Raw genomic sequence first — 54851 nt, forward strand, 5'->3', positions numbered from 1 at the left:
GGGTCTGGCGCGGCGGCCGCCGCGGCCGCGGCCGGATCCCGAGGTTGCGCGCGTCGGCGCGGCCGCGGTGCGGGCCGTGCTTGCCAACCTGCACCCGCTGACCGAGGAAACGTACGTCCACAGTGGACGTTAATGTGAAAGGAAAACTGTTGTGACCCAGTTGCTAGGCACCATCCCCTACACCCACTGGGCCTACTTCACTGACGAGGCGGCCGCGAAGGCGTGCGGTGCTGAACTGAGCGAGCGGTTCGATTGCCTGATCGACGTCGAGTTGGGTGAGCGCGTTGACGACAAGCCGTATCTGTTGCTCGCCGCGCGACCGGTGGGCATCGGCGAGTTGCCCGAGCGTCACGACGAAGTCCAGATCGTCGTACAGAAGCACGGCGGATCCTACGACTTCGGCGAGTCTGGCTGGCTCCCCGCCGGCTGGAGGCAAGCGTGACTCTGCCCGACGAAATGCCCGCGGGCCTGGCCACTCCCGACGAGATCACCGCGTGGGTGAATAACGACTTGTACAGGGCAAATCTGGCCTGGTGGGCCGAGATGGCTCGGCTTCCGGCCGCCCGCCGGCAGGTGGTGTTCGCCGCGCTGTCCGCGGTGCTGCTGTGGCCGATGCCGGACACGCCACCGGCCGAAGTGCTGGCCAACGTCGGCCGGGCCGGCCTGCCGGTCGCCGACGCGCTGATGCGGGAGGAAGCGCGGCCGCCGCATATGCGCCGGCCCGAGCTGATCGCCCAGCTGCGCACCCTGGCCACCGGCAACCCGAACGCCACCGCCATCAACCCGCCGACCGGGCACGCCTTCGGCGGACCGCTTTTCGGTGGCCGCTGATGACCTGGCCGCGCTTCGGCAAACACCGAACCCTGTCCGATCTGGACGCCAACGCGCCCGCACCACCGCGCATGGTGCCCGGCGCCGCCGTGACCCGTACCCAGCCCTACCCGAAGGAGAAACCGATGACGGCACCGACCAGGCCCCCGCGGCCGACGCACATTCCCGCCGACGTGCTCGCCGAGACCGCCCGTGCCATGGGCATGTCCCAGGCCGAGATCATCGACGTGACCGACACCGATGAAGGCCGGATCGTCACCACACACGACGGATCCAAGACGATCATCGTTCCGGCCGACCGGCCCGACGCGCTCGGCCAGACCGGCGTCCTCGCCTACAACCCACCGCCGAGCATCAAGACACCGCGCTACGTCGCGCACGGCGCCCCGGCCGACCCGGCGACGAGTGAGCCGTGGACGGTCGCGGACCTCGACCTGGCGGCCAGCAAGATTCAGCACATACCGGCGCCGGAAGGCTTGCTTGGCGGTCCGACGCGCATGGGGTGGGTGGGTGCGGATCCGATCCGGGCCCGCGCGGTCTGGCTGTTCGCGGCCGAGCACTCCGGAGTCACACCCACGGTCGCGGCCCACCAGTTCGCCGAGGCCGGCGCGTGCCGTCGGGTGATCCTCGCCAGTGGGTGGCTCTCCGAGCGTGAGGCGGCCGCGTTGTGACCGATCCACACCAGGAGATGCCGCGGGCCGTGCTCGCCGCTGTGGAGGCCGCTCAGGCCGCGCTGACGGCCATCGACACCGCTCTGGCGACTGGGCAGCGGCTCGGTGTGGCCACGTTCGGTTTCGCGGAACTGATGGCGTGCCGGCACCCGTTGGCGACGCTCACCCACGAACACGGCCGCGCGGTGTCGCTGTCCCGCAATGAGATCGCAGCCGAAGGAGGCAAACCGTGAGCGCTCCCGTTCTCACTTACGAGGACATGAAGATCATTTTCGAGTGTGCCGCCATGCCCGACAAGAACGCCGCGTTGGACCGCCTCACCGAGGCCTTCCAGCCCCGCGGAATGCTGACGCTGAAAGCGGCTGCCGAGGCCGCCGAGAAGCTCAGGGAGTACGACCAGCCGGTCGACCTCGGCAACGGCGAATTCGCGATGCGCACCCGCGACGCCTTCGGCGCCCCGGCGCCGGACGACCGGGCCGTGCGGGTTGTCGAGTGAGCACACGGACCGCAGCCGGCTGGCCGACCCTGCTCGACCGGGTCGACTGGCCGGCCCTGTACTCGGCGCTCAAAGAGCGGACCGACTGCGCAATGCGGGCCAAGCTCGAGCCCTACACGACGCACGGCCGCTTCGCGATGCTGATCCTGGATTGGTACTGGGGGGATCTCGCTGGGCTGCTGGTTGCTCACCAGGCGGGCGAAATGGCACTTCAGTTCGTGGGATCCGAACGGGTCGCGAAGTGGCTCCAGGCGACCGCTCACGTCTCGCTCGGCATGCTCCAGGTCTTGGCCTCGCTCGGCACGCCGGCGATGTACCAGCCACCGGCCACACCACCGGAGAACACACCATGCGGGCTGTACGTAGATCCCGCGCTGGCCGGCCTGCCACTGCTCGACCTGGCGCGCGAGCTGGCCGAGCACCTCGGAGGCCGCCGGCATGTCCTCGCGGTCGACCTGCCACCCGGTACGGCCGGCCGACACCTGCCGCGGCTGCTGATCGAGATCGACCGTCACCAGGCCGGCGACCGGCTGACCGAGGTCTGGCTACACGAACTCAGCCACGCCCTGGACTTTCTTCCCGACGAACGAACACCGGAGCAGGCCGAGGACTACGCCGAGGAACTCGCCGGCCTGCTCGCCGAGCACCAGCCCGCCAGCCTCGACGCGGCGGCCGCGCTCTGCCTGCGAGCACACGAAACCGTCACCGCCCGCACCCGCGACCGGGTAGCCAGTCCCGACCTGCCAGCACCCGGCAAGGCCTCCATCAACGCCTTCCTCGCCCTGCCACTGGAGTGAACCAAACAACCACAATGGACAGCGTCTGACCTGCGCTCATTCGGAAAAAAGTCCATTTGAGCGCAGGCGGTCGACTCCGCGCCCACCTGACCCTCCCTCCCCCCGAAGGCCAAATGTGAACCGGCGCCGAAAACGGCGCGGTTCCGCACTCGTGTGACGACGTCACGCGCGTCACACCCGCCGATTAGGCCTCTGACCAGAGCGAATGCGCTCCAGAGTGATCCGAAGCTGTGACGTTACGGTGACGCGCACCGGCCGTCACACCCCCGGCACCAGCATCACCCACCAGGCACGCGGTACAGGGCATCCCGCCGACGCGGTCGAGGAATTCAAGGTCACCAGACCAGAATTCGGCGCCGCACCGCGCGGTCAGCGTCGTCGGATACCGGTCCGGCACCGGGAACAGATGCGCCACCCGGCGCGTCTCGCTGACCGTTCCCGGCCACGGCCGGCCGATCAGCAACGGAACCTCAGCCGGGCGCGGCTTCTCCGGACCCAGTATCGCGCGCGGCCGCTCCACCGGCAGCTCCCTCACGACACCGCCCCCGGATAGCTGTCGCGGACCCGCCCGACCAACGAGTACGGCCGCCTCCTGTCGTGGTCGTACTTCTCGCTCATCAGCTGCCGGATCACCGCGGTGATCTCGGCTGGCGCGCCGGACGCGTCCGGCAACAGCACGATGGATCCGTCGTCGATCCGCACGAAGAGACCGCGCTCGCCATCAAAGCGGCCGATGCTCAACCGCACGTCGCGGCCATCGAGGGCGAACAGATCGAACGCGCGGGCGGTGCCGGTCACGATCACGGCGACCACCGCCGCCGGCGTGTCGAGACCCGGCAACAGCACCTCACGGTCACCGGAACCGTCACAGATCTCCAGGGAGATCACATCAGCGCCGAACTGCGTGCGGATCTTCCCGATCCTCAACCGGGCGTCTCGCCCATCGATAGTGACGCCGTCGACGAGGCACACGCTGGTCTTCCCGCCAAGGCTCAGAACATCGGCTTGTGCCCAATCCATGCCGAACAGGCTTTATGCCGCCCGGGCGGACGAGGGGTATAGCAGCCCCCATGCCTTGGGGGGTACGGATCGTACCTGTCTACGCGGTCAATCCGAGCTGGTCAGCCAGAGCGCGAGCGTCATCCCGTACCGTCGTGCCGCCATGCTCGGCCAGCTCCGGCACGACTCCGCGCGTGAACAGGTTGAACCGCGCGGTGTCCGGCGCGGTCAGCTCCGCGCGCTTGAGCAGATGCACAGTGGCGAGGTCCTGCCGGTCGGCATGGTAGGCGCGGGCGACCTCGATCGTGTGAAAGGAGCGACGCGTGGCCGAGCCGATGCTGTCCACGTCCACCCGATCGGCGTGACGCATCGCCTCACCAGGTCGCGCGAGGTCAAGCAGCATGGTGATCGCATAGGCGTCGACCATGCCCCGGCCGAACAGCAACCACGGGTGCGTGTAGCTACCAGGGAGCGCCTTGACGGCCCGGTCAGCGGTATCCCAGTAATGCCAGGCGTCGCCATCGTGCCCGAGCTTGGCGTGCGAGAGCGCCACCGCGAGGTGCAGCAGCCCATACAGCGCGCGGTCCTCGTCGCTGCGCTCGGGGTCGAGCAGCGCAGCAGCATCGTTGGCCAACTCCATTCGCGCGTCGTGCTGTTGCCCGGCGTCGCGGTACACGTGGTTGACGTACCAGGCCGCGGCGGCAATCGCATATGGGTCGTCGGCGTCCTGCGCGGCGATCATGGCTCGATCACCAGTCAGCGTGATCAGCTCCGGTGTCGGCTGCCAGGACAGGTACAGCTGGGCGAGGTGGTAGGTCTGGGCTTGCAAGGTCAGGGCAAGGCTATGGTCGGCGCCTTCGGTCCAGCGGGTGACAATGCGTGCGTCACGCAGCAGCGTGGGAAGCAAAGCAGCGATGGCGGTGCGGTGATGCCGGGCGCCGTGCCACAGTTCCCATGTCTGCCGTACCCGGACTTGTAGATCACCCAGATCCGCTGGACCGATCTGCGACGGCATCGGGTAGGAGACCACCGCGTTCGCTACTTCGGACAGCTGTTCGTGTGTCGTGCGTCCGAACGTCGAGGTCTTCAATCGCTCATCGCCGGTCAGTTCGGCTAGGTCATGCACGCTGAGCACCTCGGCCAACCGGAGCACGGTCGGCAGTCGTGGCGGCAGGTTACGGCCCGTCTCGATCGCTTTGACCCACTCGGCTGACTTGCCCATGAGGCTGCCAAGCACTGGCCGGCTCATCCCGGCACGCGTGCGGGCGCGCTTGAGTCGTTCGCCGAAAGGCATATCCTCGGTCATTTGGACCACCTCATTCGCGGAGTAGTCCTCCCCGCAGAGGCCCCCGGCCCGTCGACCGGGGGCAGTACCTCCGCGAAGAGGGATACAACCAGCGTAAGGCCTAGACCGCGGTGAGCCTGCCTGGATCGACGGTTTCCGGCTCGATGCGCTCGGCCTGGCGGACGTGGCGGAGCAACTGGCGGGCCTGGCTCTCGGGGATGCCGAGTTCCCGCGCGATCCTGCCGCGACCGATCTTGACGCCCTCGGCCGCGCCCGCGGCGAGCAGCGCGGCCGCGCGCGCTGCCAGGTCGCCCGGCTCGCCCTGGTCACCGTCCGGCTCGGCCTGGCGGTGGTCTGGCGTTGCCTGGCGGGGCAGTGCCAGGGCGGCCAGGTGCGCGACCGCGCCGAGCACGGCCGGCGGTACAGCGGCGACCGCGATCACGGCCCAGACGGGCGGCACTATGCCGAACGCGGCTATCACGTGGTCGGCCGCGTTGCCGGTGATGGACAGCGCCAGCGTGCCCAGGGACAGCGCGCGGGCCGTGCTCCTGGCCCTCGTCGGCGAGTCCGGCGCCAGCCATACCCAGGTGGCTGTCACCGCGGCCGCGTCGACCGCGATCGGCACCAACCACGCCAGCTGTACCGGCGTGCCGCACACGACGGCCAGGGACCGCAGGGACGCGAACGACAGCACCGCGGCCGCCAGCGCCACCACGGCGAGCCCTGCCAGGGATACGTACCGGTTCACTGGCACACCCCGCAGTACCAGCCGGCCGATACCGCGGACGCGTTGAGCACCGCGAGGGCCGTGAAGCACGCCCACGAGATCACGCACGCGTACCGCCACCGCATCCACGCCGGCCGCGGGCTCCGCTGAGGCCGATGACGGTCACCCGAAAGGTCGCCAAGCTCGCGGTTCACAGCGACACCACCTGCTCGCCGTCGAGCACCCGCTGAAGCTCCGCGACCGGCACGGCGCCGCGTCCTGAGTGGTAACCGATCAGATAGGTGAGCCGCCCCTGCAAGTCGTTCAACCTGTCCTGGACCTGCCGACGTTCCTCCATCAGGTCGAAGAAGCCAGGGCTGACGTGCGGGTACTGCTGGCGTAGCCGGTTGATGTGCTCGCTCTCCCGAGGGGGGATGGCGGCAGTAGGGTCGCTCATGGGTCGGAACTCGCTTTCCGATCAAGGCCCCCGGCACGTGTTAGCGGCACCGCCGGGGGCCGTCCTATGTGGATGGTGATCAAGCCCTGTGGGGCCGTACTGGGGCCGTGTGAGGCCGTAAGCGGGTGAAATTCGATGTAAGCCGTTGAAACGGCTTATTGCCTGGTCACGCGGGATGTTGATCTATTCGCGCAGGTCGCCGTTTCGCGTGTATCAGAACAGCGTCTACTGATAGTCGGCGCTGCTCGCTGGGGGTGCCACTCCCGGACCCCGTCTGGGGGCTTGCCCCCAGACGCCCGTGCGGCCGAGGCCGGGGCGCCTCGGCCGCATGATCAGCGCCGCGACGTAGTAGGTGCAGGGCAGGTCGGAGAGGTTGGCGTAGCTGAGCGTGATGTCGGCGGCGAGGTACAGGGAGTCGCCTTCGCCGAGAATCACGGTCTCGCCGTCGACTCGCAGAGTCAGCGTGCCCGACTGGACCACGATGAACTCGTGTGAGCCGGCGGCGTAGGGCGGGTAGGTTCCGGCGACGCAACCGGGTGGAAGCGTCGAACAGATCCATTCGAAGTTCACGCCCGGCACGACCGGGGTGAGGATCGTGCGCTGCCAACCGCCTGGTTCGTCCACGACGTCCTGCTCGGCGGCCCGGCGCACGATCATCCGCTCCGGTTCGGTGAGCAGTTGCGCGATCGGCAGGCCGAGGCCCTCGGCGATGCGGTCGAGCACGACGATCGTCGGTGCCTTGGTGCCGCGCTCGACCGACGAGAGCATGCTGACGCTTACACCCGAACGGTCGGCCAGTGCCTGCAGGGTCATCCCACGGTCCACGCGGCCTGCCTGGATTCGCTTCCCCAGTGCGGCAAGGTCCATTACTCTATAATAATGGACGGTTCCTCTTTAGTGAAATATTTGCGTCCGGCAAGTTCTTCTGATCTGGCCCAGATCGGCGAGATCTACACGCATTACGTCACTACCGGCACGGCAACCTTCGAGCTGACCCCGCCCGACGAGGCGGAATGGATGCGTCGCTTCGCCTCGGTCATGGACGCTGACCTGCCCTTTCTGGTCGCCGAACTGGACGGGAGGGTCGCCGGGTACGCCTACTGCACCCGGTGGAAGTCGCGTCCGGCCTACCGTCAGACGGTCGAGGATTCGGTGTACCTCGCTCCTTGGGCGGCCGGGCGAAGCATCGGCGGCACGCTGCTCGACGAGTTGCTTGTGCGGTGCGCGGGGGCAGGGGTGCGCGAGGTGATCGCGGTCATCGCGGCGACGGGGACCCACGCGGCTTCACTCGCCCTCCACCGAGGCCGCGGATTCGTCGATGCGGGCGTGCTGACGAGCGTCGGGTTCAAGCACGGGCAGTGGCTGGACACGCATCTTCTGCAGCGCAGTCTCCGCTAGGGTGCGGTGGTGCGGAAAGGGCTTTCTCCGCTGGTAGTCACCTTCGTGCTGGCCGTGGTGCTGCTGGTGGTGGTCAGCGGATCACTGTTGCTGGACCCCACGACCACGCACGCCGACGCGCTGCGGACCGGCGGGCTCGCGGCCGGTTCGGTGGTCGCGCTGTACGCGCTGTGGCTCAACGACCGGCGCCGCAAGGTCGAGGAAAGCCGTCAAGAGGTCGAGCGGGAACGGTATGAACTTGAGCGGCTGCGTGCCGAACGCGACCGCGACCGGGTCACCGACGAACGCTTCGCCAAGTCCGTGGAGCTGCTCGGGCACGACGCCGACCAGGTACGTGTCGGCGCCATGCACGCACTCGCCGGGCTGGCGCGGGATCGCTCGGAGTACACGCGGACCGTGCTCGACGTGCTCTGTTCCTACCTGCGCCGGCCGTTCGACAATCCGCACCTCATGGACGAAGAAGAAAAGACCGACCCCGAAGCGGAACGGGAGTTGCAGGTACGGCTGACCGCGCAGCGGCTGATCGTCGAGCTGTTGCCCGCGACGGGAACCTCGGACGAAACCTTCGACCTCGACCTGACCGGTGCCTCGCTGGAGTACTTCGACCCGTCCGGCCGCAGGATCGGTACCCTGACCATGCGTTACGCGCAGCTGTTGAGCAGCACCAACTTCAGCGGCTGCGAGTTCACCGGCCCCGCCTGGTTCACCGCCGCCGTCTGCGGCAGCGGCCGGTTGAGTGGTCACTTTCGCTGTCAGGACGCGAACTTCCACGACCGTGCGTGGTTCAGCGGCACGGATTTCGGTTCGAAGACCGATTTCCGCGGCACCCGGTTCGGCGGTGAGGCGAACTTCAAGAACGCCGTGTTCCACGGTGACGTGAGCCTGCGTGGCGCTTCCTTCCTGAAGCTCGACCTGCACGCCACCCAGTTCGAGCACGACGCCGACTTTCGGATGGCCGGGCGGCCGAAGGGCGTTTCGCTCTACAACACCATGGTCAATCCGTGGAAGAGGATCGATGTCCCGGACTTCTGGACCGTCGAAACCCTCCCCAACGGCCGCGCCCGCCTCACCGACCCCGACTCCTGACCACCCACCCGCGAGTCGGGCTTTCCCGCGACCCGAGTCCGGCTCTCACGACACGCGAGTCGGCCTCTCGTGACACGCGAGTCGGGCTTTCGTGACACGCGAGTCCAGTTTTTTGGGGGGACCTCAGCCAAGTTGCCCTCAGATCGCCGACAGGAGTTCGGTGGCGTTTCCGGTCTTCTTCGGCAGGAGCCTTCTAGTCGAACAGGGCGGGCAGGGTCGCTTCCCATGCTTCGCGAAGTTCGGCGAGCGGGAACGTGGCCACGTCCTGGATCTCCAGCGCGCCCGACTCGGGGTCGACCACGCCGGTCTTGCGCCACGGCAGGCCCCGGGCGGTGCACATCTCGGTGAACCGCAACTCTTCCGTTCGTGGCACCGCGACCAGCACGCGTCCGGCGGACTCGGAGAACAGCTGGATGAACGGGTCGGCGTCCTCGTCGAGCACGATCCGTGCCCCGCACTGGCCGATCAATACCGTCTCCACCAGGGTCTGGGCGAGCCCACCGTCGGACAGGTCGTGCGCGGCCGAAATCATCCCGTCGCGCGAGCCCGCGACCAGGATCTCGGCGAGCAGCCGCTCGCGTTCCAGACCGACCTTCGGGGGCAACCCGCCGAGGTGGTTGTGGATGACCTGGGCCCACGCGGATCCGCCGAACTCGTCGTGCGTCTCGCCGAGCAGCAGCAGCGTCTCGCCGGCGTCGGCGCCGATGCCCGGCAGGATCCGGCGGCGGACGTCATCGATCACGCCGAGCACGCCGACCACCGGGGTGGGCAGGATCGCCGTGTCGCCGGTCTGGTTGAAGAAGCTGACGTTGCCGCCGGTCACCGGGATACCGAGCTGGGCGCACCCGTCGGCGAGGCCGTGCACGGCCTGCTCGAACTGCCACATCACGCCCGGATCGGTGGGCGCGCCGAAGTTCAGGCAGTTGGTCACGGCGGCGGGGGTCGCTCCGCTGGTCGCGACGTTGCGATAGGACTCGGCGAGGGCGAGCTGGGTGCCGGCGTAGGGGTCCAGGTAGACGAAACGGGCGTTGCAGTCGGTGGACACGGCCACGCCTCGGCCGGTCTCCTCGTCGATCCGGATCAGGCCGGAGTCCGCGGGCTGGGCGAGCACGGTGTTGCCGCGCACGTACCGGTCGTACTGCTCGGTGACCCAGTCCTTGGCCGCCTGGTTCGGCGAGGAGATCACCTTCAGCAGGGTTTCGCGCAGCTCATCCGCCGTCGACGGGCGGGGCAGCCGGTCCGGCGTGTCGGCCTGCACCCTGTCCTGAGTGGACGGTCGCACGACCGGCCGGTCGTACACCGGGCCCTGGTGCGCGACGGTGCGCGGTGGCACGTCGACCACCGTCTCCCCGTGCCAGGTGATCACCAGGTGCTCGCCGTCGGTCACCTCGCCGATCGCCGTGGCGAGCACGTCCCACTTCTCGCACACCCGCAAGAAGGCGTCTACATTGGACGGTTCGACCACGGCGCACATCCGCTCCTGCGACTCGCTGGAGAGGATCTCCGCCGGGGTCATTCCCTTGGCCCGCAGCGGAACCCGGTCGAGTTCGATGTGCATCCCGCCGTCGCCGGCGGCCGCCAGTTCCGAGGTCGCGCAGGACAAGCCGGCACCGCCGAGGTCCTGGATGCCGACCACGAGCTTCTTCGCGAACAGCTCGAGGCAGCACTCGATGAGCACCTTCTCGGTGAACGGGTCGCCCACCTGCACGCTGGGGAGCTTCTTACGCCCGCCGGCCGACTCGTCGCCGGAGAACGTGTCGCTCGCCAGTACGGAAACCCCGCCGATGCCGTCGAGCCCGGTCCGCGCGCCGAACAGGATGATCTTGTTGCCGGTGCCGGAGGCGAACGCCAGGTGCAGGTCTGAAGTGCGCATCGCGCCCACGCACATCGCGTTGACCAGTGGGTTGCCCGCGTAGCTCTGGTCGAAGACGACCTCGCCGCCGACGTTGGGCAGGCCGAGGCAGTTGCCGTATCCGGCGATCCCGGCGACCACGCCGGGCAGGACGCGCCGGGTGTCCGGAGCGTCCGCCGGACCGAACCGCAGCGCGTCGGCGACCGCGAGCGGCCGCGCGCCCATCGCCAGGATGTCACGCACGATGCCGCCCACACCGGTCGCCGCACCCTGATAAGGCTCCACATAGGACGGATGGTTGTGGCTCTCCACCTTGAACGTCACGGCCCAGCCGTCACCGATGTCGACCACGCCGGCGTTCTCCCCGATGCCGGCCAGCATCTTGGCCTTCATTTCGGGGGTGGTGGTCTCGCCGAAGTACCGCAGATGCTTCTTCGACGACTTGTACGAGCAGTGCTCGCTCCACATCACCGAGTACATCGCCAGTTCGGCGTCGGTCGGACGGCGGCCGAGGATCTCCCGGATCCGGGCGTACTCGTCGTCGGCGAGCCCCAGTTCGCGGTAGGGCTGCGGGACCTCCGGGGTGGCGGCGGCGTGCGCCGTGGTGTCGATGACCAGGGTTTCCGTCACCCTTCCAGACTACGGGGGCGGCTGAGCGGGGAAAAAATCGGTCGCCCCGGACGAAGCGGATTCGTACCGTGTCAAGAATGCGTCTGCCAACTCGGCTGACTCCCCTCCGGCTGCTCATGGCACTGCTGTGGGCACGGCCCTGGCTGGCCGTGTCCTCCTGTGTGCTGGGCGTGCTCTCGTGGCTTCCCGGCGCGCTGCTGCCGTTGGTGATCGGCGACGCGGTGGAGGCGGTCGGCCGCGGCGAGCCGCTGGCCGGCCGGGCCGGCCTGATCGTGGCGCTCGGGGTGGCGCAGGCCGTGCTCATGGCCGCGATGATCTTCGCGGTGCACGGGATGTGGATCCACGGCGCGACCACCACGCAACGGCTGGTCGCCGGGCACACCGCCCGTCTCGGCGCTTCGCTGCGTGTCCAGGCCGCGACCGGAGACGTGATGGCGATCTCCTCGTCCGACATCGGCCGCATGGGCAACGTCTTCGAGGTGCTCGGCCGGGTCGTCGGGGCGGTGGTGGCGTTTGTCGTCGTGGGTGCCGTCCTGGTGACGACTTCGCCGCTGCTGGGTGCGATCGCGCTGGTCGGCGTCCCGCTCGCGGTGCTGGGCATGGGAAAGCTCGTCGCCCCGCTGCAGCGCCGCAAGCGCGCCCAGCGTGAGCAGCTTTCCGAGGTCAACGCGCTCGCCGCGGACATCGTGTCCGGGCTGCGGATCCTGCGTGGGATCGGTGGGGAGCGCCGGTTCCTGCGCCGGTTCCGCGAAGCCAGCCAGCGGGTCCGGGTGGCCGGGATCGACGTGGCGCTCAGCGAATCCTGGCTGGCCGGTGCCGAGGTGCTGCTGCCGGGCCTGGTGACCGTCGCGATTACCTGGCTCGGTGCGCGGCTGGTGAACTCGGGTGGGCTCAGCGTGGGTGAGCTGGTCTCGTTCTACGCCGCGTCGGCGTTCCTCGCCTGGCCGGTGAGCACGGCGACCGAAGCCGCGTACGCGTTCACGTCCGGTCACGTCTCGGCGAAGAAGGTCTGTGGCGTGCTAGGCCTGCGGTCATTGCTCGACGACCCGCGGGCGCCCGTCGCGCTGCCGGACGGGCCGCTGGAACTGCACGACACGGCGAGCGGGGTGACCCTTGTCGCCGGCAAGCTCACCGTGGTCAACGCCGGGCGGGGCGCCGAGGCGTTCGCCGAGCGGCTGGCGCGCTTTCCCCGCCAGTCGCCGACCGGCGGGGTTTCCTCGGCGGACCCGGCCGGACACGTGCTCATCTCGGGCGTTCCCGCCGACCGGGTCGCGCTGGCCGAGTTGCGAAGGCGCGTGGTCTACGCGCACAACCAGGACCTGTGGTTCTCCGGCGTGTTGCGCGAGCAGGTCATTCCCCCGGAACGAGCCGAGCTCGCCCTGTGGGCCGCGGACGCCGCCGACATCGTGGACGGGTTGCCGAACGGGCTGGACGAGTTGATCGGTGAACGCGGGCGCGAGGTGTCCGGCGGTCAGCGGCAACGGCTGAGCCTGGCCCGCGCGCTGGCGCTGGACGCCGACACGCTCCTGCTCGACGAACCGACCTCCGCGGTGGACGCGCACACCGAGGCCAGGATCACCGAGCGGATCGCGGAACTACGCCGGGGCAAGACCACCGTCGTGTTCACCGAAAGTCCGTTGTGGACGGTCGTAGCGGACGAGGTGATCACATGCTGAGGTTTTCGCTGGCCACGGGGGCGCAGGCGCGGTCATGGGCGCGGCACACCTTCCGGGCACACCGGCGCGAGTTCCTCACCGTGCTCGCCTTGCTCTGCCTGGCCACCATCGCCGGGCTGGTCGGCCCGCAGATCCTGGGCCTGCTGGTGGATTCGGTGACCGGGTCGGCGAGCCGGATCGACCTGCTCACCTTGGTCTTCGTCGCGGTACTCATCGTGCAGGCCACGCTGCGGCGGTTCGCCCGCGTGCGAGCCGGAATGCTCGGTGAGCGGGTGCTCGCCGAGACCCGTGAGGGCTTCGTCGAGCAGGCCCTGCGGCTGCCGCTGGCCACCGTCGAGGCGGCCGGCACCGGTGACCTGCTCAGCCGTGCCACCACCGACGCCGACCGGATCGACTACGCCGTGCGCAACGGGGTTCCCGAGGTCTCGGTCGCGCTCATCACCGTGCTGCTCACCGTGGTCGCGATGGTGCTGACCTCGCCGTTGTTGTCGCTCGCCCTGCTGATCGCCGTCGCGCTGATCGGGGCGTCCATGCGCTGGTACTCGCGGCGGGTGCCGGCCATCGCCGAGTCGATGATGGACGCGTGGGCCGATGTCCAGACCAGCACGCACGAAACCGCGGACGGCGCGCGCACCGCGGAGGCGCTGGGCCTGATCGGCCGCCGCATCGCCCACGGCGACCGGGCCGTCGATGCCGCCGCTTCCGGGGAGCGTGGGTTGCGCGGTCTGATCGTGCGATGGATCCCGTGGGCCAGGCTCGCCCAGGTGCTGCCGCTCGCGGCGATCCTGCTGATCGGCGTGTGGGGCTACGCGAACGGACTGGTGGGCCTGGGCACCATCGCCACCATGATGGTCTACATGCAGGCCATCGCGGGCCCGCTGGAAGAGGTCCTGTGGTGGATCGAGGACGTGCAGATCTCGAGCACCGCGCTGCGCCGGGTGCTGGGAGTCCGCGCGCCGGACGCGGGCTCGGGCTCGGCCGAACGGCCGAGCCGGCAGGAGATCGTCGTCCGGGACCTGCGGTACGGATACTCCGCGGACCGCGAGGTGTTGCACGGCATCAACCTGCGGATACCGCCCGGAGAGCGGCTGGCGATCGTCGGTCCGTCCGGGGCGGGGAAGTCCACCCTCGGCAGGCTGCTGGCCGGAGTCGCGGCGCCGAACTCGGGCTCGGTCAGCATCGGTGGCGTCGAGGTGTCGAGGATGGCCGACGACGTGCTGCGCGGTGAGGTGCTGCTGCTCACCCAGGAGCACCACGTCTTCGCGGGCACTTTGCGTGACAACCTGATGCTGCCCGCGGGCGAGTGGACCGACACGGCCCTGCTCAGGGCGCTGGACTCAATTGGGCTGGCAAGCTGGTTCACCGCACTACCGGACGGCCTGGACACCAGGCTGGGCGCGGGCGCGGTCGCCGTGCCCGCCGCGATCGCGCAGCAACTCGCGCTGGCGCGGGTGGTGCTCGCCGATCCGCACACCGTGGTGCTCGACGAGGCCACCTCCCTGCTGGACACGTCTTCGGCGCGGAACCTGGAGCGCTCGCTGAACGGGGTCCTCTCCGGCCGGACGGTGATCGCCATCGCACACCGCCTGCACACGGCCGCGGCCGCGGACCGGGTCGCCGTGGTCGAGGGCGGCCGCATCACCGAACTCGGCCCGCACGCCGATCTGCTCGCCGCCAACGGTCCGTATGCCCGGTTGGTCGCCGCCGCCTCGACGGTGTCCTGATTGTCGGAGCCGCCACCGTTTCCTAGGCGGCAGGCGCGCCGATCCGGTCCAGCACCGAGTAGAACATGCCGAGGCCGTCGTCGGAGGGCCCGGTGAGCGCGTCGATGGCGTGCTCGGGGTGTGGCATCAGGCCGACCACCCGCCCGTCGGCGCTGCAGATGCCCGCGATGTCGTCCCGCGATCCGTTGGGGTTCGAGCCGGCGTAGCGGAACACCACGCGCCCCTCACCCTCCAGCTCGTCCAAAGTGGACTGTTCGGCGACGTAGCCGCCTTCGCCCGACTTGAGCGGGATCAGGATCTCGGTTCCGGCCTCGTAGCGGCCGGTCCACGCGGTGCTGTCGTTCTCCACTCGCAGCCACTGGTCACGGCATACGAAGTGCAGCTTCTTGTTGCGCACCAACGCGCCCGGGAGCAGCCCGGCCTCACACAGGATCTGGAATCCGTTGCAGATCCCGAGCACCGGCATGCCCTTGCCCGCCGCCTCGATCACCGAACCCATCACCGGGGCGAACCTGGCGATCGCGCCGCACCGCAGGTAGTCACCGTAGGAGAAGCCGCCGGGCACGATCACCGCGTCCACCCCGCGCAGGTCCGCATCGGCGTGCCACAACGAAACCGCCTCGGCGTCGGCGTAGCGCACCGCGCGGGCGGCGTCGATGTCGTCCAGTGTGCCGGGGAAGGTGATGACGCCGATCCTCACGAGACCCTCCGGACCGTCCACTCCTCGATCACCGGGTTGGCCAGGAAGCCTTCGGCGATCTTGGCGAGCGTCTCGTCGTCGACCGAGTCGTCGACCTCCAGCTCGAAATGCTTGCCCTGGCGCACCTCGGTCACGCCATGGAAGCCGAGGCGCGGGAGGGCACCGGCCACGGCCTGGCCTTGCGGGTCCAGGATCTCCGGCTTGGGCATCACGTCAACCACCACTCGGGCCACGGCGGGTCGCTCCAGGTATTCGCAGGTCGGCGGTACCTCAAGAGGGTAACGGATCTGGTCCGGAGGGCCTTACTGGAGTGGGTTGACCCAGTTGAGGCCGGGGAATCGGGGGAAGTCGGTGTGGTTGGAGTGCATCTCGGCCCGATGCCCGATGGCCTACGTCCGTGGTGAGGTTTCCCGCGTCAAGATGCGTCAGGCGTCAGGCGGCCGCCAAGCCTGGCCGACAGTTCCGCGGCACCCTCGCGGACCAGCTTCTCCCAGCGTCGCCAAGCCTCGTCGGAATGGCGGGAGGTGGGGATGGCGATGCTCAACGCGGCTACCCAGTGGCCGCTGGTGTCGATGACGGGGGAGGCCACGCAGCCGGCATCCGGGTTCGATTCGCTGTGTTCGTGTGCCACCCCGCTCGCCCGGACTTCTCTCAGTTCCGCGAGCAGGGCCGGCGGGGACGTGATGCTGTGTTCGGTGAGGGCCACGAGTTCGCGGTCCTTCAGTAGTGAGTCCAGTTCGTCCTGCGGCAGCCCCGCCAGCAGTGCCTTGCCGACGGCCGTGCAGTGCGCGGGCACCCGCCGGCCGACCTCGGAGATCAGCCGGACCGAGTGCGTCGAGTCGATCTTCGACACATAGACCACGTCGAGACCGTCGAGCACGCCGACGTGCACCGTCTCACCGCACTGGGCGGCGACCGTCCGGGCGACCGCGTCCGCCTCGGCCGCGAACTCGAGCCGTTCCTGGTACCGCGAGCCGAGCTCGAGAAGCCGAGGACCGAGCCGGTAGATGGTCTCCTCGCGCGCTTGCCGGTCGAGATAGCGCCGGGCGACCAGGGTCGTCAAGAGTTCGTGCGTGGTCGATCTGGGCAGCCCCAGTGCCTCGACGACGTCGGCGGCGGACAGGGTCGCCCGCGAGCCGAGGAACAGCTCGAGAATGTCGGCGGCCCGAGACACGGCCGGCACGAGGCGTGGCATGGCGTCAGCCTAGCCGACCGTGTTCGAAATATCGGACAGGAGCGCCCGCTCCTAGCTCTTCACCTCGACGACGTCGCCGGGGTGGAGAGTCTGGAAGAAGGCAACCGCGTCGGCGTGCGACAGGTGCACGCAGCCGTGCGACTGGACTCGCAGGCTGCCTTCATGGAAGGCCACGCCGGTGCTGGTGAAGAACACCGAGTACGGCATCGGGCCGTTGAACTCCTTGCTGTAGTGGTCGATGTCCTTGTACTGCACCCGGAACGTGCCGGTGGGCGTCTCGTAGCCGGGCCTGCCGACGGTGACCGGCACCGGGCCGCGGGTGACCGAACCGGTATTCATCAGCCACGCCTGGTGGGTGTGCAGCTGGAGACACGCCTTTGCCCTGGCGTCGCACGGCGTTTGCGCCGCCTGTGCGGTGGGTGCGAAGGCGATCCCGAGGGAACCGAGGGCCGCCATCGCAACCGTTCCGATTGTTTTTCGCCTGGTAGCCATACGAGCGGTTACCCGCCACCGCGCCGCCCATGCACGACCTCGATCAGCTTTGTCGCCGGCTTCTCGGTTTGCTTCGTGCGCGCGAACGCGCGACGGGATCGGCAGGCGAAGGTCAAGTTCACCCATCCGGCGAGCAGGAATAGGCTGGAGCCGCGAGACGAGGGAGCGAACCGATGCGAATCGTCCACTATGGACACGCTTGTGTGCTGTTGGAGACCGAAAACGCCCGGATCCTGCTGGACCCCGGAACCTACTCGAAGGGCTTCGAAGCCGAGCGTGAGCTGGCCGCGGTGGTCATCACCCACCAGCATTCGGACCACATCGACGCCGATCGCCTTCCCGCGCTGATCGAGGCCAACCCGGACGCGAAGCTGGTCATCGACCCAGGTTCCGAGGACACCGTGCGCAAGCTCGGGCTGGAGTTCGAGGTCGTGCGGCCCGGTGACGCCTTCGAACTCGGCGGTGCCGCGGTGAACGTGGTCGGCGGCCAGCACGCGGTGGTCCACCCGGACATCCCGATCGTGCCGAACGTCGGTTACCTGTTCGACCACGGTGCCTTCTACCACCCTGGTGACTCGTTCTTCGTGCCGGAGCAGAAGATCGACGTGCTCGGCCTGCCGACCGGCGCGCCCTGGCTCAAGGCCGGGGAGGCGGTGGACTTCCTGCGTGCGGTCTCGCCTCGCGTGGCGGTGCCGATTCACGAGGCCGTGCTCGCGACGCCGCAGATGCACTACGGGTTGTTCACCAACCTGGCCCCCGAGGGCACCGAAGTCTTCGTCGCGCCGCGCGGCGAGGCCGCCAAGCTCTCGTAGGTCGTAGCGACGGCCCTGTTTTCCAGGGCGACGTCGATCGCGTCCAGGAACGCCTGCCGCAGGCCGGACCTGGTGAGGTCCACCGCGTCGATACCGAGCCGGACCAGGCCGCCGCGCCGGGCGGCCCGCGCGGCGGCCAGCACCAGGGCGAAGCAGCGCACGGTCTCGGTCCGTGGATGCTGGCTGGTGAATTCCTGGACCCGGGCGCGGTGCACGGTGGCGGTCCGCAGGTCGTGGACCGCCGTGAGGTCCGCGCAGAACCGGAAATTCCGTTCCCGCAAGGCTTCCCGCGTGCCACGCGAACCGAGCCAGCGGGGTGGCGCGAAGCCCTCGGTGCTCAGGCCGCATCCGTCCAGCGCGGCCGTCGCGGCGATGAGCCGCAGCCGGGCTTCATGCGCCGGGAGCGCGGCGAACTCGGCCTTGCGCCCGATGCTGATCCGGTGTCCCGGAGTGACACGGTGGTCGTAGCCGTGCAGGAGCAGCGCGTCGCCACGCTCGGTGCGCTCCCTGACCCAATCGACGATCACACCCTCGGTCCGCGGCGCGAACAGCAGGGACAGCGGCACGCCGCGACGGTCCAGTTCGGCTGCGAGGTCGGCGCACCGATGCAGGGTCCTGGGTTCGATGCCGGACAGTGAAACCAGCAGTCGTACTTCCATGCCGCCATTGAGCCAGTGCCGGATGACCCTGCGTTGAACTCACAGCACCCGCGAGAGAAACCGTTGGAGGCGGGGGTTGTCCGGCCGGTCGAAGACCTCGTCCGGGGTGCCGGTCTCGACGATCCGGCCGCGGTCCATGAACGCGACCTTGTCCGCGACGTGGCGCGCGAAACCCATCTCGTGCGTGACCACGATGAGGGTAAGCCCGCGCTCGGCCAGCCCGGCCATCAGTTCCAGCACACCCTTGACCAGTTCCGGGCCCAGCGCACTGGTGGCCTCGTCGAAGAGCATCACTTCGGGATCCATGGCCAGCGTCCGCGCGATGGCGGCGCGCTGCTGCTGGCCGCCGGAAAGCGCTTTCGGCCGGTACGGCGCCTTGTCCGCGAGCCCGGCCTCGGCCAGGCGGGCGCGTGCGATCTCTTCCGCCTGGGCTCCAACCTCTTCACGCTGCGCAGCGGCAGCGTGCTGGTGTCCAGCACGCTGCGGTGGGCGAACAGGGTGAAATGCTGGAAGACCATGCCGATCCGCTGCCGCAACCGGTCCGGGTTCGCCGCGATCGCGCTCTCCCCGCCGAGCAGCACATCACCAGGATCGGGTTCCCGCAGGCGGTTCACACACCGCAGCAGCGTCGACTTCCCGGAACCCGATCACGCACACCATCTCACCGGCACCGACGGCCAGGTCGACCCCGCGCAGGACCTCCGGCGTGCCGAAGGGACGTCCTTGAGTTCCGCGCTGGTGGACATCACGCCACCTTCCCGCTGCTCACCAACTCGTCGAGTTCGTCCGTCGCGGTGACCTCGCGGCCGATGCGGAGCCGTTTGTCGACGTAGTTGACCAGAATCGAGGAACAGACCGCCGGCACGAGGGTGTTCAGCAGCCCGGTGCCCAGCAGGTCCGGGAGCACCTGCCGGAGGTAGTCCCAGTTGAAGAACGTGTTGCGGAAGGTTCCAGCTACCCGTTGCCCTTGAACTCCGTGGGCACCTCTTCGTTCGGCTCGAAATGCCGGTGCAGGCGGAGCCAGGTGCCGTCCGCGATCACCTGCCGGAGCCCGTCGTTGATCTGGCTCAGCACCTGCCCGTTGCCCTTCCGCACCGCGTATCCGTGCGGGACGTTGGTGAGCAGGGACTTGGTGACCTCGAGCCCAGGGTTCTCCGCCGCGTACTGCTCGGCGCTGGCCTTGTCGAAGACCGCGCCGTCCAGGGATCCGGCGTTGAGCGCGCTCACCACCGCGGCGTCGTTCGGGAAGCGGGTCACCTGCGCGGCCGGTGCGGTGGCGGTCAGCCAGGTGTCGGAAATGGTGCCCTGCACGACGCCGATCCGCTTGCCCGCCAACGAGTTTTCGTCGGTGACCGGCGAGCCCGGCGCGGCCTCGATGCCCAGCGCCTGGTAGTTGTAGCCGTTGGAGAAGTCGACCGTCTTCTTGCGTGCGTCGGTCTGCGAGATGCCTGCGCTGCCGATGTCGAACTGGCCGTTGGCGACCTGGCCGAGCAGCGTGGAAAAGTCGGTCGAGGCGAACTCGAGCTTCAGGCCCTTCCGGTCCGCGATCGCGCGCAGCAACTCGTTGTCGAACCCGGTGAACTTGCCGCCCTCGGAGTAGGCGTTCGGCTTCGAGTCGGAAAGGGTGCCGACTCGCAGGGTTCCCGCGCCCGAACCCCCGCAGCCGGTGAGCGCGGTGAGCAGGACGGCGGCCAGTGCCAGCTCGAGTTTCATGCTGTCGTTCGACCTCATTCCTGGCAGCAAAACGCACGCCAGGGCGCGGGTGGGCGTCCGGACGGTCCTTGTGAGTTCCACCCCAGGTCGGCTACCCCGGGCGAAATTACCTCACTTCACGAGCGAAGAGTGTGCCGCAAAGCGGCTTTAAAGGATGGAAGCCGGAGCGTAGTCGGCCGATTCGGGGAAGCGCTCGAGCACGGCTTCGACCTGCTTGACGACGGTGACCACCTGGTTCCGCGCGGTCCCGGTGAAGGACAACCGGTCGTCGAGCAGGCGGTCCAGATCCTCGCGGGACAGGGGCAGGCGGTCGTCGGCGGCGAGGCGGTCGAGCAGGTCGTTGGGGGCGCCCCGCTCGCGCATGGCCAGCGCCACGGCGACCGCGTTCTCCTTGATCGCCTCGTGCGCGGTCTCCCGGCCCACCCCGGCGCGGACCGCGGCCATCAGCACCTTCGTGGTCGCCAGGAACGGTAGGTACCGATCCAGTTCGCGCGCCACCACGGCGGGGAACGCGCCGAACTCGTCGAGCACCGTGAGGAAGGTTTCCAGCAGCCCGTCGAGGGCGAAGAAGGCGTCCGGCAGCGCGACCCTCCGCACCACCGAGTCGGATACGTCCCCTTCGTTCCACTGGTCGCCCGCCAGCTCGCCGATCATCGACAGGTGCCCGCGCAGCACCACGGCCAGCCCGTTCACCCGCTCGCACGAGCGCGTGTTCATCTTGTGCGGCATCGCCGACGAGCCGACCTGTCCAGGCTGGAAGCCCTCGGTGACCAGTTCATGGCCCGCCATCAGGCGGATCGTCCTGGCGAGGCTGGATGGTGCGGCGGCCAGCTGGACGAGCGTGGACAGCACGTCGAAGTCCAGTGACCGGGGGTAGACCTGGCCGACGCTGGTGAACGTCCGGCTGAAGCCGAGGTGGCCGGCGATCCGGCGCTCCAGATCGTCCAGAGCGGACTCGTTGCCCAGCAGGTCCAGCATGTCCTGTGCGGTGCCGACCGGGCCCTTGATGCCCCGCAGGGGGTAGCGCTCGATCAGGTCTTCGAGCCGTTCGAACGCGACCAACAACTCGTCGGCCGCCGTGGCGAACCGCTTGCCCAAGGTCGTCGCCTGCGCGGCGACGTTGTGCGAGCGGCCCGCCATGACCAGGTCCGAATGTGCGATGGCCAGCGCGGCCAGCCGCGCCAGCACCGCCGCGACCCGGCCGCGGACCAGCTCCAGCGAACGCCGGATCTGCAGCTGTTCGACGTTCTCGGTCAGATCGCGTGACGTCATGCCCTTGTGCACGTGTTCGTGCCCGGCCAGCGCGTTGAACTCCTCGATCCGCGCCTTCACGTCGTGCCGGGTGACCCGTTCACGCGCGGCGACCGACGCCAGGTCCACCTGGTCGAGGACCCGCTCGTAGTCCTCGACCACGCCGTCTCCCACCTCGACGCCGAGTTCGGCCTGCGCGCGCAACACCGCGATCCACAGCTCGCGTTCCAGCGTCACCTTGCGTTCCGGGGACCACAGGGACACCAGCTCGAGCGAGGCGTAACGGGAGGCGAGCACGTTCGGGATGCTGGACTTTGTCACACATTGAGCGTAGTCGGGCGTCGGAGCGACGTGGTTCGGGTCCATGGGCCAGACGGGCATCCGCCGTTACTCACGACGGCCGGCGGCTCCGGGTCGCATGAGCGCGTCGTGCAGCATGGCCCGTGCCACGGCACGGGGGTCCGGGTCGACCTCGATCAGGGCGTTCACGATCGCGCCGTCGACGAGCGCGATCAGCTGCTGGAGCCGCTTCCGGTCGATCGGGAAGCCGGATCGGGTGAAGATTTCCGTGAGCAGCTCGTGGAACTCGCCCTGCATCGAGCGCATCAGCGGCTGCAGGTACGGTCGTCGCCCGGTGGTGACGAACCGCTCGTAGCGCAGCAGGAGCACTTCGAACCTGGCGTCCACACCGAGCATCTGGTCGAGGACGAGTTCGACCAGCGCGTCGACGTCACGGTGCTCGGTACTCAGCTTGGCGAGCTGGGCTCGCCCCCGGTCCAGCTCGACCCGCCCGCCGTGCTCGACCGCCGCCATGATCAGGTCTTCCAGCGAGTCGAAGTAGTAGGTCGTCGATGCCAGCGGCAGCCCGGCGCGTTCGGCGACCGCGCGGTGCCGGACCGCGTCGAAGCCGCCTTCGATCAGCAGCTGGGCCGCTGCCTCGATCAATGTCGCACGCCTGCGTTCGCCCTTGGGCGTGCTCGCCGCTGTCATGCGCAGAATTTAGGCGAGGGTGGCTAGAAACGCGCTGCCAGGGCCACCGCGACGCGTTGCAGGTCGGTCTGGAACGGCGGCGCACCGCCCGGGTCCGGGGTGCTCGAGATGACGAGAGTGGCACCGCTGGCGGCGAGTTCCTGGGCCGTCATCGCGCCTGGTTCGACCGGAACCGCGACTCCCGCGGGCAGCAACGTCACGGAGAGAAAGCCCTTCCGGTCACCGTCGGTGACCTGGAATCCTGCGGAGCGCGACCCCGTCGTACACACGCGACCCGGCGAGGGGCCGCTCGCACCGGTGACCGGGAGCTCGCCAGCGAGGGCAATGGCGAGCTCCCGGTCCACCTTGTCGCACCCCGTGGTGCCTTCGGCCCGAGGGCCGGCCTCCCCGGTACCGTCGCTTCCCTGCAAGGGCGACGGGGTGGAGGCGTTCGGGAGACGCTCGGGGGCTTGCGCGGGTTGCCCCCCGGTGATGACTTGGGCCGATCCGGACGTGGTGTTGGTGCCGGTGCTCGGGCCCCACCGGAACAGCCCGAAACCCACCAGCACCACGACCACGCAGCTCAACGTCATGATCAGGGTCGAACGGCGCCGGGCGGTTGCCCTGGCCGAAGCGGCGGTGACGTCCTCCAGAGTGAATGTCGACGGTGGCGGGTCGCCGGGCGCGGCCCGGAACAGGGTTCCCAGTTCCCGCTCATCCATGCCTGTCACCCCCTGACCCGCCTCGCGCCTTCGCGACGTCTCCGGTCAACGCGGCGCGCAGATTCGCCAGGCCGCGCGCCGTCTGGCTCTTCACGTTGCCCTCACTGCAGCCCAGCGCCTTGGCCACGGCGGCGACGTCGAGCCCTTCGAAGTAGCGCAGGACCAGCACCACGCGCTGCTTCGGTGGGACGTCTCGCAGCCCGTTGAGCAGGTCCGCGCGGGTGGCGACCTGCTCGTCGAGCGCGTCCGTCCCGGGCTCCGGCTCGGGCAGCCGCTCCATCTGCTGCTCCCTCCGCCATGGTCGCCGTGACTCGTCGATCGAGGCCCGGACGAGTGTCTTACGCAGGTAGGCATCCGTGGCCGCGCGGTCGCGGATCCGGTGCCAGCGCCGGTGCAGCGAGACGAACGCCGTCTGCGCGAGATCGTCCGCGTGGTGCCAATCCCCGCAGAGCAGGTACGCGGTTCGGCGCACGAAGTCCCGCTTGGCAGCGAAGTACTCCGCGAACTCCTGCTCGTCGCGCTGGTCCACCGGCCTCCCGGGCGTCTCGTGGGGAAAGACGGAACTGGACGCCCCTACGGTTGCACAACCCGCCGATTCCGGGGTATGCCCAGCAGGACCAGACTGGCTTGTCGATCAAACAACTGGTGTGATGTGATCTAACCGTGACCTCAGCTGAAGCTGTACCGCTCGATTTCCGCTCTGACACCGTCACGCATCCGGATGACGCGATGCGCAGAGCGATGGCGTCGGCCGAGGTCGGCGACAACGTGATCGACATCGACCCCACCATCCGTGAGCTCGAGGAGCGGGTGGCGAACGTGCTCGGCATGCCGGCCGCACTGTGGACACCCACGGGGACCATGGCCAACCTGATCGCGTTGAGCGTGCACCTCAAGCGCGGCGACCGGTTCCTCGCCCCGAAGGACGCGCATGTGCTCAACAACGAGCTGGGCTCGGCGGCCTGGCTCGCCGGTGGCATGCCGTATGCGCTCGAACACGATGCCGGTCCGGGCAGGCCGAAGGCGGAGACCCTGGTCAAGGCGATCGGCCCGCGTGGCGGCCCGTACTACACCTTGCGCACCACCTTGTTGTGCCTGGAGAACACGCACAACGCGGCCGGCGGTGCGATCATCCCGCCGCACGAACACGCCCAGTTGCTGGCCACCGCCCGGCAGGCCGGGCTTCGGGTGCATCTCGACGGCGCGCGGATATGGCATGCGGCCGCCGCGCTCGGCCTGCCGACGGCCGCGCTGACCGTCGGGGTCGACACCGTTTCGGCGTGCTTCAGCAAGGGGCTCGGCGCACCGGTCGGCTCGGTGGTCGCGGGCAGCGAGGCGTTCGTGGCCACCGCGCGGCGGATGCGGCAGATGCTCGGCGGCGGGGTGCGGCAGGGCGGGGTGCTCGCCGCGGCCGCGCTGGTGGCGTTGGACCGGATCGGCGAGCTGACCGAGGACCACGACAAGGCGCAGCGGCTGGCCGATGGCCTCGCCGAGCTCGGCTGGGAGGCCGAGCCGCCGGAAACCAACATCGTGCTGGCCAGGGTCGCCGACGTGTCGGTGACCCTGGAGTCACTGGCCGCGGTCGGTGTGCTGGCGTTGCCGATGGGCGGGAAGGTACGGTTCGTGACGCACCGGGATCTCTCGGTGGCCGACGTCGACGAAGCGCTGACGCGGATCAAGGCCGGGGGACATCCTTGACGAAGTGGGTCGTGTTCGACTACGGCGAAGTCATCTGCGGCCGCACCACCGCGCTGCCGGACCTGGCCGCCACCCTGGGCGTGCCGCACGACGACTTCGAGCCGCCCTACTGGAGGCACCGGGGCGCCTACGACCGCGGCGCGACCGACCTCCAGTACTGGTCCGCGATCGGCCGGGACCTCGGCGTCACCGTCGACGAGTCCACTTCGGACAGCTTGACCGCGATCGACATCGGGGGCTGGTCGAAAGTCGAACCCGCCTCACTGGAGCTGCTCGCGGCGCTGGACGAGGCCGGCGCCGCGCTCGCTCTGCTGTCCAACGCGCCGTCCTCGTTCGCGCGATTCGCGGAACGGCAGGACTGGGCGGGACACTTCCGGGTGCGGGTGTTCTCCGGCGACATCGGCGTCGCCAAACCCGACCCGGAAATCTTCCGCCACCTGCTGTCCCGCCTGGGCGCAAAGGCGGGTGACTGCCTGTTCTTCGATGACCGTGAGTCCAATGTGGATGGTGCGCGCGCGGTCGGCCTGCGCGCGCACGTCTGGCACGGGCCCGAAGCCGCGCGCGGTGAGTTCTAGGTCAGGGAATCTGCTTGCGGCTCTTGCCCTTGATCGCCCCGTAGGCCGCCGCACCCAGGAACCCGACACCGCCGATGACGGCGATCACCAGCACGGCCTTGACCAGGAAACCGATCAACGACCCGATGATCATGAACGCCACCCAGGCGACGATCAGCGCCCCGACGATCTTCCAGAACATGGCATCCTCCCGCCTTTCGCGCGGGCCGTACCACCCGCTCGAGAGCCAGACTCCCACGAACGGGGGCTGGAGCGCTCGCACCCAGACCAACGTTCAGGGATAAGCCAGGGTTCCTCCGGAGGCGGCCCGGCGGAGCCACTCGCCCAGACGTTTCTCGCCTTCGGTCACCACGGACGCGGCCCCGGCGAAGGAGAACCGGACATGCCGCCCACCGCAGCCCAGCCGCCAGCCGGTCATCGCGAAGTACTTCGAGAACGAGCCGAGCACGATCGATTCCCGTGAGCTCTGTTCGGCGCACGCGGTTTCGGTGCCGTAGGAGATGCCGTGGTAGGTCTCGTCGCCGATCAGCCGCACCCCACGAGCCGAGCACCAGCCCGCGATCGCGGCCAGTTCGGCGGGCGGCAGCACGATGACGGTCGGGTTGCCGGGACTGGCGACGACCAACCCGGAGGTCGGGTCCAGTTCGTCGAGTTGCTCGACGGTTCGGCTGGAAGCGCGGGAAATTCGACGACCTCGCAGCCCAGCGCGGAGAGCAGGTTGCGGTAGGCCGGGTACCCGGGGCGGGCCATCGCCATCCGGTCGCCGGTATCGAAGGCGGCCAGGAAGGAAAACAGGAAGCCACCGGAAGACCCGGTGGTCACGATCACGTCTTCGGGGCTGACCTCGAGCGCGTAGCGGCGGTGGTAGCGCGTGGCGGTTAGTAGCCGACGTATCCGCCACCGTGCGCCATCGCCTGCAGGCCAGGCGTGTTGGCGATACTGCCGTAGCGGCTGATCGTGTAGCGGACACCGGCGATGATGTTGTCCACCGGGTTGTAGATGTTGTCGTGGCCGGGCAGCTTGTGGGCGTCGAAGGTCGAATCGATGCACTGCATCAGGCCCTTCGACGGATGCCCAGCCTGGGCATTGGAATTCCCGGTCAGGAAGACGTGGTCGTCCTCTCGAGCCGTCCAGGTGCCCAGCACCGTCGTCACACACCACACCGCGCCCCGGCCGACGTCTTCCTTGCCCAGCAAGGCGCCGCTGACGACGGGCGTGTTCGCCCGGACCGACGCTTCCGGCAGCCGTGTGTCGTGGTGTTTCGAGCGTTTCGTGTACAGAACTCGGGGCCGACGCCCGGAGAGGTAGACGGCAAGCGTGACAGCCTCGAGAACCGAACCGGGTGCCTGGTGGATGGCGATCCGTGGCCTGGTGAACCCCGGCTTGGTCGTGCGGGTGCCTTCAGCGTCAATGACCGCGTCAAGCCAGGCGTTGCGTTGCCCGGTCGACATTGCGAGCACCTGTGTGACCGAGTCCGACTTGGGGTTTCCCGCACGGGCGAGCAAATCACGCGCGTAGTCGTGATTCAGGTGGAACCGGTGTCGAGGCCCGCAGCCGCCTCGGTCATCGACGTGAAGCGCGTGTGGCACGCCCTCGAGTAGCCGCTTGATCTTGTCGACCATTTCGGGTTTGGACTGGGCAATCGACATCGCCGGTCGATGCGTGCGGTTCGCCAAATTCCCGTCTCCGGCAATCCAGCCGAGAATCGCGGCTTCCCGCACACTGATGTCGATCGTCGACGGTGTTTCGGCGCAAGCGGACAACATGATCCTGTCGCGGCTTCGAACATCCTCGGTGATCACGAATCGTGGCTGGTCCAACAGGACATTCCGTTGTTTGGCGGAAACGACCCGGTGCGTTTTCCGACGATGGACTGCGACACCGTTCGCGGGTCGCCAGCCGCATTCGGGACAGGTCGTGGGGAGGTCGGCGACCGGAGCGGGCACTCGGGGCAGGCTGAGCCATCGGTGGTTCGGGGTGGTCGTCGCGTGCCATCGTGAATCGCTCAGGCGAACCAGCGGTGCGTTCTCGTGGTGCACGATCCTCGTGATCGGCGTCCACTCACTGTGGCCGGTGCGAAAGTTGTAGCCGATTGTCGTATCACCGGCTCGCACCTCGTCGTGCTTGAGCCAGCCTCGCTGGGTCAGGATCATCGTGTCCAGCGGCACGCAGTCCCAAAGATTGATCGCGTTGGGATTGCCACCGGATTCGTGCTGGATGATCGCCCAGATGTTCTTGATGTCGGCGTCGGTCACCGGCACGCCCGCGGCCTGCAACGCCTTGATGGCCTCGTCGATCCATTGCTGGACGTTCCCCGGCGGCGGGCTGGTCGGTGGGCCGCCGCTCGAACCGAGGCCGCCTCCGCCTCCGCCACCGCCATCACCCCCGCCTCCGCCGGAGTAGTGCGAGCCGCCGGAGTGGAGGCCACCCGTGCCGCGGGCCGCCGCGGGTGCCGTGCCGAGGGGCGGCACCGACGAGTACCCGCCCTCGACGTCCTGCTTGACCAGGTCCATCACGTGGTTTATCTGGTCGTTCGCGCTGTTCAGCAGGGTCTGGATATGGTCGCGGGCGCCGGCCGCGATGGTGCTGGTGTTCCGCGCGTTGGTGGCCATGATCTCGGCGGAGGTCGGGCTCGGCATGACCGTGCCCTCCTTGCCGTCGTGGACGGCCTTCTCCTGCGCCTCCGCCGCGTTCGCCTGCGCCACGGCAGCGTTGTTCGCGTCGTCGATCTGCGTCTGGGCCTGCTGCTGGATGGTCTGGATCTGGTTCTTGATGTCGGAAAGCGAACCCTGCAGCGTCGACAGTTCGCGGGACACCTCGTCCAGATGGTCGTTGACCTTCTGGCCGGCGTCCGCGATCTTCTTGACGTAGTCGAAGAAGGCGTCCGCGGACGGACCGGACCACGTGCCGCCGCCGAGCGCGGCGGTCGCGTTCCGCAACGCGACGGTGTGGTCCGCCGAGTCCCGCGACGCCTGGTTGAACTGGTCCGCGACGCCTTGGATCCCGGCGGGATTCAGCCTTTCCACCTGCTGGGCCTTGGCCGTGACGTCGGCCCACTCCGGCGGCATACCCGGCGCGGCTACCATACTTCCCCCTAGTCGATCAGACCCGCGGACTTCCGTCCTTGACGGTCAGGCTGTCCGCCGCCGCCGCGTCGGTTTCCCGCATCGCTCGGGCGGCATCGCGCAGCACGCCGCCGGCGGACAACATCAGCCGCGAGGCGGCGTCGAACTGCTTGTGCATACCGTCCCGGTACGACCCGAGCGTGTTCGCCACGCCGTCCGACGGGTGTTCCCCGGGCCGCTCGTCCGGATGCTTGATGGCGCCGAACGGGTTCTCCCCGACGATCCCCGTCATCTTCGCCTTGGAGTCCTGGAAATGGTCATGGATCTTCTCGACCTGCCCGGCCACGTGCTCCAGCGAGTCCGGATCGTTCTCGATCACACCCGCACCCTCCCCTCGACGAATACCGCACGTGAGACGCCCCACATACCGCCGTGGTTCCCTGGAACCGCCTTCTCCGCGGCTTCTTGCCGCGGTTCGAGTCGGTCTGTTCACACCTCATCGAGCAGTTCCCAGATCCGGCCGGCGATCAGCTGGTTGTCGGCCGGCGCGACGGTGGCCCAGTCGCGGCCGCCGGTCCCGGCGACCTGTACCAGATACCGTCCGGCGTCGGTGTCGTAGAAGGCGATCACCCTGGCCGCGCGGTGCATGGTCCCGTCCCGGCCCATTCGCTCGACGCCGAACTGGCCGCGCGCGGTCATCCCGACCAGCATGCCCGCCAGTTCCTGCGCCTCCCACAGTTCCACGCCACGGTCGTTCAGGGCCGTGACCAGCGCTTTCGGTTCTCCCGCGGCATCGGCGTCGGCGGCGCGGAGCACGTCGTGCGGCACGCTCACCGAGTGGCCGACGCCCGCGTGCAGGTCCCCTGCCACCGACACGGCGGACTCCGGCAGCGACGTGTCGCGCGCCGGGATGAGCCACACCTCGCCACCGTCCACCACCGCGAGCAGCGCCTGCCGTCCGGTGCTCACGGCGAGCCCCTTGATCTCCCGGTCGGTCCACACCCAGCTGTCGATGCTCACCTTCGGGTGGGTTAGCAGGTTGAGCTGGTCCATCAGCTCACCGGAAACCCGCTCACCGCGCGCCAGTCCGCGTGCGCGCAGCGATTCCCACGCCTGCCCGATCAGGGCACGGCGCTCGGTGTGGGTGCGGCCCGGGCTCGGCACGCGCAGCGCGGGATGCAACGGCGGCAGCCGCTCGGCCTCCCACAGCACGTCGAATTCGAGGGCCGACAGCACAATCCCCGTCATCGCTCTTCCGGCAGGGGGCGGTCGCCGATCAGGTCGGGCGAGACCTCACGCTGGTCGGTGAACAGGTCCTTGTCGTCGACGCCGTACCGGCGGACGTGCTCGGCGTCCTCGTCCCCGTCCTGGGTCGCGGCCGGTTCGAGGATGGCGCGCGTGCGCTCGCGGCTGGGCGTCCGCGGCGTGGCCCGGCTTGCCCGCCTGGCTTCTTCCTCTTCGGGAAGGTCGCCGATGTCCATCTGCCGCACCGGCTTCCCACGTCCGGTGGCGGTGCCCCGGCCGAAACCGCGATTGCGGCGCTCCTGCTCGCCGTTGGTCGCGCCACCCACGGCCCCCGCGCCGACCGCCGTGGCGCCGTCGGCGATCCCGCCGACCCCTCCCGGTGCCTTCGTCGCGCTGAACCCGGGCCCGACGGCTGTGCTCGAGGAGGGTGCCGGTGTGTTCACCCCGGACAACCTTCCCTTGCCCAGCAGGGCTTCCCCGCCGCCGGGCGGGACGGACCGGCCAAGTCCCTCGCCGCCACCCCCGACGCCCGGCTTGCCCCAGGCGCCGCCGGTGGCCGGCTTCCCGGTGGAGACATCGCCGGGGGTGCCGGGAACGCCGGTGGGGGCACCGCCGGTGACCGGTCCACCGGGCCCGGTCGCGATGGGCCCGGTCGCGATGGGCCCGGGAACGCTTCGGCCGGGCGAAGGACGCTCGAACTCGCTGCCGGTCCGCGTCACCGGCGTGATGGGCGCCGTCCGCGGTGGGGCGAAGGAACTCGGTGTGGTCGCGCCCTGTGGTGTTGTGCCGCCCTGCGACGGGGCACGGACGCCGCCCGCGGCCGGAATCCCGACCGCCGGAGTCGGCGCCTCCGCCGCGGGCGCGACCACGGGCCGCTGCACCGGGGCTTGCCTGGTCACCGGACCCACCGGACCGGAATCCTTGCCGCCGGCGGCTATCGTCGGCGAGCTGTCCGGAATGGACGGTGTGCCGCCCGGCGAGCCCACCTTCGGCAGGCCGGCACCGGCGGGCGGAGGCACCGTCGTGTCGAGGGTCTCCGGCTCCGGCACCGCCTGGGAGGAGGCCAGGTAGTCGCCGCTGTCATGGGCATAGGCGTTGAGCGCGTCGATCGTCTGTGCCTGGGCCTCGATACTCGACTTCACCGCCTTCGCGTGATCGGTTTCGAAGCCGAACAGGCTGAACATGGAGTCGGCGAAGGTGAAGCCGTCCTCGCCCTGCCGCAACGCCTGCGGGTCGGGCAGCTTGTTCTTCGTCCGGTTGAACGCCTCACCCTGCTCGAAGATCAGTTGCGCGGCCTGGGTGACGTTGTCGGTGGCCTTTCCGGCGAACCCCGCCTGTTCGGTCAGCACGGCGCTGGCCTGCCCACCGGCCTTGCTCTGCCACGTGACGCCGAGTGCGGCGAGCTGCTTGCGCAGGGTGGTGTCGGTCGCGGCGAGGGCGCCGACCACGGACTTGAGCGCGGCCACCGCGTTGCCCATGCTCGCGGTGCCCGCGCCCGACCGGAACTTCTCCACCTCGGTCGCGAGCTGATTCGCGTCGTAGCCGTCGAAGCGCTGATCGCGGAGCTTTTCGATCAGCGTCGGGAGGTCGTAGCGACCGCTGTCGAACATGGTCATTTCACACCGCTCCTTCTTCTCGCGATCTTGCGCGCGAACGGAAACGAGCAGACGGCCCGCCTCCGCGGCCTTCGGCCCCAGGCGCGCGCTGTGATCGCCTTGCCGGCCGCGAGGTATTCATTTCCCACCTGCCGCGCTCAGCGTCTGCACGGCGAGTTCGGCGAAATTCGTGGACTTCTCGCACAGCTGTTGCTGGCTGAACGAGCTGTCGTCGGGCGCCATCTGCGCGCGCAGGGTCTGCCCGTCGGCGACGCCCACCAGGGTCTCGCAGTCCTGGACACCGCCCTCGACCGGCGGGTAGTTGATCAGCGCGGGGAACCCCGGCACCTCGACCGGCTGGGTGATCATGCTCGGCTTCCGGTGGCTGCCGGTAAGCCAGTCGTCGATGTCGGCGTTCGTGATCGTTTCGAGGTAGTAGGTGTAGGTGGGCGGGGCGGCGTCCACGTCGAACGCGCACGTCGGACCGTCACGTTGAGTGTCCCGCGCGACCGGGCGTGGTGTGCCGTTCTCCTTGAGCTGATCCAGTTGCTGCGCGGTGAGCAGCTTGCACGGGTCCACGCCCCGCAGCGAAAGCTCCTTCGTGCGGGCGGGCAGGCCGGCCGAGGTGGGCGCGACCGGCGCCGGGCCGGAAATCCCGCCGACGCTCGTGGTGCACCCGGCCAGCGCCACCACGGCCAGCGCGGCGCTCAGCTGGGGGCAAGCCCCCAGACCCCCTTTAGATCTGGCCGACACCACGGTCCCCGAACGCCGCGGACTTGTCGTCCTCGCCGGTTTCGTACTGCTTCGCCGCCGCACGCAGTTGAGTCGCGAGGTCCCGGAGATTCTTGACGTAGTTCTGCACCCGAGCCGCGTACGAACCCTCACCGCGAGCGACGAGCCGGTTCCACGCGTCCACCGCGGTGGCACTGACCACGTCCGCCGAGGGAGGGTCGATGCGCAGCTCGATCAGCTTCTGCCGGAGCTGGTCGTCGAGCGCGTCGGCCTGGTCGTTGATGATCTTCGCGACCTGCAGCAGATTGCCTGGTTCGACGTGGACGTCGGCGACGCCCGGCACTCCCGGCACCGCGTGGCCCAGGGAGCCGATGGTCGTGACGTTGTCTGTCATGGTGCGCACCCCCGGGTACGGACGGTAGTCGACGCAACGAGGCTACCAACCGGCGAGCGGTGTTTGGACGAAAATGCCGACCCGGGTTCCCTACGGGACCGTGATTTCTCCGTTGACCGCCCGCAGCGCGATGTCCGTCCGGTGGTGCGAGCCGGCCAGGTGCACCTTTCCGACCCGTTCGTAGGCCTGTTCCCTGGCCGAGGCGAGATCCGGTCCGACCCCGACGACCGCGAGCACGCGGCCGCCGTGGGAGACCACGGCTCCGTCGTCCCGGCGGCGGGTTCCGGCGTGCAGCACGCCGTTGGCCTCGGACCCGGTGATCACGTCACCGGCACGCGGCACGCCGGGATAGCCGTCGGCGGCGATCACCACGGTGACCGCGGCACCGGGATGCCATTCCAGCGGCGGGTGCTCGGCGAGCCTGCCGGTGGCCGCCGCGTGCAGCAGCCCGGCCAGCGGGGTGTCCAGCAGAGCGAGCACGACCTGGGTCTCCGGGTCGCCGAAGCGGCAGTTGAACTCGATGACCTGCGGACCTTCCGCGGTGAGCACGAGCCCGGCGTAGAGCAGCCCGGTGAACGGGGTGTCGCGGGCGGCGAGTTCGTCGACGACCGGCTGCACGATGCCGCCGACGATGTCGTCGACCAGGGTGGCGGGCGCCCAGGGCAGCGGCGCGTAGGCCCCCATCCCGCCGGTGTTCGGCCCGGTGTCGCCGTCGCCGACCCGCTTGAAGTCCTGCGCGGGCAGCAACGGCACCACTGTCGTGCCGTCCACCAGGCAGAACAGCGATACCTCCGGTCCGGAGAGGAAGGATTCGAGCAGTACCGCGTGCCCGTTTTCCAGCAGCGTCATCGCGTGCGCGCGGGCCGCGTCGAGGTTTTCGGTCACCACGACACCCTTGCCCGCGGCGAGACCGTCGTCCTTGACCACCCAGGTCGGGCCGAACCGGGCGAGTGCCGCGTCGAGCCGCGCCGGATTGTCGACCACCTCGCTGTGCGCGGTGGCGACCTTCGCGGCCGCCATCACGTCCTTGGCGAACGCCTTCGAGCCCTCGATCCTGGCGGCCGCCGCGGACGGTCCGAAGCAGGCGATGCCGGCTTTTCGTACCGCGTCCGCGGCCCCGGCGACGAGCGGCACCTCGGGGCCGATGAGCACCAGGTCCGCCCGCCAGCTTTTGGCGAGCTCGGCGACCGCGGCGGGGTCCGCCACGTCCACTCCGAGCTGCTCGGCAAGCGCGGCGATCCCCGCGTTGCCGGGCGCGCAGGCGAGCGCGGTCACCGCCGGGTCATGCGACGCGGCCAGTACCAACGCATGTTCACGGGCACCAGAACCCACAACCAGGACACGCACGCCCTGACTGTAACCGGACCCCGGCGAGCGGCTTGCGGGTGTTCACCCGGTCGTCAGCGAGCCGTTCCCTCCGTTTTGTGGTGCCGGCGGCGCTTTGTCGTGACAGTGGCGATCAGTTCCCCAATCGAGAGGTCGTTCACTATGCCCAAGAAACTGGCGGTCCTAATGCTGTCCGGACTGGCGCTGCTCGGCGCGGCCGCGCCCGGCGCCGCCGTGGAGGAGACCGAGGCACACAACGTCGACGGCCACGGCGTGCTAATCGTCGGGCACCGTGGCGCCCCCGGCTACCGGCCCGAGCACACCCTCGCCTCCTACGAGCTGGCCTTCCGGCAGGGCGCCGACTGGGTCGACGTCGACCTCGTGCCCACGAAGGACGGCCAGCTGGTCGCCCGCCACGAGAACGAGATCGGCGGGACCACCGACGTGGCGAAGCACCCCGAGTTCGCCGACCGCAAGAAGACCAAGGTGATCGACGGCACCCCGCTGACCGGCTGGTTCACCGAGGACTTCACGCTCGCCGAGCTGAAGACCCTGCGGGCGACCGAGCGCATCCCGGACGTCCGGCCGAACAACACCATCTACAACGGACGGTGGCAGATCGCGACCTACCAGGAGGTGCTCGACCTGACCAGGCGGCTCGGCCGGGAACTGCACCGCACCCTCGGCACCTATCCCGAGGTCAAGCACTCCACCTACTTCTCCTCGATCGGCATGCCCACCGAACCGAGGCTGGTCGACATCCTCAACGGCAATGGTCTCAACCGGCGCGACGCACCCGTGGTCATCCAGTCCTTCGAGGTGTCCAACCTCAAGGCACTGCACAGGCAGGTGCGGGTGCCGCTCGTGCAACTGACCTCGGCCACCGGCGCGCCCGCCGACTTCGTCGCGAAGGGAGACCCGCGAACCTACGCCGATCTGGTCACCCCGGCCGGCTTGAAGGAGATCTCCACCTACGCCGACTACCTCGGCCCGGAGAAGGCGCAGATCATCCCGCGCGACGCGGCCGGCAACCTGGCGGCGCCGACCTCCCTGGTGAAGGATGCGCACGACGCCGGGCTCAAGGTGGTGCCGTACACCTTCCGCAACGAGAACAGCTTCCTGCCGGCGAACCTGCGGTCGTCGAGCAGTCCCGCCGCGTGGGGCGACGTCTTCGCGGAGGAGGCGGCCTTCCTGGCGACCGGGATCGACGGGTTCTTCGCCGACCAGCCGGACACCGCGCTCATCGCCGTGCGCTCGTAGCGAACAGCGTCGGCACCAGGAGAGCGCGCCGGGATCGGCGCGCTCTCTTGACCGGTGATCGGCGCCGGGCTTACGTTCTGCGAACCCTGATGGTTCGCTCGCAGACCTTTGACGAGGTGGCACGTGGACGAGGACAGCAGGCGCCTACACCAACTCGGCTACGCGCAGGAGCTCAAGCGGTCGATGTCGGCGTTTTCCAACTTCGCCGTCTCGTTCACGATCATCTCGATCCTGTCGGGCTGCCTGACCCTCTACGGGTTCGGCCTCAACACCGGCGGCCCGGCCGCGATGATCTGGGGCTGGCCACTGGTCGGGGTGTTCGTCATCCTGGTCGGCCTCGGCATGGCCGAGGTCTGCTCCAGCTACCCGACCGCGGGTGGTCTCTACTACTGGGCGGCCAAGCTCGCACCCTCCGGCGGCGCCGCCTGGTCGTGGTTCACCGGCTGGTTCAACCTGATCGGGCAGATCGCGGTCACCGCGGGCATCGACTTCGGTGCCGCGTTGTTCCTGAACGCCTTCCTCGACCTGCAGTTCGGCTTCGCGGCGACTCCCGGTCACACGATCCTCCTGCTGGCGATCATCCTTGTCGTGCACGGATTGCTGAACACTTTCGGCGTGCGGCTCGTGGCCGTGCTCAACGACGTCAGCGTCTGGTGGCATCTCGCCGGGGTGCTGGTGATCGTCGCGGTACTGGCGTTCGTGCCCGATCACCACCAGTCCGCGTCCTTCGTGTTCGGACAGTTCGTGAACAACACCGGGTGGGGCGTCGCACCGTACGTCTTCGCGCTCGGCCTTCTCGTCGCCCAGTACACGTTGACCGGTTACGACGCTTCGGCACATATGACCGAGGAAACCAGGGACGCGGCCAAGGCAGGGCCGCGCGGCATCGTGAACTCCATCCTGGTGTCCCTGGTCGCGGGCTGGGTGCTGTTGATCGGGCTGACCTTCGCGATCCAGGACTACGACGGCGCGGTCAACTCCGAAACCGGGGTACCACCGGCGCAGATCTTCATCGACGCGGCCGGCGCGACCACGGGGAAGTTCCTGCTGCTGATCGCCATCGGCGCCCAGTTGTTCTGCGGAATGGCGTCCGTGACGGCGAACTCGCGGATGATCTACGCCTTCGCGCGCGACGGCGCGATTCCGGGATCGAAGGTGTGGCACGACATCAACAAGCGCACCCGGACGCCGACCAACTCGGTCTGGTTCGCCGCGGTCGGCGCGTTCATCCTGGCCGTGCCGTACCTGTGGAGTGCAACCGCGTACGCCGCCGTCACCTCGATCGCGACCGTGGGGCTTTACGTGGCCTACGTGATCCCGGTGTTCTTGCGGGTGCGTAAGGGCGACGCGTTCGAGAAGGGGCCGTGGCACCTGGGCCGGTGGGGCCGCCCGATCGGGATCGTCGCCACGATCTGGGTGGTGCTGATCTTCACCCTGTTCATGTTGCCACAGGCCTCGCCGGTCACGACCAAGAACTTCAACTACACGCCGGTCGCGTTCCTCGTCGTGCTGGGTGGCGCGGCGTTGTGGTGGGTGTTGTCGGCGCGGAAGTGGTTCACCGGCCCCAAGGTTCAGGGCACCGACGAGGAACTCGCCGCGGTCGAGCGGGAACTGCGAGAGGTGTAGCCAGGTTGCCGGTGGACACCGGCGGGCTCACGATCAAGGTATGGACCGCCGATCCTGATGGGCGTGTTGGCCGGCTCGCCCGGGCTGACCCCCCGCGAGTCCTCCATTCCCGCCGCGCGAGTCCCACGTCGAGCGCGCGAGTTCTCCCTTCCCGTCGTGCGATCAGGTATGGGAAATCTCGCCGAGCAGCTTCCAGGTGCGCCGCTGGTCGGCTTCCCCGCCCAGATCCGTCGCGGTGACCACGACCTCGCTGGCGCCCGCCTCGAAGTACCGTTCCACGTGTGCCGCAACGGTTTCCTCGTCGCCGATCGCGGCCAGATCGGCAGCGCGGGACGCCCCTTCCAAACCGATGACCCGTTGATAGGAAGGCACCTTCTCGGAGAACGCCAACTGCTCGACCGCGGCTTCCCGCACCCTGTCCGCGTCCGAGGTGACCACGCAGGGCAGGAACGCCACGATGCGCGGCGCCGGCCGGCCTGCCCGTTCGGCGGCGGCGGTGATGGCCGGCACGATGTGCTCGCTCAATGTCCTGGGCCCGGCCAGGTAGGGCAGCGTGCCGTCGGCAAGCTCACCGGTGACTCGCAGCGCCTGCGGCCCCATCGCCGCGACCAGGATGGGTACCGGCGGCTGGGCACCGGGCACCTTGCCCGGCAGCGGTGGGGCGGCGGTCAGCAGCTCGCCGTGAAAGTCGGCCGTACCGGTGTCGAGCAGCGGGCGGAGCGCGGTCAGAAATTCCCGCAGGAGGGCGATCGGTCGCGAGTAGGGAACGCCGAAGGCTCCTTCGAGGAACGCTTTGGCGCCGAGCGCGAGGCCGAGTTGGTAGCGACCGTGTGTGGCCGCCTGAGCGGTTTGCGCCAGCGACGAGATCAGCATCGGATGCCGGCCGAAGACCGGAACCGCTGAAGTGCCGACCTGGAGATTCGGAACCTCCCGCCCGACGATCGCCGCCAGCGACGGGGAATCGTAGTCGAAACGTTGGCCGAACCAGACCGAGCCCATCCCGGCCGCGGCGACTTCCCTGGCCTGACCGACCATCGCGTCGACGTAGTTGTCGGTGTTCGTCGCGGCAAGGGCCACCCCAATCCTCATATCTGGGCCAACCACCCCCGCGAGCCCTCCATTCCCGTCGCGCGAGCGGAACTCGCGCTACGGGAGTGCGGGACTCGCGGTGTGGTCAGAGGAAGTGGTGGCGGACGATGGTCTGGTCCCGGCCGGGGCCCACGCCGATGGCGGAGATCCGGGCGCCCGAAAGCTCCTCCAGCCGCTCCACGTAGGCCCGCGCGTTGGCCGGGAGCTGGTCGAAGGTCCGGCATTCCGAGAGGTCCTCCCACCAGCCGGGGAGCTCTTCGTAGATCGGGACGGCGTGGTGCACGTCGGTCTGCGTCATGGGCATGTCGTCGGTGCGGAAGCCGTCCACCTCGTAGCCGACGCAGATGGGCACCTTCTCCAGCCCGGACAACACGTCGAGCTTGGTCAGGAAGTAGTCGGTGATGCCGTTGACCCTGGCCGCGTACCGCGCGATCACGGCGTCGAACCAGCCGGTGCGCCGGGACCGGCCGGTGGTGACGCCGAACTCGCCGCCCACCTTGCGCAGGTGCTCGCCCATCTCGTCGTGCAGCTCGGTGGGGAAGGGGCCGGAGCCCACCCGCGTGGTGTACGCCTTGAGGATGCCGAGCACGGTGGTGATCCGCCCGGGCCCGATGCCCGACCCCACACTCGCGCCGCCGGACGTCGGGTTCGACGAGGTCACGAACGGGTAGGTGCCGTGGTCGACGTCGAGCAGGGTGCCCTGCGACCCTTCCAGCAGCACCGTTTCCCCGCGTTCGAGGGCCTTGTTGAGCTGCAGCCGTGTGTCGGCGATGCGGTGCGCGAACTTCTCGCCCGCGGCCAGCACCTCGTCGGCGACCTGCTCGGGGTCGAGTGCCTTGCGGTTGTAGACCTTGACCAGGACCTGGTTCTTGAACTCCAGCGCGGCCTCGACCTTCTGGCGGAAGATCTTCTCGTCGAGCAGGTCCTGCACGCGCACCCCGACCCGCGCCACCTTGTCCTGGTAGCACGGACCGATGCCGCGCCCGGTGGTGCCGATCTTGCGGCTGCCCAGGTACCGTTCGGTGACTTTGTCGATGGCCACGTGGTACGGCATGATCAGGTGCGCGTCGGCGGAGATCAGCAGCCTGCTGGTGTCCACGTCACGCTTCTCGAGGCCGTCCAGTTCCTCGAGCAGGACCCCGGGGTCGACCACCACGCCGTTGCCGATGACATTGGTCACCCCCGGGGTGAGGATCCCGGACGGGATCAGATGCAACGCGAAGTTCTCCCCGTTGGGCAACACGACGGTGTGCCCGGCGTTGTTGCCGCCCTGATAGCGGACGACCCATTGGACGGCCTCGCCGAGCAGGTCGGTGGCTTTGCCCTTGCCTTCGTCACCCCACTGGGCCCCGATGAGCACGATGGCCGGCATGTGAAACTCCAGGTACTCGGCGAATTAAGTCGGTGAATGCCGATGCATGAGCCTAACGGAGGATGTCAGGGTGCGGCGATTGGTGCTGGTTTGTGGCGTGGCGGAACTGGACGTGCCGGGCCCGGTCGAGCGTGTGCCGGAGCGACCGGGGAAGGCCGCCCTCGACCCGCTCCTGTCCGCGCACCCGGGTGTCCCGCTGGTCGTCGCGGGCACCGACGCGGATCTCGCGGCTGTCGTCCTTCGTTTGCTGCGTAAGGGAAAGCTCGCCGATACCGCGGTGGGTTTCGTGCCCGTGGACCCCGCCTCGGCGGTCGCGCGGCGGTGGGGTCTGCCGACCGACCCCGCCCGGGCGACGGAGGTCGCACTCGGTGCCGAGCCGCGGCCGGTGCCGCTGGTTCGCGACGACTCCGGCGGGGTCCTGGTGGCGAGCGGCACAATCGGCAAGGTCCGCGGTGTCGCGTACTGCGATGACACGGTCGCTTTGCGTGGCACTGCCCGCTCGATCGAGGTGTGGCCGGACAGCGAGGCCGGGCTTCGGGTCCGGGTGCGCAAGGGGCTGCTGGGGCGCGAAGAGACTTTCCCGGCGCGGGCGTTCCAGATCGGCTGCACGCCCGTCAAGCCGAGCTACGACGGGGTCGATCATCCGCGGGCGGTCGACCGCTGGACCTGGTACCGGCACACGGAGGATCTTTTGCTGATCCGGGAAGCCGCCCGGCAGGCGTAAGCCAAGCCCCCAGACCCCCAGACCCCCTTTGTCAACCGACTGTCGTCGGGTAATTGCCCAGCAGTATTGGCAACCGCCACTTTCATGGTCGAAGGTCACGAAGTTCCCATCGTCGACCAAAGGCGGCAACATGCTCAGGTTTCGCCGTTCCCTGACCGTCCTGGGGGTCTCGGTCACACTCGTCGCTGGCCTCGCCACCCCGGCCATGGCGACCCCGCCCGGTATTCCCTCCGAGCCCACCGCGCGCTCGGAACTCGCCGCGCTGACCGTCGACGCCGACGGTTCGCTGACCGGTTATTCGCGCGACAAGTTCCCGCACTGGATCGACCAGGGCAACAGCTGCAACACCCGTGAGATCGTGCTCGAGCGGGACGGCACGAACGTGACCACCGGTCCGGACTGCGCGCCGACGTCCGGCCGGTGGTACAGCCCGTACGACGGCGCGACCTGGACCAGCCCGTCCGATGTGGACATCGACCACATCGTGCCGCTCGCCGACGCCTGGCGCACCGGAGCGTCGTCGTGGACGACCGCGAAGCGCCAGTCCTTCGCCAACGACCTGTCGGATCCACAGCTGATCGCCGTGACCGACAACGTCAACCAGGAGAAGGGCGACCAGTCGCCGGACAGGTGGAAGCCGCCGCTCACCAGCTACTGGTGCACGTACGCGAAGATGTGGATCGCGGTGAAGTACCGGTGGGCACTCACGGTCGACAGCGCCGAAAAGTCCGCTCTCAGCGGGATGCTGGATCGGTGTGTTTGAGGACTTTCAGGATCTCTCGGGCGACCGCGTCGTTCTGCCGGAACGACAGGGCGTTCATGCGGGGCCGGGTGAACGCGGCGGCCGAGCGTGCGCTGGTGTGCGGGCCGAGCGAGAACCGGCGCGGGTGTGCGTGACCGTGCGCGTTGAGCAGGCGCCCGTCCGAGACCCGGGTGTGGATGCGGCCGGACGGCAGCCCTCGCACCAGCTCCTCGGCGAGTTCACCGGCGTCGCGCATCGAACGAAGCAGGCCGTCGGCTGCCCGGGGCACGCTCGCCTCGGGCAGCCGCGCCTCGATCAGCGCGGATGCTTCGACGGTGCCGGGAAAGCTTTCGCCGCCGCCGACGAACAGACCGTGTTCGGTGTCCAGCGTTACCCGCATTCCCGCGCCGAGGAAGGAAACTATGCCCGCCTGGTGCAGCGCGAGCAGTTCGTCGAGCCTGCGTGGTGGCGGGCCGCTGGCGAAGTAGTTGAAGAACCCGTGCCACCATCCGTCCAGATCGGACACCTGCGAGCCGGGCGTCAGCTTGCCGGTCGCGGCCAGGCCGGGCAGCTGCCCGTACACGGAAAGCAGGGCCATGAAGGCCCCGAGGTCGGCGCTGAACGCGGGATCGGCCCGGCGTGCGAGGTCGGCTTCGATGTACTCGCGAAGGTGCTTGCCGAACTCCTCGGCGGTGTCGAACCGTTCGCCCTCCAGCGGCCGGTCGAGGCGGCGCAGGTCCAGCCTGTCCTGTTCGTCCGGCACCGCGCGATCGACCAGCACGCGCGTTTCGTCGCCATCCCAGGGCAAGGCGGCGAAGGCGTCGGCGAAATCGGTGAAGTTCATGCTGACGCGGTCCGGATGCGCGCTGAACAGCTCCGAGTAGTAACCCCACGCGATCTCCTTGGCGACCAGGGGCCACACGTCGTCGAAGAAGTCGAGCTGGTCCGCCTTGGCCAGCTCGGCGACCGTGCCGGGGCCGAAGAACCGCGGCAACTCCAGTGGTGCTCCTTGCAACGAGTAGCCCGGTTTCGCGTGGTAAGGCACGCCCCGGCGCGAACCGATGTGCAGGATCGGCTCGGCGCCGCTCGGGTGGTAGGCCAGCCCGCCGGGCCCCTCGGTGAACCGGCCGCCGCGGCCTTCCGTCAGTAGCAGCATCAGGTCCACGAACGCGAGCCCGAACCCACGCACCAACACGGTTTCGCCCGGTCGCAGCGCGGTGTGGTCCACGTCCGCGGTGTAGCCGGCCGGGTAGTAGGCGAGGCCGTGCCGGTCCGCGAACTCGGCGAAGCTCCTGGCGGCGTCATCCGGTTCGGCGTCCAGGTGCCCGACGGTCAGCAGCAAGGCGTCCGCGCGCAGGACCTCCGCGTTCTCGAGCGAGACGAGGTTGTCGTCGATGCGCAGCGCGCGGGTGCGGTGTTCGACAACCGAAATCGTGGGCGGCAGTGCGTCGAGCACCGTGCGGTACACCCAGTCCAGATAGGCGCTGGCGAGCCGGCGGGTGGGGAAGGACCGGCCGGTCAGAGCGCTCAGTTCGGCGTCGAGACCGTCGGCGAGCCGGTAGTGGATCTCGCCGGTCCGCACCCCTTCGGCCCATTCGGACAGGGACGGTCCGGGCCGCACCGGACCGTCGATGCGCACGGTCTCGTCGGTGAACATGGTGACGTCTTCGGCCATCGAGTTCATCCGCAGCAGCGGAGACTGCTCGTACCGCCAGATGCGGCCCGCCCCGGGGGGAAACGGGTCGATCAGGTGCACGACCAGTTCGCCGGCCAGCTCCGTCGCGTTCGCCGAGATCCGTTCCAGCACACCGACGCCGCGCGGCCCGGCTCCGATGATCGCGAGCTGAGCTGGCGCCATGCGACCGAAGTTACGGCCGAATTCCGCCTGGCGGCACGGGTTCCCGAAATGTGGGAAGGCGGTCAGTCTCCCCGGACGCGGGCGATGACGTCGGGCGCCTGGCCGTAGAGCCGGAGCACGCCGCCGACGGTGAACTCGGTCAACAGGTCGATCAGCGCTTCGCGATCCGGCGGGTCCCCGTCCCACGACAGGTTCACGAGCGCCTCGGTCATCGCGAAGTACATGGTGACCAGCGCGGTGTCGGCCAAGCCGGGTTCGATGCCGTGGGCGGTCCAGCGCCGGCGGCTGGCCTCGGTGAACACCTGGGCGAGCCGTCCCCTGAGCCGGGTCAGCGCGGGGTTGCCCGCGCGCTCGGCCTCCTGGAGGAGCGGCATCGCCTCGGGGTGCTCGGCGACGAAGGCGAACATGGTCGCGAAGTTCTTGCGTGCCCAGGACTTCAGGTCGAGGTCGGCGTCCCCGGCGCCGCGCGCCGCGAGCGTGGTGCAGGCAAGCTCCTCCACCTGCTCGACGACTGCCGCGAACAGGGCGTTCTTGTCGCCGAACTGCTCGTATACGGCCTGCCTGCTCACGCCTGCCCGCCGGGCGATCTGCTCGATGGTGGCGCCCTGTGCGCCGTGCTCGGCGAACGCGTGGCGCGCGGCGACCAGCACGAGCTCCCGCTGTTCGGTTACCGGGAGTTTCCGTGGACGTCCAGGTCCACGCTTTCGTGCGATTGACATTGGGAGGACCTCACTGAATCCTTGATTTCCGACAACGGTGTCGAAAATTGATCGGGGAGCGTGCCAGATGCGTCGCCTGCGCTCGGCGGCCGTCCTGACGTTGATCATGGCTGTCCGGGTCGCCGGCGCGGCCTCGGCGAGCGCCGCCGGCTTCTACGATCCACCCTCCGACCTGAAAGGCGCCTTCGCGGGCGCCCCACCCGCCGATCTCGCCGCGGTGGCGAAGAACCTCGACGGCCACTACGCCGCCGCGTTCCTGCTCTTCGCGGTCGCGAGCATGAACTACGCCTACCCCGGGCTGGACATCCCGTCCCTGCTCAACGACAAGGGCAGGCAGGTACAGGCCCAGGTCGAGACCGAGTGCACGGCCGACGGACTCATCAAGCCCGCCTTCACCCAGACGAAGGACCTGACCGCGGACGGCCGCCCGATCACCGACTACCTCGGCGAGCAGCCCTACGCCGCGGCTGTCGCCGAGCAGCGGACCGGGCTGCGGAAGCCGGCCGCGCCGGTCCTCGTCGCGCACAGCGTCGCCGACGACATCGTCCCGTACGCCCAAGGCCTTGCCATGCCGCGTTCGTGATGTGCGCTCGGCGCGACCGTCCAGTTCGACCCGCCGGCCGTGCCGACCCATGTCGGTGGCTTTCGCCTTCCCGGCCGCCTTCGCCTGGCTGGACGGCCGGCTGCGCGGCGTTCCGGCCCCGGGCAACCGCGCCGAACTTCGCGGGTGACGATGGTCCGGCCGACGATCTACGCCAGGCCGGTGGCCTCGGCCGCGGCAGGGTCCGATTCCGCGAGGAACTTGCGGCAACGTTCGTACTCTTCGGACTCGCCGATCCGCCCCGCGGCCTTGCTCAGCACGGCCAGCGCGCGCAGAAAGCCCTGGTTCGGCCGGTGGTTCCAGGGAACCGGGCCGAAGCCCTTCCAACCGTTGCGGCGCAGCTGATCGAGGCCCCGGTGGTACCCGGTGCGCGCGTAGGCGTAGGCGGCGATGATTTCTCCCGCGTCCAGGGAACGCTCGGCCAGCGCGGCCCATGCCTCGCTGAAGTCCGGGTGCTCCGCGGCGACCTCGGCGGGGTCGGTGCCGGCGTCCAGCGCCGCCTGCGCGTCCACCCGTTCGGGCAACCGGGTCGGCTCGGGTTCGAGCAGGTTCGTCATGCCCTGAATCTAGACCGGGGTTTCCGCTCCAGGGCTTCGGGTAGGTAGGCCGGCCGCCTCGGCGCGGGCCAGTAAGCGTTCGTCGTAGGTGACGAACGAAGTCAGGTGCCCGCCGAACACCGCGTGCGCGGTAGCCGGATGAATCGCGTCCAGCGAACGAAGGTCAGGGCTCGGACAGTTCGCCGCAGTGGTGCGGACGAGGTCGTCGATCTCGTATCTCGCGATTCGGGCCAGGAGCGCTGGAACTTCAGCGAGCAACTCGGGTTTCGGTGCGGCGTACCGCTTTGGGTAGCTCGACTTCGGCAAGAACCGATGACACCAGCATCGTGCCTGCCCGGGCGTCCAGCCAATCGGCGAGTGCGTCGCTTTCCGGTTCCCGCCGGATGAGTTCACCATCGCGGCCGTGTCGAGGTAGATCATCAGTACCGGTCGCCGTCGCGGAGGTGACGCAGCAGCTCACCGGCCTCCTGGTCGGCCGGTGAGTGTGGCGGGCCGAAGTTTCCCGACGCGAGCAACCTGGACACATAGGTGTAGACAAGAGCAACGGTAGCCTGGCGGCTGCTGAAATTCGCCGCGCTCTCGAACCTGACCGGGCAGGCAGCGCCTTCCGTCGAGGTGGTGGGTAAGGGCCGGCCAGGTCCTGTCAGGATGGCCGCTATGACCATGGTTGTGCCGAGAAGTCCTGTCGCCAGGACTCGGGAGTTCTTCCGGCTGTACTGGCATCGGGGTGCTCCCGGCCGGCCGGCCGTGCCCTGGGTGTTGAACCTCGCCTACGGCATGTGGCTGACCGCGTTCGCGTTCAAACTGCTCGGGTCGTCCTGGGACATGTCCTGGCACTTCAAGTTCATCCGGGACGACTTCGCCCCACCGCACCTGATCAACACGGTGGGCACCGGGATCGTCATCGTGCTGGTGGCGATCCACAGCTACACGGGCCTCGGTTGTGACCGGCGCTCGTTGCGGCTGATGCGGGTGGGCCTGGCCCTGTTCCTGCTCGCCGCGCCGCTGGACGTGATCAACCACCGGGTCAACGGGCTCGACCTGACCGCGTGGAGCCCGACCCACATGCTGCTTTACCTCGGCACCGGTGTCATGCAGGCCGGAGTCATCGACGGCTGGCTGAAACAAGCCGAGCCGGGCCGCCTGCGCACCGGGGTGCTGCTCGCGCTGTGGGCGTTCTTCCTGGAGAACACGTTCTTTCCCAACGGGCAGCAGGAGTACGGCATTCTCGGGTTGCGCGCGTGGGAGCGGGGCACGCCCGAGGCCGAGCCGTCGCTGCTGGACTTCGCGGCACGGCAGATCGGGCATCCCGTCGACCGGGCCGCGGTACTGCACTTCACCATGCCCATCGCGGACTGGGTCTATCCGCTGTGGGGCATCGGGGTGTCCGCGTTGATCCTGGTGATGGCGCGGCGCACGATCGGCCATGCCTGGACGGCCACCGCGATCGCCGCGGCCTACGTCGCGTACCGCATGCTGATCTGGCCGCTGCTGTTGGCCGCGACCTTCCCGGTCTCGGCCATCCCGTTCTACCTGCTGGCGGTCGGGCTCGCCGTGGACCTGGGTCATCGCCTCGGCCGACCACTCCTCGGCGGGGCGCTCGCCGCCGTCGCCGGATACGGCGCGCTGTGGCTACAGTCCCGGCTTCGCCCGTGGATTCTCGGTGACGCCCACACCGAGTCCGCGCCACCCGCCGCCTACTGGACGGTGGTCGTGGCCGGTGTGGGCATCGCCGTGGCGTGGTGGGTGGTCAGCCGAGTTTCTGCCCGGCGGACTTGAGGGCCTCGGACGCCTCGACGACCCGTGCGGCCATCCCGGTCTCGGCCTTCTTGAGGTAGCTGCGCGGGTCGTAGGTCTTCTTGTCGCCGACCTCGCCGTCGATCTTGAGCACGCCGTCGTAGTTCTTGAAGAAGTGGTCCGCGATCGGCCGCGAGAACGCGTACTGCGTGTCGGTGTCGACGTTCATCTTGACCACGCCGTAGGACACCGCCTCGTGGATCTCCTCCAGGAGCGACCCGGACCCGCCGTGGAACACGAACTCGAACGGCTTCGAGCCCTCGGTTAGGCCGAGCTTCTCGGCGGCGACCTGCTGGCCCCGATTGAGGATCTCCGGACGCAGCTTGACGTTGCCCGGCTTGTACACGCCGTGCACGTTGCCGAACGTCGCCGCCAGCAGGTAGCGGCCCTTCTCGCCGGCGCCGAGCGCGTCGATCGTCTTCACGAAGTCGCCCTCGGCGGTGTACAGCTTCTCGTTGATGTCGTTGGCGACGCCGTCCTCCTCGCCGCCGACGACGCCGATCTCGATCTCGAGGATGATCTTCGCGGCCGCGGTCTTGTCCAGCAGGTCCGTGGCGATCTTGAGGTTCTCGTCGAGGTCGATCGCCGAGCCGTCCCACATGTGGGACTGGAACAGCGGGTTCTGGCCGCGGCCGACCCGCTCCCGCGAGATCTCGATCAACGGGATGACGTAGCCGTCCAGCTTGTCCTTCGGGCAGTGGTCGGTGTGCAGGGCCACGTTGATCGGGTATTTCTCGGCCACCACGTGCGCGAACTCGGCGAGCGCGGTCGCCCCGGTCACCATGTCCTTGACGCGCGTGCCCGACGCGAACTCCGCGCCGCCGGTGGACACCTGGATGATGCCGTCGCTTTCCGCGTCGGCGAAGCCGCGCAGTGCGGCGTTGAGGGTTTCCGAAGAGGTCACGTTGATGGCCGGGTAAGCGAATTCGCCCCCCTTGGCCCGGTCGAGCATCTCGGCATAGACCTCGGGGGTCGCGATGGGCATCGTTGGTCCTCCTACTTGTGGTCGCCTTCCTCATCCGAATCGTACGAGTCCCCCGGCCGCTCCGTTAGGCAGCCGAGGAACACGTGTCAGGGGAAGTTGGCCACTGTCCCCAGGTTTTCGCCCGAGCGGGGGATCGCCGGTCAGGAGAGCAGGACCTCGGCGATCGCGCGGTAGGCGGGCAGCGGGTCGTCGCCAAGCGCCTGGACGCACACGTGGTCGGCGCCGGCGTCGAGGTGCTCGGTCAGGCGCGCCGCGATGGACTCGGCGGTTCCCCACGCGACCACGGAGTCGATGAGCCGGTCGCTGCCACCGTTCGCGATGTCGTCCTCGGTGAAGCCGAGCCGGCGGAAATTGCTGGTGTAGTTGGTCAGGTGCAGGTACGGGTTTTCGACGGCCGCCCGCCCGATGGCCCTCGCGCGTTCGGTGTCGGTGTCCAGCACGACCTTGTGCTCGGGGGCGAGCAGGACGCCGTCACCGAGGACCTGCCGGGCCTCACGGGTGTGTTCCGGTGTCGTCAGGTACGGGTGCGCACCGGCGGTGCGTTCCGCGGCCAGCTTGAGCACCTTCGGGCCGAGCGCCGCGAGCGCCCTGTCCCGAACGGGCACCCCGGCCTCGTCGAGCTGGTCGAGGTACTCGACGATCTTTTCGTACGGCTTCTTGTACTCCTGGGTCGCTTCGGGATGGCCGATGCCGACGCCGAGGAGGAACCGGCCGGGATGCTTGGCCACGATCCGGTGGTAGGACGCGCCGACGGTGGCCGCGCCGTCCTTCCACATGTTGACGATGCCGGTGGCGACCACGACCCGTTCGGTGGCATCGAGCACGTTGTCGACGAGGTCGAGGCGCCCGTCCGGGGAACCGCCGATCCAGATGGCGCCGTAACCCAGCTTCTCCACCTCAACCGCGAGTTCCGGGTTCAGCTCCCATACGGCTCGCCAGATGCCGAGTTTTCCCAGTTCGTTAGCCATGCCTTCTCAACCCGCGATCCACCCCTGTTAATTCCTTCACATCGCCGCCGCGCACGAGCCCGCCGCGGTCGCGCTGCCCTCGCTCGGGCGTGCCGCTACGGAACCCAGGCGCCGATAACCGGCTTGAACTCGCGGACCGTGCGCTCGGCGATGACCCCTTCGACGTGGTAAGGGTCGGTGTCGATGATCTTCCGCAGTTCCTCGGCGTTCTCGGCCTGGTAGAGGGCCAGGCCGCCGACGTCGTCGCCGATCGGGCCGGCGACCAGCACGACGCCCTGATCCGCCAGTTTTTCGAGGAATTCCCGGTGGGCAGGCCGTACCGCCGCGAATTTTTCGGGCACGTAGCGAATCTCCACCAGGAACCAGGCCATCGATACCTCCGTCTCGGACTTGGCCCGCACGTTACCGATACCCTTGTCCGGTCGGGAAGACACCAGGACGGGACGGGAGCACATGCCTGACGGCAGCGCGGAGCGCAGCGTCGAGCGCACGCTCGGGCATCTGCGCACCATCGACGGGTCCGAGCCGGTGGCGGCCGCGCCGCTCACGCTGGAGGACCTCTACCGCACGCACCGGATGCGCCTGGTCCGGCTGGCCATCCTGCTCGTCGACGAGCCGGCCACCGCGGAGGACGTGGTGCAGGAGGCCTTCACCGGGCTGCACCGCAACTGGAGCAAGCTCCGCGACGCTCAGGCGGCGGTGGGCTACCTGCGCACGGCGGTGGTGAACGGCTCGCGCAGCGTGCTGCGCCGCCGGAAGACCGCACGCGAGTACGTGCCGCCGCACGCGGTCAACGCCCGCTCCGCGGAGAGCCTTGCCATGCTTTCGAGTGAACATCAGGCCGTGGTCAGCGCGTTGTCCAAGCTGCCGCCCCGCCAGCGTGAGGTACTGGTGCTGCGGTACTACGGTGGATTGTCGGAGGCGGAGATCTCCGAGGTGGCGGGCATCTCCAAGGGCACGGTGAAGTCCACCGCCAGCCGGGCGCTCGAATCACTACAGAAGGCCATGACGACGAGCTAGTTGGTTTAGACCAATATATGCTGAAGCACGTGACGGATCTCGTGCTCACCGGCGGTAAGCTGGCGCTCCCTGAAGGTTTGGTCAACGGCGGATGGCTGGCCGTGGCCGGCGGGCTCATCTCGGGTGTCGGGACCGGGACACCCCCACCCGGCGAGCATCTCGACGTGTCCGGCCTGCTCGTCGTGCCCGGCTTCATCGACACCCATTGTCACGGCGGTGGCGGCGGCTCGTTCTCCAGCGTCGACCCGAAGGAGATCAGCCGCGCGATCGCGGCACACCGGCGTCACGGCACCACGACGATGCTGGCCAGCCTGGTCTCCGAGCCGGTCCGCGCACTGGTCAACCAGGAGGCGGCGCTGCGCGAGCTGGTCGAGGACGGTGAGCTGGCCGGGATCCACCTCGAAGGCCCGTTCCTCGCGGCCGCCCGGTGCGGTGCGCACGACCCAGGCCTGCTGCTGGAACCGGACGCACCCACCGTCGACGCGCTGATCCGCGCCGGCCATGGGGCGGTCCGCATGGTCACCCTCGCCCCGGAGCTGACCGGGGGCGTCCGCGCCGTGCGGCAGCTGGTCGACGCCGGGGTGATCGCGGCGATCGGGCACACCGACGGCACCGAAGAGCAGATCCGGCCCGCGATCGACGCGGGCGCGACCGTCGGCACGCACCTGTTCAACGGCATGCGCCCGCTGCACCACCGCGAGCCGGGGCCGATCGGCGCGCTGCTCGACGACGAGCGCGTCACCATCGAGCTCATCTGTGACCTCGTGCACGTCCACCCGACCGCGTTGCGCCTCGCCGCGAAGTACGCGGGCCGCGGCCGGACCGTGCTGGTCACCGACGCGATGTCGGCGACCGATGCCGCCGACGGCCGCTACCAGCTGGGCAGGCTGGAGGTCGACGTCCGGGACGGCGTCGCCACGCTCGCCGACACCGGGTCACTCGCGGGCAGCACCCTCACCATGGACGTCGCGTTCCGTAACCTGGTCCGCGCTGCCGGGCTAAGCATCCCGGACGCGGTGCGCGCGACCTCCGGCCGTCCCGCGGAGCTGATCGGCGTCGCCGACCGCACCGGTTCGCTGCGCACCGGCCTCGACGCCGATCTCGTCGTCATGGACGAGGAGTTGCGGCCCGTCCGCATTCTCCGGCGGGGAGAGTGGATCAGTTGACCTTTGCCTCGCAACCTTTACCTCACCTCCTGGCCGACGCACTATCCTGTTCAGCGTGACCGAGGCCCAGGACCCCGAGCGGTTGCTGGCCGACGCCCTGCGCGCCCAGGCGAGGAGCGCACCCCCGACCGGCCCCGTGCCGGAAATTCCGCAGCAGTTCGGGCTGCTTTCCGGCCCCGACGCGGGCCCGTTGGAACGCGAGCGGGCCGCGCTGGGGCCACCGACCGTGCAACACCCGGTCACGCGGCCCACGCCGGTGCCGTCATCGCTGCCCCCGTACTGGGTCCTGTTGCTCGCCGTGCTGCTCGGGCTGGCGACGGGATCGGTGATCGGCCTGATCACGCTGCTGTAGGCCGGTCCGAGTCCCACAGACCGCACACAGCGTGAGCCTGTACCGTTTCCAGGTGTGATCCTCGCCGAGACCACGACCACACTGGCTCTGATGCCCAAGTGGTTCAACCCGGAGTACCTGCTCACCCAGTTCGGTGCGTACGTGATCATCGGGTTGTGCCTGGTCATCTTCATCGAAAGCAGCGTCTTCCCGGTCCTGCCGGGTGACTCGCTGCTGTTCACCGCCGGTCTGTTCGTGGCGCAGGGCTCGATTCACGCGCCGCTGTGGCTGGTCTGCCTGGTGGTGACGGTGGCCGCGTTGCTCGGCAACGTGGTCGGTTACTTCATCGGGTACAAGGCGGGCCCGGCGCTGTTCAAGAGACCGGATTCCCGGTTCTTCAAACAGGAGTACGTGGACAAGACCCACGCGTTCCTGGAAAAGCACGGCCCGAAGGCGGTCATCCTGGCCCGGTTCGTCCCGTTCGTGCGGACCTTCATCACCTGGATCGCCGGCATCGGCCGGATGGACGCCAAGAAGTACTTCACCTACACCGTGATCGGCGGCATCCTGTGGGCGGCCGGTATCACCGCGCTGGGTCACCTGCTGGGCAACATCTCGTTCATCAAGAACAACATCGAGGCGATCTTCATCCTGATCGTCCTGGTCTCGGTGCTCCCCATCGTGATCGAGTGGGCGCGCAACCGCCGTGGCCGGGCGGCCGCGGAGGTTGCGCCCATGGAGTCCGACGCCGAGGTCACCCAGCGGATCCCGCGGATCGACCGGTAGAGCTAGCGGGAAAACATCGAGCCCGGGTTGAACAGGTTCTCCGGGTCGAGGGCCTGCTTGATCTGGCGGTGGACGCGCATGCCGACCGGCCCGATCTCGCGCTCCAGCCAGTCCTTCTTGATCTTGCCGACGCCGTGCTCGCCGGTCACGGTGCCACCCAGCGACAGGCCGACTTCGAGGATGTCGTCGAACGCCCGGCGGGCCCGGGCGAACTCGTCTTCGGAATCCGGCGCGTAGACGATCGTCGGATGCATGTTCCCGTCACCGGCGTGCCCCACGACCGCGATGCGCAGCCCGACCTCCTCGCTGATCCGCTGACAACCCGCGATCAACTCGGCGATCCGGGTTCGTGGCACGCACACGTCGTCGGTCAGCCACACGCCGTACCGTTCGAGCGCGGTGAGCACGACCCGGCGGGCCTGCAGCAACATCTTTCCTTCGGCCAGGTCGTCGGTGGCGTAGACCATGGTGGCCCCGCAGTCGGCGCAGATCTGCTCCAGTACCGCGAGATCCCGCCGGGCGGCCTCGCCACCGGCATCCGACTGGCACAGCAGGAGCGCCTGGCAGTCCGAGCCGGCGCCGAGGTCGGTGTTGAGATAGGACTCGGCGGCCTTGATCGAGCTGGCGTCCATGATCTCCATGAGCGAGGGCACCAGGCCCTCCCGCACCACCCGCGCCACGGCCTGCCCGGCCGCCTCGGTGGTGTCGAACCCGGCAACGAGGGTGCCGGGTGCCTGGGGCAGCGGGCGCAGGGCCAGCGTGGCCTGGGTGATCACGCCGAGGGTGCCTTCGCTGCCGACGAACAGCTTCGCCAGGTCGTATCCGGCCACGCCCTTCACCGTGCGCCTGCCGGTCTTCAACAGTGAGCCGTCGGCGAGCACGACTTCCAGGCCCAGCACGGAATCGGTGGTCACGCCGTACTTCACGCAGCACAGCCCGCCCGCGTTGGTGGAAAGGTTGCCGCCGATCGTGCACCAGTCGTAGCTGGAGGGATCCGGTGGATAGAACAACCCGTGCTTCTCCACGGCGTTGCGGAAGTCGAGGTTGACCACGCCCGGTTGCACCACGGCGAGCCGGTTGCCCGCGTCGATCTCCAGGACCTTGTCGAACCTGGTCATCACGAGCATCACGCAGCCGTCGATCGCGTTCGCCGCGCCGGACAGACCACTGCCCGCGCCGCGCGGCACGATGGGCACCCTGGCCTTCGCGCAGGCGCGCACCGTCGCCTGCACGCCGGCCACGTCCGAGGGCAGCGCCACGGCGAGCGGTCGCCCGGATGGGGCCAACGGCATCATGTCGCGCGAATAGCCGCCGGTGACGTCGGCGTCGATGAGGACGGCGTCCTTGCCGAGCGCTTCGCGGAGTTCGGTCAGCAGCGCTGCAGAGCACATGCGTCACATGGTAGATACCACGCTCCGCGATATGGAAGAACTCTTCCGTAGTGCGGTCGTACTACTGGACCATCCCGATCACCCGGTCGACTCGGATCCGCAGGACCAGTCGTTTGTCGGCGACCATCGCGGCGCGGTACTCGTCCCAGTCCGGGTGTTCGCCACGGACCTTCCGGTACAGGTCGACAAGTTCCTCGACCGTTTCGTCGTGCGGGTCGGCGGCGACCTCCGGCAGCTCCGCGATGCCTTCGGCCACCGCGTAGGACCAGCCGTCTTCGCTGCTGACCTGGAAGCTCGCGCGCGGATCCCGGCGGAGGTTGCGGGTCTTGGCCCGGCCGTCGGTGATCGAGACCAGGATCTTGCCGCTGTCCGGGTCGTAGTAGTGGCTGACGTTGGACAGCTGCGGCCTGCCGTCCCGCTTGATGGTCGCGAGCACGCCGAACGGACGGGTGCGGATGAGGTCGTGGAGCGCCGAAGCATCGGTCATGCTCGAGATTGTCCTACGCCTTCGTTTGGAGAGTTTCCCTTCCGTGCGACGGCTCGCCGGACGGGTCCGGCGTGACTGCCGCGGGGTGGTGCGGAGTGCCGGTAAATCAGTTGCGTTGGGCAACTAAAGTGTTCTGTGACACAGCGCGACATATTTGGTGGCGCAACCCACCACCCGGGTGACATCCTTGCGCTAGGCAACTAGTTGTAGTGGACAAGTAAGATTTTCGAACGGGGAAGGGGTGATGTATGATGGCGTTTCCCGTGCGTGAAGAGCCCGCGGCGGCCGACGAACGCGCCACCGCCGACGAGTTGGGTGTCCAGCTCGTCCGCCTGTTGCGGATGGTCAACAAGGCGAAGTCGCCGGTCGCCAAGCTGGGCCCGGACGGTATCGAGCGGGCCGCTTACGCGATCCTGTTCCACCTCGTCCACGACGGTCCGCAACGGACCAGCAAAGTCGCCGAGTCGCTGCACGCGGAGATCTCCACGATCAGCAGGCAGAGCAGCACACTGGTGCAGCAAGGCTGGGTGGAGCGCCAGGCCGACCCCGAGGACGGGCGCGCCTGCGTGCTCGCTCCGACCGCGGAGGGGCTTCGCGTGTTCGAGGAGAACCGCAGGCAACGCAACAAATGGCTGGCGAAGGTGCTGGCCGACTGGTCGGACGAAGACCGCCACACGCTCAACGAACTCCTCGACCGGCTCATCTCCGACATCGAGGCGCGCACGCCACAACTCGCCGACCAGACCAAGGGGGCTTAACGCATGACGAGTTCCACCCGACAACCGTGGGTGTCCCAGGGAGGCGTGCTCGCCGAAACGGGACCCAGGCTGTCCCACCGGCAGATCCTCACCATCCTGTCCGGCCTGCTGCTGGGCATGTTCCTGGCGGCGCTGGACCAGACAATCGTGGCCGCCGCGATCGTCCGGATCGCCAACGACCTCAACGGCTACGACCTGCAGGCGTGGGCCACCACCGCGTACCTGATCACCGCGACCATCGCGACACCCATCTACGGCAAGCTCTCCGACATCTACGGGCGCAAACCGTTCTACCTGATCGCCATCACCATCTTCGTGATCGGTTCGGCCGCCTGTTCGTTCTCGTCGTCGATGTACATGCTGGCCGGCTTCCGGGCGCTCCAGGGCCTCGGCGCCGGTGGCCTGATGTCGCTGGCGATGACCATCATCGCCGACATCACACCGCCTCGCGAGCGGGCCCGGTACCAGGCCTACTTCATGATGGTATGGGGCATTTCCACCGTGCTCGGCCCGGTGCTGGGTGGTTTCTTCTCCGGTCTGAACTCCCTGGCCGGCATCGACGGCTGGCGCTGGGTCTTCCTGATCAACGTCCCGATCGCCGCGCTGGCGCTGTTCGTGGTGGCGAAGGTGCTCAACGTGCCGCACGAGCGGCGCAGGCAGCGCATCGACTGGTGGGGCGGACTCGCGCTGGCCACCTGCGTGGTGCCGCTGCTGCTCGTCGCCGAACAGGGCCGCACCTGGGGCTGGGGCTCCACGAACGCGGTGATCTGCTACGCGATCGCGGCCTTCGGCCTGGTGCTGTTCCTGTTCGTCGAGTACGTGATGAAGGAAGCGGCGCTCATCCCGTTGCGGCTGTTCAAGAA

Annotated in this window: 61 protein-coding genes and 4 pseudogenes (1 of these 65 running past the window's edge); 25 read left to right on the plus strand and 40 right to left on the minus strand. The window is 68.9% G+C overall.

Annotation, left to right across the window (positions count from 1 at the left end):
• Nucleotides 1-151: 151 nt before the first annotated feature.
• Genes VJT49_RS10535 through VJT49_RS10560 form a run of 6 tightly spaced genes read left to right on the plus strand, consistent with a single transcriptional unit; the run spans nucleotide 152 to nucleotide 2795 of the window.
• Nucleotides 152-442, plus strand: a complete 291-nt coding sequence (locus tag VJT49_RS10535) for a hypothetical protein (RefSeq protein ID WP_324164567.1) — start codon at nucleotides 152-154, stop codon at nucleotides 440-442.
• The gene (locus tag VJT49_RS10540; protein WP_324164568.1) at nucleotides 439-831 is read left to right on the plus strand and encodes a hypothetical protein; all 393 of its coding nucleotides are present in this window, start codon (nucleotides 439-441) and stop codon (nucleotides 829-831) included. Before VJT49_RS10535 ends, VJT49_RS10540 begins: the two co-directional genes overlap by 4 nt.
• Nucleotides 831-1502, plus strand: coding sequence for a hypothetical protein (locus VJT49_RS10545; protein ID WP_324164569.1), 672 nt, complete (start codon nucleotides 831-833; stop codon nucleotides 1500-1502). The genes VJT49_RS10540 and VJT49_RS10545 overlap by 1 nt, the downstream gene beginning before the upstream one ends.
• Nucleotides 1499-1735, plus strand: a complete 237-nt coding sequence (locus tag VJT49_RS10550; RefSeq protein WP_324164570.1) for a hypothetical protein — start codon at nucleotides 1499-1501, stop codon at nucleotides 1733-1735. The genes VJT49_RS10545 and VJT49_RS10550 overlap by 4 nt, the downstream gene beginning before the upstream one ends.
• Nucleotides 1732-1998, plus strand: a complete 267-nt coding sequence (locus VJT49_RS10555) for a hypothetical protein (RefSeq protein WP_324164571.1) — start codon at nucleotides 1732-1734, stop codon at nucleotides 1996-1998. Before VJT49_RS10550 ends, VJT49_RS10555 begins: the two co-directional genes overlap by 4 nt.
• Nucleotides 1995-2795, plus strand: a complete 801-nt coding sequence (locus tag VJT49_RS10560; protein ID WP_324164572.1) for a hypothetical protein — start codon at nucleotides 1995-1997, stop codon at nucleotides 2793-2795. The genes VJT49_RS10555 and VJT49_RS10560 overlap by 4 nt, the downstream gene beginning before the upstream one ends.
• Before the next feature lie 184 nt (nucleotides 2796-2979).
• On the opposite strand, the gene VJT49_RS10565 is transcribed toward VJT49_RS10560, so the two are convergent.
• From VJT49_RS10565 to VJT49_RS10590, 6 genes are all read right to left on the minus strand, one after another.
• Nucleotides 2980-3315 carry a hypothetical protein gene (locus VJT49_RS10565; RefSeq protein ID WP_324164573.1) on the minus strand — a complete coding sequence of 112 codons (336 nt, stop codon included), beginning with the start codon at nucleotides 3313-3315 and terminating at the stop codon, nucleotides 2980-2982.
• A gap of 11 nt (nucleotides 3316-3326) precedes the next feature.
• A complete protein-coding gene (locus VJT49_RS10570) occupies nucleotides 3327-3815 on the minus strand; it encodes a hypothetical protein (protein WP_324164574.1) in 489 nt (162 codons plus the stop codon).
• Between the two features lie 79 nt (nucleotides 3816-3894).
• Complete coding sequence (locus VJT49_RS10575; RefSeq protein ID WP_324164575.1) at nucleotides 3895-5100, minus strand: helix-turn-helix transcriptional regulator; 1206 nt, start codon at nucleotides 5098-5100, stop codon at nucleotides 3895-3897.
• A gap of 100 nt (nucleotides 5101-5200) precedes the next feature.
• Complete coding sequence (locus tag VJT49_RS10580; RefSeq protein WP_324164576.1) at nucleotides 5201-5827, minus strand: DUF2637 domain-containing protein; 627 nt, start codon at nucleotides 5825-5827, stop codon at nucleotides 5201-5203.
• Nucleotides 5828-5996: 169 nt separating this feature from the next.
• Nucleotides 5997-6242: a hypothetical protein gene (locus VJT49_RS10585; RefSeq protein WP_324164577.1), complete on the minus strand. Its 246-nt coding sequence runs from the start codon at nucleotides 6240-6242 to the stop codon at nucleotides 5997-5999.
• A gap of 225 nt (nucleotides 6243-6467) precedes the next feature.
• Nucleotides 6468-7109 (minus strand): XRE family transcriptional regulator, encoded by a 642-nt coding sequence (locus tag VJT49_RS10590; RefSeq protein WP_324164578.1) that lies wholly within the window; start codon nucleotides 7107-7109, stop codon nucleotides 6468-6470.
• 39 nt (nucleotides 7110-7148) lie between these two features.
• Here VJT49_RS10590 and VJT49_RS10595 point away from each other — a divergent pair, with 39 nt between their 5' ends.
• Nucleotides 7149-7640, plus strand: a complete 492-nt coding sequence (locus VJT49_RS10595; protein WP_414635899.1) for a GNAT family N-acetyltransferase — start codon at nucleotides 7149-7151, stop codon at nucleotides 7638-7640.
• A gap of 9 nt (nucleotides 7641-7649) precedes the next feature.
• Complete coding sequence (locus VJT49_RS10600) at nucleotides 7650-8726, plus strand: pentapeptide repeat-containing protein (protein ID WP_414635900.1); 1077 nt, start codon at nucleotides 7650-7652, stop codon at nucleotides 8724-8726.
• Between the two features lie 193 nt (nucleotides 8727-8919).
• Here the strand turns inward: VJT49_RS10600 and purL are convergent, their stop codons facing one another.
• Nucleotides 8920-11208, minus strand: a complete 2289-nt coding sequence (purL, locus tag VJT49_RS10605) for a phosphoribosylformylglycinamidine synthase subunit PurL (RefSeq protein ID WP_324164581.1) — start codon at nucleotides 11206-11208, stop codon at nucleotides 8920-8922.
• A 77-nt stretch (nucleotides 11209-11285) separates the two neighbouring features.
• Here purL and VJT49_RS10610 point away from each other — a divergent pair, with 77 nt between their 5' ends.
• Nucleotides 11286-12884, plus strand: a complete 1599-nt coding sequence (locus VJT49_RS10610; protein ID WP_324164582.1) for an ABC transporter ATP-binding protein — start codon at nucleotides 11286-11288, stop codon at nucleotides 12882-12884.
• Nucleotides 12878-14608: an ABC transporter ATP-binding protein gene (locus VJT49_RS10615; RefSeq protein WP_324164583.1), complete on the plus strand. Its 1731-nt coding sequence runs from the start codon at nucleotides 12878-12880 to the stop codon at nucleotides 14606-14608. Before VJT49_RS10610 ends, VJT49_RS10615 begins: the two co-directional genes overlap by 7 nt.
• A gap of 22 nt (nucleotides 14609-14630) precedes the next feature.
• On the opposite strand, the gene purQ is transcribed toward VJT49_RS10615, so the two are convergent.
• The 4 genes from purQ to VJT49_RS10635 all read right to left on the minus strand — a co-directional run bounded on the left by purQ (nucleotide 14631) and on the right by VJT49_RS10635 (nucleotide 16959).
• Nucleotides 14631-15308 (minus strand): phosphoribosylformylglycinamidine synthase subunit PurQ, encoded by a 678-nt coding sequence (purQ, locus tag VJT49_RS10620; RefSeq protein WP_324164584.1) that lies wholly within the window; start codon nucleotides 15306-15308, stop codon nucleotides 14631-14633.
• Nucleotides 15305-15541 (minus strand): phosphoribosylformylglycinamidine synthase subunit PurS, encoded by a 237-nt coding sequence (purS, locus tag VJT49_RS10625; protein ID WP_324164585.1) that lies wholly within the window; start codon nucleotides 15539-15541, stop codon nucleotides 15305-15307. The genes purQ and purS overlap by 4 nt, the downstream gene beginning before the upstream one ends.
• Nucleotides 15542-15723: 182 nt before the next feature.
• Nucleotides 15724-16503: an IclR family transcriptional regulator gene (locus tag VJT49_RS10630; protein ID WP_324164586.1), complete on the minus strand. Its 780-nt coding sequence runs from the start codon at nucleotides 16501-16503 to the stop codon at nucleotides 15724-15726.
• A gap of 51 nt (nucleotides 16504-16554) precedes the next feature.
• Entirely contained in the window at nucleotides 16555-16959 is a 405-nt protein-coding gene (locus tag VJT49_RS10635; protein WP_324164587.1) for a L,D-transpeptidase, read from the minus strand.
• Nucleotides 16960-17168: 209 nt separating this feature from the next.
• Here VJT49_RS10635 and VJT49_RS10640 point away from each other — a divergent pair, with 209 nt between their 5' ends.
• Nucleotides 17169-17807 (plus strand): MBL fold metallo-hydrolase, encoded by a 639-nt coding sequence (locus VJT49_RS10640; RefSeq protein WP_324164588.1) that lies wholly within the window; start codon nucleotides 17169-17171, stop codon nucleotides 17805-17807.
• Here VJT49_RS10640 and VJT49_RS10645 read toward each other — a convergent pair.
• The 8 genes and pseudogenes from VJT49_RS10645 to VJT49_RS10680 form a co-directional block, all read right to left on the minus strand.
• The gene (locus VJT49_RS10645; protein ID WP_324164589.1) at nucleotides 17726-18466 is read right to left on the minus strand and encodes a DUF2334 domain-containing protein; all 741 of its coding nucleotides are present in this window, start codon (nucleotides 18464-18466) and stop codon (nucleotides 17726-17728) included. The genes VJT49_RS10640 and VJT49_RS10645 overlap by 82 nt on opposite strands.
• Before the next feature lie 39 nt (nucleotides 18467-18505).
• A pseudogene (locus VJT49_RS10650) lies at nucleotides 18506-19162 on the minus strand (amino acid ABC transporter ATP-binding protein).
• A 49-nt stretch (nucleotides 19163-19211) separates the two neighbouring features.
• Nucleotides 19212-19373 carry a hypothetical protein gene (locus VJT49_RS10655; RefSeq protein ID WP_324164590.1) on the minus strand — a complete coding sequence of 54 codons (162 nt, stop codon included), beginning with the start codon at nucleotides 19371-19373 and terminating at the stop codon, nucleotides 19212-19214.
• A gap of 47 nt (nucleotides 19374-19420) precedes the next feature.
• Nucleotides 19421-20179 (minus strand): ABC transporter substrate-binding protein, encoded by a 759-nt coding sequence (locus tag VJT49_RS10660; protein ID WP_324164591.1) that lies wholly within the window; start codon nucleotides 20177-20179, stop codon nucleotides 19421-19423.
• Between the two features lie 147 nt (nucleotides 20180-20326).
• Entirely contained in the window at nucleotides 20327-21751 is a 1425-nt protein-coding gene (purB, locus tag VJT49_RS10665; RefSeq protein ID WP_324164592.1) for an adenylosuccinate lyase, read from the minus strand.
• A gap of 66 nt (nucleotides 21752-21817) precedes the next feature.
• On the minus strand, nucleotides 21818-22420 hold the full coding sequence (locus VJT49_RS10670; protein ID WP_324164593.1) for a TetR/AcrR family transcriptional regulator: 603 nt from the start codon (nucleotides 22418-22420) through the stop codon (nucleotides 21818-21820).
• Nucleotides 22421-22443: 23 nt separating this feature from the next.
• Nucleotides 22444-23121 carry a hypothetical protein gene (locus tag VJT49_RS10675; RefSeq protein WP_324164594.1) on the minus strand — a complete coding sequence of 226 codons (678 nt, stop codon included), beginning with the start codon at nucleotides 23119-23121 and terminating at the stop codon, nucleotides 22444-22446.
• The gene (locus tag VJT49_RS10680; RefSeq protein WP_324164595.1) at nucleotides 23114-23650 is read right to left on the minus strand and encodes a SigE family RNA polymerase sigma factor; all 537 of its coding nucleotides are present in this window, start codon (nucleotides 23648-23650) and stop codon (nucleotides 23114-23116) included. The genes VJT49_RS10675 and VJT49_RS10680 overlap by 8 nt, the downstream gene beginning before the upstream one ends.
• Before the next feature lie 134 nt (nucleotides 23651-23784).
• Here VJT49_RS10680 and VJT49_RS10685 point away from each other — a divergent pair, with 134 nt between their 5' ends.
• Both VJT49_RS10685 and VJT49_RS10690 read left to right on the plus strand, forming a co-directional pair.
• Nucleotides 23785-24819 (plus strand): GntG family PLP-dependent aldolase, encoded by a 1035-nt coding sequence (locus tag VJT49_RS10685; protein WP_324164596.1) that lies wholly within the window; start codon nucleotides 23785-23787, stop codon nucleotides 24817-24819.
• Nucleotides 24816-25394 (plus strand): HAD family phosphatase, encoded by a 579-nt coding sequence (locus VJT49_RS10690; protein WP_324164597.1) that lies wholly within the window; start codon nucleotides 24816-24818, stop codon nucleotides 25392-25394. Before VJT49_RS10685 ends, VJT49_RS10690 begins: the two co-directional genes overlap by 4 nt.
• A gap of 1 nt (nucleotide 25395) precedes the next feature.
• Here the strand turns inward: VJT49_RS10690 and VJT49_RS10695 are convergent, their stop codons facing one another.
• The 10 genes and pseudogenes from VJT49_RS10695 to purD all read right to left on the minus strand — a co-directional run bounded on the left by VJT49_RS10695 (nucleotide 25396) and on the right by purD (nucleotide 33772).
• A complete protein-coding gene (locus tag VJT49_RS10695) occupies nucleotides 25396-25575 on the minus strand; it encodes a hypothetical protein (RefSeq protein ID WP_324164598.1) in 180 nt (59 codons plus the stop codon).
• 216 nt (nucleotides 25576-25791) lie between these two features.
• Nucleotides 25792-26282 (minus strand): annotated as a pseudogene (locus VJT49_RS10700) (aminotransferase class I/II-fold pyridoxal phosphate-dependent enzyme); the annotation flags it as partial.
• Nucleotides 26273-26488, minus strand: a pseudogene (locus VJT49_RS10705) (transglycosylase SLT domain-containing protein); the annotation flags it as partial. The pseudogenes VJT49_RS10700 and VJT49_RS10705, both read right to left, overlap by 10 nt.
• 1695 nt (nucleotides 26489-28183) lie before the next feature.
• A pseudogene (locus tag VJT49_RS10710) lies at nucleotides 28184-28480 on the minus strand (WXG100 family type VII secretion target); the annotation flags it as partial.
• A 16-nt stretch (nucleotides 28481-28496) separates the two neighbouring features.
• On the minus strand, nucleotides 28497-28838 hold the full coding sequence (locus VJT49_RS10715; protein WP_324164599.1) for a hypothetical protein: 342 nt from the start codon (nucleotides 28836-28838) through the stop codon (nucleotides 28497-28499).
• Between the two features lie 110 nt (nucleotides 28839-28948).
• The gene (locus VJT49_RS10720) at nucleotides 28949-29707 is read right to left on the minus strand and encodes an ESX secretion-associated protein EspG (RefSeq protein ID WP_324164600.1); all 759 of its coding nucleotides are present in this window, start codon (nucleotides 29705-29707) and stop codon (nucleotides 28949-28951) included.
• Nucleotides 29704-31320 carry a hypothetical protein gene (locus VJT49_RS10725; protein WP_324164601.1) on the minus strand — a complete coding sequence of 539 codons (1617 nt, stop codon included), beginning with the start codon at nucleotides 31318-31320 and terminating at the stop codon, nucleotides 29704-29706. The genes VJT49_RS10720 and VJT49_RS10725 overlap by 4 nt, the downstream gene beginning before the upstream one ends.
• A gap of 117 nt (nucleotides 31321-31437) precedes the next feature.
• Entirely contained in the window at nucleotides 31438-32052 is a 615-nt protein-coding gene (locus VJT49_RS10730) for a DUF3558 domain-containing protein (protein ID WP_324164602.1), read from the minus strand.
• On the minus strand, nucleotides 32036-32425 hold the full coding sequence (locus VJT49_RS10735) for a hypothetical protein (RefSeq protein ID WP_324164603.1): 390 nt from the start codon (nucleotides 32423-32425) through the stop codon (nucleotides 32036-32038). The genes VJT49_RS10730 and VJT49_RS10735 overlap by 17 nt, the downstream gene beginning before the upstream one ends.
• A gap of 90 nt (nucleotides 32426-32515) precedes the next feature.
• Entirely contained in the window at nucleotides 32516-33772 is a 1257-nt protein-coding gene (gene purD / locus VJT49_RS10740; protein ID WP_324164604.1) for a phosphoribosylamine--glycine ligase, read from the minus strand.
• A 141-nt stretch (nucleotides 33773-33913) separates the two neighbouring features.
• Between purD and VJT49_RS10745 the strand changes: the two genes are divergently transcribed.
• Both VJT49_RS10745 and VJT49_RS10750 read left to right on the plus strand, forming a co-directional pair.
• Nucleotides 33914-35011: a glycerophosphodiester phosphodiesterase gene (locus VJT49_RS10745; protein ID WP_324164605.1), complete on the plus strand. Its 1098-nt coding sequence runs from the start codon at nucleotides 33914-33916 to the stop codon at nucleotides 35009-35011.
• A gap of 183 nt (nucleotides 35012-35194) precedes the next feature.
• Nucleotides 35195-36637, plus strand: coding sequence for an amino acid permease (locus tag VJT49_RS10750; RefSeq protein WP_324164651.1), 1443 nt, complete (start codon nucleotides 35195-35197; stop codon nucleotides 36635-36637).
• Nucleotides 36638-36799: 162 nt separating this feature from the next.
• On the opposite strand, the gene VJT49_RS10755 is transcribed toward VJT49_RS10750, so the two are convergent.
• The gene (locus VJT49_RS10755) at nucleotides 36800-37726 is read right to left on the minus strand and encodes an LLM class F420-dependent oxidoreductase (RefSeq protein WP_324164606.1); all 927 of its coding nucleotides are present in this window, start codon (nucleotides 37724-37726) and stop codon (nucleotides 36800-36802) included.
• 85 nt (nucleotides 37727-37811) lie between these two features.
• The gene (locus VJT49_RS10760; RefSeq protein WP_324164607.1) at nucleotides 37812-39098 is read right to left on the minus strand and encodes an adenylosuccinate synthase; all 1287 of its coding nucleotides are present in this window, start codon (nucleotides 39096-39098) and stop codon (nucleotides 37812-37814) included.
• 70 nt (nucleotides 39099-39168) lie between these two features.
• Here VJT49_RS10760 and VJT49_RS10765 point away from each other — a divergent pair, with 70 nt between their 5' ends.
• Together VJT49_RS10765 and VJT49_RS10770 are read left to right on the plus strand one after the other, a co-directional pair.
• Nucleotides 39169-39822: a hypothetical protein gene (locus tag VJT49_RS10765; RefSeq protein WP_324164608.1), complete on the plus strand. Its 654-nt coding sequence runs from the start codon at nucleotides 39169-39171 to the stop codon at nucleotides 39820-39822.
• Nucleotides 39823-39952: 130 nt separating this feature from the next.
• Entirely contained in the window at nucleotides 39953-40585 is a 633-nt protein-coding gene (locus VJT49_RS10770; RefSeq protein ID WP_324164609.1) for an HNH endonuclease family protein, read from the plus strand.
• Here VJT49_RS10770 and VJT49_RS10775 read toward each other — a convergent pair.
• Together VJT49_RS10775 and VJT49_RS10780 are read right to left on the minus strand one after the other, a co-directional pair.
• Nucleotides 40557-42422, minus strand: coding sequence for an FAD/NAD(P)-binding protein (locus VJT49_RS10775; RefSeq protein ID WP_324164610.1), 1866 nt, complete (start codon nucleotides 42420-42422; stop codon nucleotides 40557-40559). The genes VJT49_RS10770 and VJT49_RS10775 overlap by 29 nt on opposite strands.
• 62 nt (nucleotides 42423-42484) lie before the next feature.
• Nucleotides 42485-43072 (minus strand): TetR/AcrR family transcriptional regulator, encoded by a 588-nt coding sequence (locus VJT49_RS10780; protein WP_324164652.1) that lies wholly within the window; start codon nucleotides 43070-43072, stop codon nucleotides 42485-42487.
• A 136-nt stretch (nucleotides 43073-43208) separates the two neighbouring features.
• Between VJT49_RS10780 and VJT49_RS10785 the strand changes: the two genes are divergently transcribed.
• Nucleotides 43209-43724, plus strand: a complete 516-nt coding sequence (locus VJT49_RS10785; RefSeq protein ID WP_324164611.1) for a lipase family protein — start codon at nucleotides 43209-43211, stop codon at nucleotides 43722-43724.
• Between the two features lie 167 nt (nucleotides 43725-43891).
• On the opposite strand, the gene VJT49_RS10790 is transcribed toward VJT49_RS10785, so the two are convergent.
• A complete protein-coding gene (locus VJT49_RS10790) occupies nucleotides 43892-44299 on the minus strand; it encodes a DUF3151 domain-containing protein (RefSeq protein ID WP_324164612.1) in 408 nt (135 codons plus the stop codon).
• Nucleotides 44300-44308: 9 nt separating this feature from the next.
• Nucleotides 44309-44605, minus strand: coding sequence for a hypothetical protein (locus tag VJT49_RS10795; RefSeq protein ID WP_324164613.1), 297 nt, complete (start codon nucleotides 44603-44605; stop codon nucleotides 44309-44311).
• 342 nt (nucleotides 44606-44947) lie between these two features.
• On the opposite strand from VJT49_RS10795, the gene VJT49_RS10800 reads away from it, so the two are divergent.
• Entirely contained in the window at nucleotides 44948-46078 is a 1131-nt protein-coding gene (locus VJT49_RS10800) for a hypothetical protein (RefSeq protein ID WP_324164614.1), read from the plus strand.
• Here the strand turns inward: VJT49_RS10800 and fbaA are convergent.
• From fbaA to VJT49_RS10815, 3 genes are all read right to left on the minus strand, one after another.
• Nucleotides 46050-47081 carry a class II fructose-bisphosphate aldolase gene (fbaA, locus tag VJT49_RS10805; protein ID WP_324164615.1) on the minus strand — a complete coding sequence of 344 codons (1032 nt, stop codon included), beginning with the start codon at nucleotides 47079-47081 and terminating at the stop codon, nucleotides 46050-46052. The two genes, VJT49_RS10800 and fbaA, sit on opposite strands and share 29 nt — an antisense overlap.
• Nucleotides 47082-47221: 140 nt before the next feature.
• Nucleotides 47222-48049, minus strand: a complete 828-nt coding sequence (locus VJT49_RS10810; RefSeq protein ID WP_324164616.1) for an LLM class F420-dependent oxidoreductase — start codon at nucleotides 48047-48049, stop codon at nucleotides 47222-47224.
• A 95-nt stretch (nucleotides 48050-48144) separates the two neighbouring features.
• Nucleotides 48145-48420, minus strand: coding sequence for a YciI family protein (locus VJT49_RS10815; RefSeq protein ID WP_324164617.1), 276 nt, complete (start codon nucleotides 48418-48420; stop codon nucleotides 48145-48147).
• A gap of 82 nt (nucleotides 48421-48502) precedes the next feature.
• Here VJT49_RS10815 and VJT49_RS10820 point away from each other — a divergent pair, with 82 nt between their 5' ends.
• From VJT49_RS10820 to VJT49_RS10835, 4 genes are read left to right on the plus strand one after another with little or no spacing between them, the layout of a single operon-like run.
• Nucleotides 48503-49069, plus strand: a complete 567-nt coding sequence (locus tag VJT49_RS10820; RefSeq protein ID WP_324164618.1) for a SigE family RNA polymerase sigma factor — start codon at nucleotides 48503-48505, stop codon at nucleotides 49067-49069.
• 17 nt (nucleotides 49070-49086) lie between these two features.
• A complete protein-coding gene (nagA, locus tag VJT49_RS10825) occupies nucleotides 49087-50235 on the plus strand; it encodes an N-acetylglucosamine-6-phosphate deacetylase (protein WP_414635902.1) in 1149 nt (382 codons plus the stop codon).
• A 55-nt stretch (nucleotides 50236-50290) separates the two neighbouring features.
• A complete protein-coding gene (locus tag VJT49_RS10830; protein ID WP_324164619.1) occupies nucleotides 50291-50587 on the plus strand; it encodes a hypothetical protein in 297 nt (98 codons plus the stop codon).
• A gap of 54 nt (nucleotides 50588-50641) precedes the next feature.
• Nucleotides 50642-51352, plus strand: coding sequence for a DedA family protein (locus tag VJT49_RS10835; protein WP_324164620.1), 711 nt, complete (start codon nucleotides 50642-50644; stop codon nucleotides 51350-51352).
• A gap of 2 nt (nucleotides 51353-51354) precedes the next feature.
• Here VJT49_RS10835 and VJT49_RS10840 read toward each other — a convergent pair whose 3' ends face one another.
• Both VJT49_RS10840 and VJT49_RS10845 read right to left on the minus strand, forming a co-directional pair.
• A complete protein-coding gene (locus VJT49_RS10840) occupies nucleotides 51355-52743 on the minus strand; it encodes an FAD-binding oxidoreductase (protein ID WP_324164621.1) in 1389 nt (462 codons plus the stop codon).
• A gap of 61 nt (nucleotides 52744-52804) precedes the next feature.
• The gene (locus tag VJT49_RS10845; protein WP_324164622.1) at nucleotides 52805-53230 is read right to left on the minus strand and encodes a PPOX class F420-dependent oxidoreductase; all 426 of its coding nucleotides are present in this window, start codon (nucleotides 53228-53230) and stop codon (nucleotides 52805-52807) included.
• 251 nt (nucleotides 53231-53481) lie between these two features.
• Between VJT49_RS10845 and VJT49_RS10850 the strand changes: the two genes are divergently transcribed.
• Nucleotides 53482-53988: a MarR family winged helix-turn-helix transcriptional regulator gene (locus VJT49_RS10850; RefSeq protein WP_324164654.1), complete on the plus strand. Its 507-nt coding sequence runs from the start codon at nucleotides 53482-53484 to the stop codon at nucleotides 53986-53988.
• A gap of 3 nt (nucleotides 53989-53991) precedes the next feature.
• Nucleotides 53992-54851 carry the start of an MFS transporter gene (locus VJT49_RS10855; protein WP_324164623.1) on the plus strand. It continues 1732 nt past the right edge of the window, so 860 of the gene's 2592 nt are visible here — the first part of the coding sequence; its start codon is at nucleotides 53992-53994; its stop codon lies beyond the right edge, outside the window.

Origin of the sequence: Amycolatopsis sp. (assembly GCF_035276945.1) — a bacterium.
Taxonomy (GTDB): domain Bacteria; phylum Actinomycetota; class Actinomycetes; order Mycobacteriales; family Pseudonocardiaceae; genus Amycolatopsis_E.

Excerpts from the sequence above, each read along its gene's own strand:
- VJT49_RS10610 (WP_324164582.1), top strand. The coding sequence starts at position 11,286 with ATGCGTCTGCCAACTCGGCTGACTCCCCTCCGGCTGCTCATGGCACTG.
- VJT49_RS10735 (WP_324164603.1), bottom strand. The coding sequence starts at position 32,425 with ATGACAGACAACGTCACGACCATCGGCTCCCTGGGCCACGCGGTGCCG.
- VJT49_RS10585 (WP_324164577.1), bottom strand. The coding sequence starts at position 6,242 with ATGAGCGACCCTACTGCCGCCATCCCCCCTCGGGAGAGCGAGCACATC.
- VJT49_RS10800 (WP_324164614.1), top strand. The coding sequence starts at position 44,948 with ATGGCCGCTATGACCATGGTTGTGCCGAGAAGTCCTGTCGCCAGGACT.
- VJT49_RS10750 (WP_324164651.1), top strand. The coding sequence starts at position 35,195 with ATGTCGGCGTTTTCCAACTTCGCCGTCTCGTTCACGATCATCTCGATC.
- VJT49_RS10660 (WP_324164591.1), bottom strand. The coding sequence starts at position 20,179 with ATGAAACTCGAGCTGGCACTGGCCGCCGTCCTGCTCACCGCGCTCACC.
- VJT49_RS10670 (WP_324164593.1), bottom strand. The coding sequence starts at position 22,420 with ATGACAGCGGCGAGCACGCCCAAGGGCGAACGCAGGCGTGCGACATTG.
- nagA (WP_414635902.1), top strand. The coding sequence starts at position 49,087 with ATGCTGAAGCACGTGACGGATCTCGTGCTCACCGGCGGTAAGCTGGCG.
- VJT49_RS10695 (WP_324164598.1), bottom strand. The coding sequence starts at position 25,575 with ATGTTCTGGAAGATCGTCGGGGCGCTGATCGTCGCCTGGGTGGCGTTC.
- VJT49_RS10590 (WP_324164578.1), bottom strand. The coding sequence starts at position 7,109 with ATGGACCTTGCCGCACTGGGGAAGCGAATCCAGGCAGGCCGCGTGGAC.
- VJT49_RS10630 (WP_324164586.1), bottom strand. The coding sequence starts at position 16,503 with ATGCCACGCCTCGTGCCGGCCGTGTCTCGGGCCGCCGACATTCTCGAG.
- VJT49_RS10645 (WP_324164589.1), bottom strand. The coding sequence starts at position 18,466 with ATGGAAGTACGACTGCTGGTTTCACTGTCCGGCATCGAACCCAGGACC.
- VJT49_RS10760 (WP_324164607.1), bottom strand. The coding sequence starts at position 39,098 with ATGCCGGCCATCGTGCTCATCGGGGCCCAGTGGGGTGACGAAGGCAAG.
- VJT49_RS10850 (WP_324164654.1), top strand. The coding sequence starts at position 53,482 with ATGGCGTTTCCCGTGCGTGAAGAGCCCGCGGCGGCCGACGAACGCGCC.
- VJT49_RS10675 (WP_324164594.1), bottom strand. The coding sequence starts at position 23,121 with ATGGATGAGCGGGAACTGGGAACCCTGTTCCGGGCCGCGCCCGGCGAC.
- VJT49_RS10755 (WP_324164606.1), bottom strand. The coding sequence starts at position 37,726 with ATGAGGATTGGGGTGGCCCTTGCCGCGACGAACACCGACAACTACGTC.
- VJT49_RS10810 (WP_324164616.1), bottom strand. The coding sequence starts at position 48,049 with ATGGCTAACGAACTGGGAAAACTCGGCATCTGGCGAGCCGTATGGGAG.
- VJT49_RS10815 (WP_324164617.1), bottom strand. The coding sequence starts at position 48,420 with ATGGCCTGGTTCCTGGTGGAGATTCGCTACGTGCCCGAAAAATTCGCG.
- VJT49_RS10615 (WP_324164583.1), top strand. The coding sequence starts at position 12,878 with ATGCTGAGGTTTTCGCTGGCCACGGGGGCGCAGGCGCGGTCATGGGCG.
- VJT49_RS10635 (WP_324164587.1), bottom strand. The coding sequence starts at position 16,959 with ATGGCGGCCCTCGGTTCCCTCGGGATCGCCTTCGCACCCACCGCACAG.
- VJT49_RS10545 (WP_324164569.1), top strand. The coding sequence starts at position 831 with ATGACCTGGCCGCGCTTCGGCAAACACCGAACCCTGTCCGATCTGGAC.
- VJT49_RS10820 (WP_324164618.1), top strand. The coding sequence starts at position 48,503 with ATGCCTGACGGCAGCGCGGAGCGCAGCGTCGAGCGCACGCTCGGGCAT.
- VJT49_RS10575 (WP_324164575.1), bottom strand. The coding sequence starts at position 5,100 with ATGACCGAGGATATGCCTTTCGGCGAACGACTCAAGCGCGCCCGCACG.
- VJT49_RS10570 (WP_324164574.1), bottom strand. The coding sequence starts at position 3,815 with ATGGATTGGGCACAAGCCGATGTTCTGAGCCTTGGCGGGAAGACCAGC.
- VJT49_RS10745 (WP_324164605.1), top strand. The coding sequence starts at position 33,914 with ATGCCCAAGAAACTGGCGGTCCTAATGCTGTCCGGACTGGCGCTGCTC.
- VJT49_RS10845 (WP_324164622.1), bottom strand. The coding sequence starts at position 53,230 with ATGACCGATGCTTCGGCGCTCCACGACCTCATCCGCACCCGTCCGTTC.
- VJT49_RS10725 (WP_324164601.1), bottom strand. The coding sequence starts at position 31,320 with ATGACCATGTTCGACAGCGGTCGCTACGACCTCCCGACGCTGATCGAA.
- VJT49_RS10785 (WP_324164611.1), top strand. The coding sequence starts at position 43,209 with ATGCGTCGCCTGCGCTCGGCGGCCGTCCTGACGTTGATCATGGCTGTC.
- VJT49_RS10840 (WP_324164621.1), bottom strand. The coding sequence starts at position 52,743 with ATGTGCTCTGCAGCGCTGCTGACCGAACTCCGCGAAGCGCTCGGCAAG.
- VJT49_RS10770 (WP_324164609.1), top strand. The coding sequence starts at position 39,953 with ATGCTCAGGTTTCGCCGTTCCCTGACCGTCCTGGGGGTCTCGGTCACA.
- VJT49_RS10790 (WP_324164612.1), bottom strand. The coding sequence starts at position 44,299 with ATGACGAACCTGCTCGAACCCGAGCCGACCCGGTTGCCCGAACGGGTG.
- VJT49_RS10775 (WP_324164610.1), bottom strand. The coding sequence starts at position 42,422 with ATGGCGCCAGCTCAGCTCGCGATCATCGGAGCCGGGCCGCGCGGCGTC.
- VJT49_RS10720 (WP_324164600.1), bottom strand. The coding sequence starts at position 29,707 with ATGACGGGGATTGTGCTGTCGGCCCTCGAATTCGACGTGCTGTGGGAG.
- fbaA (WP_324164615.1), bottom strand. The coding sequence starts at position 47,081 with ATGCCCATCGCGACCCCCGAGGTCTATGCCGAGATGCTCGACCGGGCC.
- VJT49_RS10640 (WP_324164588.1), top strand. The coding sequence starts at position 17,169 with ATGCGAATCGTCCACTATGGACACGCTTGTGTGCTGTTGGAGACCGAA.